This is a genomic window from Mucilaginibacter lappiensis, assembly GCF_050433765.1.
In the GTDB taxonomy this organism is placed as follows: domain Bacteria; phylum Bacteroidota; class Bacteroidia; order Sphingobacteriales; family Sphingobacteriaceae; genus Mucilaginibacter; species Mucilaginibacter lappiensis_A.
The window spans coordinates 1-57,671 of sequence record NZ_JBNPWP010000002.1 but is presented as its reverse complement, the minus strand read 5'-3'; the positions used below and the strand labels follow the sequence as shown (position 1 = coordinate 57,671).

General features: G+C 41.7%; 50 protein-coding genes and 1 tRNA gene (1 of these 51 running past the window's edge). 28 read left to right on the top strand and 23 right to left on the bottom strand.

Annotated elements, in window-relative coordinates:
- The 4 genes from obgE to M2273_RS05710 all read right to left on the bottom strand — a co-directional run.
- Window positions 1–378, bottom strand: partial view of a GTPase ObgE gene (obgE, locus tag M2273_RS05725; protein ID WP_429394106.1) — the 5' portion only. It extends 630 nt beyond the left edge of the window; only the first 378 of its 1,008 coding nucleotides appear in the window; it begins with the start codon at window positions 376–378; its stop codon lies beyond the left edge, outside the window.
- A gap of 149 nt (window positions 379–527) precedes the next feature.
- Complete coding sequence (locus M2273_RS05720; RefSeq protein WP_429394105.1) at window positions 528–1,106, bottom strand: adenylate kinase; 579 nt, start codon at window positions 1,104–1,106, stop codon at window positions 528–530.
- A gap of 55 nt (window positions 1,107–1,161) precedes the next feature.
- Window positions 1,162–1,235 (bottom strand) — tRNA-Arg (locus M2273_RS05715).
- A 168-nt stretch (window positions 1,236–1,403) separates the two neighbouring features.
- Window positions 1,404–1,865: a redoxin domain-containing protein gene (locus M2273_RS05710; protein ID WP_429394103.1), complete on the bottom strand. Its 462-nt coding sequence runs from the start codon at window positions 1,863–1,865 to the stop codon at window positions 1,404–1,406.
- A 202-nt stretch (window positions 1,866–2,067) separates the two neighbouring features.
- On the opposite strand from M2273_RS05710, the gene M2273_RS05705 reads away from it, so the two are divergent.
- The 16 genes from M2273_RS05705 to M2273_RS05630 all read left to right on the top strand — a co-directional run bounded on the left by M2273_RS05705 (window position 2,068) and on the right by M2273_RS05630 (window position 21,595).
- A complete protein-coding gene (locus tag M2273_RS05705; protein WP_429394101.1) occupies window positions 2,068–4,461 on the top strand; it encodes an ABC transporter permease in 2,394 nt (797 codons plus the stop codon).
- 86 nt (window positions 4,462–4,547) lie between these two features.
- Window positions 4,548–5,534 (top strand): NAD(P)H-quinone oxidoreductase, encoded by a 987-nt coding sequence (locus M2273_RS05700; protein WP_429394100.1) that lies wholly within the window; start codon window positions 4,548–4,550, stop codon window positions 5,532–5,534.
- Between the two features lie 161 nt (window positions 5,535–5,695).
- On the top strand, window positions 5,696–7,201 hold the full coding sequence (gene atpD, locus M2273_RS05695) for a F0F1 ATP synthase subunit beta (protein ID WP_429394098.1): 1,506 nt from the start codon (window positions 5,696–5,698) through the stop codon (window positions 7,199–7,201).
- Window positions 7,202–7,303: 102 nt separating this feature from the next.
- A complete protein-coding gene (atpC, locus tag M2273_RS05690; RefSeq protein ID WP_429394096.1) occupies window positions 7,304–7,558 on the top strand; it encodes an ATP synthase F1 subunit epsilon in 255 nt (84 codons plus the stop codon).
- Between the two features lie 560 nt (window positions 7,559–8,118).
- Window positions 8,119–9,828 carry a dihydroxy-acid dehydratase gene (gene ilvD / locus M2273_RS05685; protein ID WP_429394094.1) on the top strand — a complete coding sequence of 570 codons (1,710 nt, stop codon included), beginning with the start codon at window positions 8,119–8,121 and terminating at the stop codon, window positions 9,826–9,828.
- A gap of 107 nt (window positions 9,829–9,935) precedes the next feature.
- Entirely contained in the window at window positions 9,936–11,672 is a 1,737-nt protein-coding gene (ilvB, locus tag M2273_RS05680) for a biosynthetic-type acetolactate synthase large subunit (protein WP_429394092.1), read from the top strand.
- A 28-nt stretch (window positions 11,673–11,700) separates the two neighbouring features.
- Complete coding sequence (gene ilvN / locus M2273_RS05675; protein WP_429394090.1) at window positions 11,701–12,306, top strand: acetolactate synthase small subunit; 606 nt, start codon at window positions 11,701–11,703, stop codon at window positions 12,304–12,306.
- 169 nt (window positions 12,307–12,475) lie between these two features.
- Complete coding sequence (ilvC, locus tag M2273_RS05670) at window positions 12,476–13,534, top strand: ketol-acid reductoisomerase (RefSeq protein WP_429394088.1); 1,059 nt, start codon at window positions 12,476–12,478, stop codon at window positions 13,532–13,534.
- Window positions 13,535–13,641: 107 nt separating this feature from the next.
- A complete protein-coding gene (leuC, locus tag M2273_RS05665) occupies window positions 13,642–15,060 on the top strand; it encodes a 3-isopropylmalate dehydratase large subunit (RefSeq protein ID WP_429394086.1) in 1,419 nt (472 codons plus the stop codon).
- Between the two features lie 104 nt (window positions 15,061–15,164).
- A complete protein-coding gene (locus M2273_RS05660; RefSeq protein WP_429394083.1) occupies window positions 15,165–15,500 on the top strand; it encodes an antibiotic biosynthesis monooxygenase family protein in 336 nt (111 codons plus the stop codon).
- 5 nt (window positions 15,501–15,505) lie between these two features.
- Window positions 15,506–16,096 carry a 3-isopropylmalate dehydratase small subunit gene (gene leuD / locus M2273_RS05655; RefSeq protein WP_429394081.1) on the top strand — a complete coding sequence of 197 codons (591 nt, stop codon included), beginning with the start codon at window positions 15,506–15,508 and terminating at the stop codon, window positions 16,094–16,096.
- A 122-nt stretch (window positions 16,097–16,218) separates the two neighbouring features.
- Window positions 16,219–17,289 (top strand): 3-isopropylmalate dehydrogenase, encoded by a 1,071-nt coding sequence (gene leuB, locus M2273_RS05650; RefSeq protein WP_429396334.1) that lies wholly within the window; start codon window positions 16,219–16,221, stop codon window positions 17,287–17,289.
- 77 nt (window positions 17,290–17,366) lie between these two features.
- The gene (locus tag M2273_RS05645) at window positions 17,367–18,122 is read left to right on the top strand and encodes a class I SAM-dependent methyltransferase (RefSeq protein ID WP_429394078.1); all 756 of its coding nucleotides are present in this window, start codon (window positions 17,367–17,369) and stop codon (window positions 18,120–18,122) included.
- A gap of 163 nt (window positions 18,123–18,285) precedes the next feature.
- Window positions 18,286–19,452, top strand: coding sequence for a 2-isopropylmalate synthase (locus tag M2273_RS05640; RefSeq protein ID WP_429394075.1), 1,167 nt, complete (start codon window positions 18,286–18,288; stop codon window positions 19,450–19,452).
- Window positions 19,453–19,454: 2 nt separating this feature from the next.
- Window positions 19,455–20,705, top strand: coding sequence for a threonine ammonia-lyase IlvA (gene ilvA, locus M2273_RS05635; protein WP_429394073.1), 1,251 nt, complete (start codon window positions 19,455–19,457; stop codon window positions 20,703–20,705).
- Between the two features lie 173 nt (window positions 20,706–20,878).
- Complete coding sequence (locus tag M2273_RS05630; protein WP_429394070.1) at window positions 20,879–21,595, top strand: hypothetical protein; 717 nt, start codon at window positions 20,879–20,881, stop codon at window positions 21,593–21,595.
- A gap of 106 nt (window positions 21,596–21,701) precedes the next feature.
- Here the strand turns inward: M2273_RS05630 and M2273_RS05625 are convergent, their stop codons facing one another.
- The 5 genes from M2273_RS05625 to M2273_RS05605 all read right to left on the bottom strand — a co-directional run bounded on the left by M2273_RS05625 (window position 21,702) and on the right by M2273_RS05605 (window position 27,459).
- Complete coding sequence (locus M2273_RS05625; protein ID WP_429394068.1) at window positions 21,702–22,700, bottom strand: ABC transporter ATP-binding protein; 999 nt, start codon at window positions 22,698–22,700, stop codon at window positions 21,702–21,704.
- Between the two features lie 56 nt (window positions 22,701–22,756).
- On the bottom strand, window positions 22,757–25,072 hold the full coding sequence (locus tag M2273_RS05620; RefSeq protein ID WP_429394065.1) for a tetratricopeptide repeat-containing sensor histidine kinase: 2,316 nt from the start codon (window positions 25,070–25,072) through the stop codon (window positions 22,757–22,759).
- 219 nt (window positions 25,073–25,291) lie between these two features.
- A complete protein-coding gene (locus M2273_RS05615) occupies window positions 25,292–26,110 on the bottom strand; it encodes an outer membrane beta-barrel protein (RefSeq protein WP_429394063.1) in 819 nt (272 codons plus the stop codon).
- 19 nt (window positions 26,111–26,129) lie between these two features.
- Window positions 26,130–26,906 (bottom strand): hypothetical protein, encoded by a 777-nt coding sequence (locus M2273_RS05610; RefSeq protein ID WP_429394061.1) that lies wholly within the window; start codon window positions 26,904–26,906, stop codon window positions 26,130–26,132.
- Window positions 26,890–27,459 carry an RNA polymerase sigma factor gene (locus M2273_RS05605; RefSeq protein WP_429396331.1) on the bottom strand — a complete coding sequence of 190 codons (570 nt, stop codon included), beginning with the start codon at window positions 27,457–27,459 and terminating at the stop codon, window positions 26,890–26,892. Before M2273_RS05605 ends, M2273_RS05610 begins: the two co-directional genes overlap by 17 nt.
- A gap of 105 nt (window positions 27,460–27,564) precedes the next feature.
- Here M2273_RS05605 and M2273_RS05600 point away from each other — a divergent pair, with 105 nt between their 5' ends.
- Window positions 27,565–28,833, top strand: coding sequence for an amidohydrolase family protein (locus M2273_RS05600; protein WP_429394059.1), 1,269 nt, complete (start codon window positions 27,565–27,567; stop codon window positions 28,831–28,833).
- 170 nt (window positions 28,834–29,003) lie between these two features.
- Here M2273_RS05600 and hemJ read toward each other — a convergent pair whose 3' ends face one another.
- The 10 genes from hemJ to hemA all read right to left on the bottom strand — a co-directional run bounded on the left by hemJ (window position 29,004) and on the right by hemA (window position 39,674).
- Window positions 29,004–29,537 carry a protoporphyrinogen oxidase HemJ gene (gene hemJ, locus M2273_RS05595; protein ID WP_429394057.1) on the bottom strand — a complete coding sequence of 178 codons (534 nt, stop codon included), beginning with the start codon at window positions 29,535–29,537 and terminating at the stop codon, window positions 29,004–29,006.
- A 77-nt stretch (window positions 29,538–29,614) separates the two neighbouring features.
- Window positions 29,615–30,640: a uroporphyrinogen decarboxylase gene (gene hemE, locus M2273_RS05590; RefSeq protein WP_429394055.1), complete on the bottom strand. Its 1,026-nt coding sequence runs from the start codon at window positions 30,638–30,640 to the stop codon at window positions 29,615–29,617.
- A 114-nt stretch (window positions 30,641–30,754) separates the two neighbouring features.
- A complete protein-coding gene (locus tag M2273_RS05585) occupies window positions 30,755–31,276 on the bottom strand; it encodes a tetratricopeptide repeat protein (RefSeq protein WP_429394054.1) in 522 nt (173 codons plus the stop codon).
- Window positions 31,276–31,983, bottom strand: a complete 708-nt coding sequence (locus M2273_RS05580; RefSeq protein ID WP_429394051.1) for a response regulator transcription factor — start codon at window positions 31,981–31,983, stop codon at window positions 31,276–31,278. Before M2273_RS05580 ends, M2273_RS05585 begins: the two co-directional genes overlap by 1 nt.
- Before the next feature lie 12 nt (window positions 31,984–31,995).
- Window positions 31,996–32,871 carry a sensor histidine kinase gene (locus M2273_RS05575; protein WP_429394049.1) on the bottom strand — a complete coding sequence of 292 codons (876 nt, stop codon included), beginning with the start codon at window positions 32,869–32,871 and terminating at the stop codon, window positions 31,996–31,998.
- Window positions 32,872–32,889: 18 nt separating this feature from the next.
- Window positions 32,890–34,260, bottom strand: coding sequence for a glutamate-1-semialdehyde 2,1-aminomutase (hemL, locus tag M2273_RS05570; RefSeq protein ID WP_429394046.1), 1,371 nt, complete (start codon window positions 34,258–34,260; stop codon window positions 32,890–32,892).
- A gap of 98 nt (window positions 34,261–34,358) precedes the next feature.
- On the bottom strand, window positions 34,359–35,330 hold the full coding sequence (hemB, locus tag M2273_RS05565) for a porphobilinogen synthase (protein WP_429394043.1): 972 nt from the start codon (window positions 35,328–35,330) through the stop codon (window positions 34,359–34,361).
- A gap of 89 nt (window positions 35,331–35,419) precedes the next feature.
- Window positions 35,420–36,994: a hydroxymethylbilane synthase gene (gene hemC / locus M2273_RS05560; RefSeq protein WP_429394041.1), complete on the bottom strand. Its 1,575-nt coding sequence runs from the start codon at window positions 36,992–36,994 to the stop codon at window positions 35,420–35,422.
- Between the two features lie 374 nt (window positions 36,995–37,368).
- Entirely contained in the window at window positions 37,369–37,773 is a 405-nt protein-coding gene (locus tag M2273_RS05555; protein WP_429396328.1) for a lipocalin family protein, read from the bottom strand.
- A 674-nt stretch (window positions 37,774–38,447) separates the two neighbouring features.
- Window positions 38,448–39,674, bottom strand: a complete 1,227-nt coding sequence (gene hemA / locus M2273_RS05550; protein WP_429394038.1) for a glutamyl-tRNA reductase — start codon at window positions 39,672–39,674, stop codon at window positions 38,448–38,450.
- 370 nt (window positions 39,675–40,044) lie between these two features.
- Between hemA and M2273_RS05545 the strand changes: the two genes are divergently transcribed.
- The 6 genes from M2273_RS05545 to M2273_RS05520 all read left to right on the top strand — a co-directional run bounded on the left by M2273_RS05545 (window position 40,045) and on the right by M2273_RS05520 (window position 46,073).
- Window positions 40,045–41,571 carry a GNAT family N-acetyltransferase gene (locus M2273_RS05545; protein WP_429394036.1) on the top strand — a complete coding sequence of 509 codons (1,527 nt, stop codon included), beginning with the start codon at window positions 40,045–40,047 and terminating at the stop codon, window positions 41,569–41,571.
- A 100-nt stretch (window positions 41,572–41,671) separates the two neighbouring features.
- Window positions 41,672–41,977 (top strand): ArsR/SmtB family transcription factor, encoded by a 306-nt coding sequence (locus M2273_RS05540; protein WP_429394034.1) that lies wholly within the window; start codon window positions 41,672–41,674, stop codon window positions 41,975–41,977.
- Between the two features lie 74 nt (window positions 41,978–42,051).
- Window positions 42,052–43,260, top strand: coding sequence for an MFS transporter (locus tag M2273_RS05535; protein WP_429394032.1), 1,209 nt, complete (start codon window positions 42,052–42,054; stop codon window positions 43,258–43,260).
- Window positions 43,261–43,359: 99 nt separating this feature from the next.
- Entirely contained in the window at window positions 43,360–44,190 is an 831-nt protein-coding gene (locus M2273_RS05530; protein WP_429394030.1) for an alpha/beta hydrolase family protein, read from the top strand.
- An 81-nt stretch (window positions 44,191–44,271) separates the two neighbouring features.
- Window positions 44,272–45,267, top strand: a complete 996-nt coding sequence (locus M2273_RS05525; RefSeq protein WP_429394027.1) for an MBL fold metallo-hydrolase — start codon at window positions 44,272–44,274, stop codon at window positions 45,265–45,267.
- Between the two features lie 194 nt (window positions 45,268–45,461).
- On the top strand, window positions 45,462–46,073 hold the full coding sequence (locus M2273_RS05520) for an RDD family protein (protein WP_429394025.1): 612 nt from the start codon (window positions 45,462–45,464) through the stop codon (window positions 46,071–46,073).
- A 6-nt stretch (window positions 46,074–46,079) separates the two neighbouring features.
- Here the strand turns inward: M2273_RS05520 and M2273_RS05515 are convergent, their stop codons facing one another.
- A complete protein-coding gene (locus tag M2273_RS05515; RefSeq protein WP_429394024.1) occupies window positions 46,080–46,916 on the bottom strand; it encodes a hypothetical protein in 837 nt (278 codons plus the stop codon).
- 142 nt (window positions 46,917–47,058) lie between these two features.
- Here M2273_RS05515 and ispG point away from each other — a divergent pair, with 142 nt between their 5' ends.
- Window positions 47,059–49,128, top strand: coding sequence for a (E)-4-hydroxy-3-methylbut-2-enyl-diphosphate synthase (ispG, locus tag M2273_RS05510; protein WP_429394022.1), 2,070 nt, complete (start codon window positions 47,059–47,061; stop codon window positions 49,126–49,128).
- A gap of 58 nt (window positions 49,129–49,186) precedes the next feature.
- Here the strand turns inward: ispG and M2273_RS05505 are convergent, their stop codons facing one another.
- Window positions 49,187–49,495 carry a hypothetical protein gene (locus tag M2273_RS05505; protein WP_429394019.1) on the bottom strand — a complete coding sequence of 103 codons (309 nt, stop codon included), beginning with the start codon at window positions 49,493–49,495 and terminating at the stop codon, window positions 49,187–49,189.
- A gap of 238 nt (window positions 49,496–49,733) precedes the next feature.
- Between M2273_RS05505 and M2273_RS05500 the strand changes: the two genes are divergently transcribed.
- From M2273_RS05500 to M2273_RS05490, 3 genes are all read left to right on the top strand, one after another.
- A complete protein-coding gene (locus M2273_RS05500) occupies window positions 49,734–50,873 on the top strand; it encodes a sensor histidine kinase (RefSeq protein ID WP_429394017.1) in 1,140 nt (379 codons plus the stop codon).
- Window positions 50,848–51,579, top strand: a complete 732-nt coding sequence (locus M2273_RS05495; RefSeq protein ID WP_429394014.1) for a LytR/AlgR family response regulator transcription factor — start codon at window positions 50,848–50,850, stop codon at window positions 51,577–51,579. The genes M2273_RS05500 and M2273_RS05495 overlap by 26 nt, the downstream gene beginning before the upstream one ends.
- Window positions 51,580–51,640: 61 nt before the next feature.
- The gene (locus M2273_RS05490) at window positions 51,641–52,558 is read left to right on the top strand and encodes a helix-turn-helix domain-containing protein (RefSeq protein WP_429394012.1); all 918 of its coding nucleotides are present in this window, start codon (window positions 51,641–51,643) and stop codon (window positions 52,556–52,558) included.
- Window positions 52,559–52,999: 441 nt separating this feature from the next.
- On the opposite strand, the gene M2273_RS05485 is transcribed toward M2273_RS05490, so the two are convergent.
- Both M2273_RS05485 and M2273_RS05480 read right to left on the bottom strand, forming a co-directional pair.
- Entirely contained in the window at window positions 53,000–53,950 is a 951-nt protein-coding gene (locus M2273_RS05485; RefSeq protein WP_429394010.1) for a hypothetical protein, read from the bottom strand.
- Window positions 53,951–53,954: 4 nt separating this feature from the next.
- A complete protein-coding gene (locus tag M2273_RS05480) occupies window positions 53,955–55,406 on the bottom strand; it encodes an MBOAT family O-acyltransferase (protein WP_429394008.1) in 1,452 nt (483 codons plus the stop codon).
- A gap of 311 nt (window positions 55,407–55,717) precedes the next feature.
- On the opposite strand from M2273_RS05480, the gene M2273_RS05475 reads away from it, so the two are divergent.
- A complete protein-coding gene (locus M2273_RS05475) occupies window positions 55,718–57,454 on the top strand; it encodes a thiamine pyrophosphate-dependent enzyme (RefSeq protein ID WP_429394005.1) in 1,737 nt (578 codons plus the stop codon).
- The last annotated feature ends 217 nt before the right edge of the window (window positions 57,455–57,671 follow it).

Sequence of the window (57,671 nt, the reverse complement as noted above, 5' to 3'; positions counted from 1 at the left end):
ACGGCCACCCGGGGTTAATATTTTTGTTTCACCATCTTTAGTTATCTCAAAAATAACTTCACCGGTCTCGGCATTTTTAACGGTGGTACCAAGCGGTACTTCCAAAATCTCGTCACGGCCGGTTTTACCACTCCTTAATGAGCTGCCTCCCGAATCACCATCACCGGCAATTACGTGTTTGCGGTATTTAAGGTGAAGCATGGTCCATAACTGGGCATTGCCTTTCACTATTACATGACCGCCACGCCCGCCATCACCACCATCAGGACCACCTTTTGAGGTTAAAATATCACGGTGTAAATGTGCAGAGCCCGCCCCTCCGTGGCCTGAGCGGCAACAGATTTTCACATAATCAACAAAATTGGAACCCTGCGACATAATATTTTTTGTTTTAAACTGGTCAAAAAGTCCGAAAGTCAGTAAAGTCCGAAAGTTTAAGCATTTTGCCTAATACCCCCGGACTTTACCGACTTTATTCTTCCTAAACCTTACCTACTTTCGGACTTGAATCCCGGTTTCGGACTTACTTAATATGAATACGTTTCAATAACAGCGTCAATAGCATCATAAATTTGATCAATTGAGCCTATACCGTTTATACTTTTAAACTTATCCTGGTTTTTATAGAAACCGGCAACCGGTGCCGTTTTATCATTATATTCTTTAATACGCTTACGGATCACTTCGGGGTTAGCATCATCCGGACGGCCTGATTTTTTACCACGCTCTAAAAGGCGGCGCTCCAACTCATCATCATTAACCTCAAGCGCTATCATACCTGATATGGATGAGCCCTTGCTTTCCAATAAGTTATCTAATGCTTCGGCCTGCGCAACAGTGCGTGGAAAACCATCAAATATAAACCCTTCGGCATCTCTATTGGCATCCAGCTTATTGCTGATCATGCCGATAACCACTTCATCGGGAACCAGCATACCCTCATCCATCAATTTCTTTGCTTCTAAACCAAGCTCTGTTCCCTGTGAAATTTCGCCGCGTAAAAGATCGCCCGTTGAAAGATGTATTAAACCGTGTTTTTCAATAAGCTTTTGCGACTGGGTCCCTTTCCCTGCTCCGGGAGGACCAAACAATACCAGATTTAGCATGCTCCTAATAAATTAAAAGCCTTTCGGTACAACACAGAAAGGCTTGGCGTTATTGTGCACTTGAAGGGAGTCGAACCCCTAACCTCCTGATCCGTAGTCAGGTGCTCTATCCAATTGAGCTACAAGTGCTTTTTGAAACGGACTGCAAAAATAGAATTTTTACCTATCCATTGCAAACTTTTTTAAAATAACTTTTTGATATGATCTGCTTAAATTGTCAAATGGCTGATTTTATGACCAATAACTTTATATAACTCATTCAACCAATCAACCCAATCTAACTAAATCAACCAAAACCTATCTTACAATTTCGGCAATAGCTTCAAAATCTGGAAGCTGACCCGCATCTTCCAGCACTTCGGCATATATAATTTCCTGGTTTTCGTCAATTACAAATGCGGCACGTTTCGATACGCCTTTTAATCCTAATACAAACTCCTCATATAATGCGCCAAAAGAGGCTGATACTTGCTTGTTAAAATCAGATAGCAGATCGAACTGGTAATTATTTTCTTCCTTAAACTTTGCCAGTGTAAAAGGCGAATCAACAGAGATCCCTAATATGGTAGCATTTAAACCATCGTAATAGCCAAAACTATCGCGCATGGTACATAGTTGTGTGGTACAAACGCCTGTAAAAGCTAAAGGGAAAAAGTGAATAACTACTTTACGGCCCTTAAAATCGGCCAGTGATACGCTTTTTAATGATGATGATACTAATATAAACTCTGGTGCCTTTTGCCCTTCCTGTAATGCCATAGTTAATTTTTTATTGCAAAGAAAAAAAAATACCGCTCGACAATGGTAATCGGCAGGTAATTAATTGACCCGAATAATGATTAGCCGCAGCCACTGACAGTACCTTAGATTCTGGAAATTGATGAATAAAAAATAAATTCTAATAGATTTTTTGAATAACTAAATATTTAGTTATAGCTTTAGCATATTAATCCCATAAGCTATGATCAGGAGTTATTTAAAAATCGCGGTACGTACGCTGTTAAAAAACAAAGGTTTTACATTTATCAATATCCTGGGCCTGGCTTTGGGTTTGGCTATTTGCCTGCTCATTATATTTTATGTGACTGATGAGCTAAGTTATGATAGATATAATACCAAATACGAGAGAATATATAGGGTTAATACCGATCTAAAATCTAATGGCACTACCTTATTCTTTGCAGGGAGCCCTATTCCGCTTGCTGATGCCCTGATGAGCGAGTTTCCGGAAGTTGAAAAGGCCGTGCGAATTACTCCCTCATTAAATATCCGCTTTAAAAAAGGAAATGAAATTGTAAGCGAAGACGGGGCCGCTTTTTATTGTGAAGCAAGCGTTTTTGATATTTTCACATTCCCCATGCTTTCCGGCGATCCTAAAACGGCATTAACCGAACCTAATGCCATTGTAATTACCGAATCTATGGCTAAAAAGTATTTTAACCGCACCAATGTTGTGGGCGAAACACTTTTTTTAGTTACCGACAGTAGTGTGCATAAAATAACCGGGGTAATGCGTGATATGCCTTTACAATCACATTTTAAAGCTAATTTCTTATTTGCCGCAAATGCTGTTGGAAAAGGCAAATGGAACAGTATCAGCGCCTTTAAAACCTATGTATTGCTTAAACCCGGAGCAGACCGTAAACGCTTTGAAGCAAAACTGGATCTGTTAATGGATAGAAACCTTGCCAAATCCGATTTCGATTATAAAAAATTCAAATCAAATAGTAATTATTTCAAACTTGGTTTAATACCATTAAAGGATATCCACCTGCAATCAAACCGGCAGGGAGAAATTGGCACTAACGGCAACATACAATACATCTATATATTTTCGGTGGTGGCCATATTTATTTTATTGCTGGCCTGTATCAACTTCATGAATTTGTCAACGGCCCGCTCTGCAAACAGGGCGCGGGAGGTTGGTGTGCGTAAAGTATTAGGCTCGTCCCGCAAGCACCTGATCTTCCAGTTTTTGGCCGAATCATTAATAGTAACTTTTGTGGCTGCCTTTATAGCTGTACTGGCCGCATGGGCTTTGCTTCCGCTTTTTAATCATTTTTCAAATAAGGAGTTAATCATAACCTTTCAAACGTTAAGGTGGTTATTACCTGCACTACTGATCATTGTAATAGTTGTTGGCATTCTGGCCGGCTCTTACCCTGCCTTTTTCCTTTCGGCATTTCAACCGGTTGATGTTTTAAAGGGCAAATTATCAGCAGGTTTTAAAGGTGGCGCTCTCCGCAGCACCCTGGTTGTTTTCCAGTTTTCCATATCTATTTTTCTCATCATTGGCACGCTGGTTATTTATAATCAGCTTCACTATATCCAAAATAAAGACCTTGGCTTTAACCGCAGTCAGGTACTAACCATTAACAGTGTAAACACCCTGGATAATCCTCAAATACTGAAACAGGAGATTAAGCAACTACCCGGTGTAATAAACGCTACCCTGACCAGTTATTTACCCGTTGGAGGTTACAGGACAATTGGCTTTGTATCAGCCGATCAAAAAAGTAGTCAATCTACCCAACTCTGGAAAGTTGATGAGGATTATTTAAACACAATGAGTATGGAACTGAAAAAAGGGCGTGGATTCTCTGCACTGCTTAAAACAGATTCAACAGGGGTAATTATCAATGAAACAGCAGCTAAAATATTAGGTTATGCTAATGATCCCATTAATAAACCACTTTTAAAATGGGTGGAAAAAGACGTTAAGAAAAAATATACGATCATTGGCGTGGTAAAGGATTTCAATTTCAGTTCGCTGCGCGATAACGTAGAGCCTTTGGTGATGGTAATGGAAAACGACTGGCTGGCGCGTTTAAGCGTACGTGTAAACACCCGTAATTTACCCGCGTTATTAGCACAAATAGAAGACAAATGGAAAACCGTAGCCCCACATGAACATTTTGAATACTCATTTATGGATGCTGATTTTGATACCCTTTACCGCACCGAGCAACGCATGGGAAACCTGTTTATAGCATTTACTACGTTGGCCATCATTATAGCCTGTTTAGGCTTATTTAGTTTGGCGGCCTATGCTGCCGAACAGCGCAACAAGGAAATTGGCATTCGCAAGGTATTAGGTGCGGGCGTTTCAACACTGGTGGCCATGCTCTCGAAAGATTTTATCAAACTGGTTTTTATATCTATCATCATAGCCACACCTTTGGCCTGGTTGGTTATGAACAAATGGCTGCAGGGATACGCTTACAGGCAAAATATTCAATGGTGGGTTTTTGTGGTTACTGCTTTGGCAACGGTTGTTATCGCCTTTGTTACCATAAGCTTTCAATCGGTTAAAGCCGCAATGGCTAACCCGGTTGAAAGTTTAAAGAATGAGTAGAGGGGTGAGAGGAGAAGGTTAAAGGCGAAAGGTTTGAGTTTCTATGTTTAGCGTTTCTATTTACATTTGTTGCATATCATTCCCCCATGAAAGCAGTCATTATAACCCAGCCCGGCGAGCCCTCCGTTTTACAAATGGCCGAAAGACCTAAACCCACGTATGCTGCAAACGAAGTACTGATAAAAGTAATGGCGGCGGGTGTAAACCGCCCGGATATTAAACAACGCGAAGGCAAGTACCCACCGCCTGCCGGCGTGATACAGGATATTCCGGGACTGGAAATAGCCGGGACTGTGGTGGAGACAGGTGCTGATGTAACCCAATGGAAGGTTGGCGACAAAGTTTGCGCGCTGGTAGCCGGTGGTGGTTATGCCGAATACTGCAATGCTCCCGAGGGGCAATGCCTGCCCATACCTGATAATCTTTCGTTTATAGAAGCAGCCTCCTTACCTGAAACTTTTTTTACCGTTTGGAGCAATGTTTTTGATCGCGGCAATTTAAAGAATCACGAATCTTTATTGGTTCACGGCGGCTCCAGCGGTATTGGGGTAACGGCTATACAAATGGCAAAAGCACTGGGACATACCGTTTATGTTACCGCAGGGTCTGACGAAAAATGCCGGTTTTGTGAACAGCTGGGTGCAATAAAAGCCATTAACTATAAAACAGAAAATTTTAAAGATGTAATAGAACAGCTAACCAATGGTAAAGGTGTTAATGTGGTACTGGATATGATAGGTGGCGACTATACGCCGGGCAATATTCAATCATTAGCGGTTGAGGGCCGGCTGGTGCTGATCAACGCCATGAAAGGCAAAGACGCGCAGATCGACCTGGCGCAGGTAATGATGAAAAGATTGGTCATCACGGGCTCCACTTTGCGGGCCAGGGATATAGCGTTTAAAAGCAAAATCGCTCAAAATCTGCAAAAAACTATCTGGCCGCTGCTGGCATCAGGAGTAATAAAACCCATAATACACGCAACTTTCAAGGCCGATGAAGCCGCCAAAGCCCACGAGCTGATGGAAAGCAGCGCTCATATTGGCAAAATAATGCTCAGTTTTGAGCATTAAGAACCGCAAAATATGCGTGCAGAAAATATCCGATAAAAATGTTGCTTTAGGTATTTAAATATTTGGATAGAAATCTTAACTTTGCGCCTCTGAAATAGCATCTTATATTTTATTAGTAATAACTATTTCAAGGAAAAATTCTTTAAAACACCAGGTTATATATGCCAAACATTGGAAAAATATCACGGATCATTGGTCCGGTAGTTGACGTAAGTTTCGCTGATGACGCTCATCTTCCTAAAATTTATGATGCGTTAGAGATCACGAAAGATAATGGCCAGAAAATCATTTTAGAAGTTCAACAGCATTTAGGCGAAGATCGTGTACGCGCGATAGCGATGGATTCAACAGACGGATTGCTACGCGGCATGAAGGTTTTGGATTTGGAATCGGCCATTAAAATGCCGGTTGGCGAAAATATTAAAGGCCGTGTATTTAACGTAGTAGGTGATGCTATTGACGGTATAATTAACTTAGATAAATCCAATGGCCGCCCTATCCACAATACTCCGCCACGTTTCGAAGATCTATCAACCGAAACCGAAGTATTGTTTACAGGTATCAAGGTTATCGACTTATTAGAGCCTTATGTAAAAGGTGGTAAGATCGGTTTGTTTGGTGGTGCCGGTGTTGGTAAAACTGTATTGATCCAGGAACTGATCAACAACATCGCGAAAGCTTATGCTGGTTTATCAGTATTTGCGGGTGTTGGTGAGCGTACACGTGAAGGTAATGACCTTTTACGTGAGATGCTTGAATCAGGCATTATAAAATACGGAGATGCATTTATGCACTCTATGGAAGAAGGCGGATGGGACTTAAGCAAAGTGGATAACGAAGCTTTAAAAGACTCGAAAGCAACCTTCGTTTTCGGTCAGATGAACGAGCCTCCCGGTGCACGTGCACGTGTGGCATTATCAGGCTTAACTATTGCTGAGTATTTCCGCGATGGTGAAGAAGACGGTAAAGGTCGCGATATCCTTTTCTTTATCGATAACATTTTCCGCTTTACACAAGCAGGTTCTGAAGTATCAGCGTTATTGGGCCGTATGCCATCGGCAGTAGGTTACCAGCCAACACTGGCTACTGAAATGGGTACCATGCAAGAGCGTATCACTTCAACCAAACGCGGTTCAATTACATCAGTACAAGCGGTTTACGTACCTGCGGATGATTTAACTGACCCTGCACCGGCAACAACATTTGCCCACTTGGATGCTACTACCGTACTTTCACGTAAAATTGCCGAGCTTGGTATTTACCCTGCTGTGGATCCTTTGGATTCTACATCACGTATCCTTAGCCCATCTATTTTAGGTGATGAGCACTACAATACAGCTCAACGTGTTAAAGAAACTTTACAACGTTACAAAGAGCTGCAGGATATCATCGCGATCCTGGGTATGGACGAGTTATCTGAAGAAGATAAACTGATTGTATCCCGTGCGCGCCGTGTTCAGCGTTTCCTGTCACAACCATTCCACGTTGCCGAGCAATTTACAGGCTTAAAAGGTGTATTGGTTGATATCAAAGAAACCATTAAAGGTTTCAACATGATCATGGATGGCGAAGTTGATGAATACCCTGAAGCTGCTTTCAACTTAGTTGGTGGCATTGAAGATGCCATTGAAAAAGGTAAAAAGCTGTTGGCTGAAGCCAACGCTTAGTATCAAGTATAAAGTATCAAGTAGCAAGATCATATTGCCCCTGATACTTTATGTTAATTATAAATACTTGATACTTGATACGAACTACTTGATACAAAAAAAATGACATTAGAAATTCTTACACCCGATAAAAAAGTATACGAGGGCGAAGCCACATCGGTAACCGTTCCGGGTGCTTTGGGATTATTTGAAATATTAAACAACCACGCGCCTATTATCTCTACCTTATTAGATGGTAAGTTAACTGTGCGCGGTGGCAGTGCTGCTAAAGAAGAAGTTTTTTTTATTAAAGGCGGCGTTGTTGAGGTATTAAACAATAAGGTGATTATTCTGGCTGAAGGCATTCAGCACAAATAAACTATACCCTTATATTTTACAAAAACGTCCGGGTATAACACCCGGACGTTTTTTTTTGCCACTTTTTTCAGGACCTGTGTCAATGAACAGACCAAACAACCACTGAACAAACTGAACTCAATTTTTGATTACTTACACCCAAAAGTTGTTTAAATTAACAAGGCATAATTTTAAGGCAAATAATATAAATAGCGAAGCAACATTATTAAAGCAAAAACTCATGAAGTATCTCCACCCGGTTTTTATAATTTCTAAGCAAGCTTTGGCCGTTTCAGGAAGAAAATTGGCAACTTACTATGCATGCATAAAATATGTACTGAATACCGTTTTGAACTTTGGTCTATTTTGAAACAAATATTATTCCTATATTTATACTATATAAAGAATTATATTCTGTTTTGTGAAATTATTTAAAATTATATACTTTTTCAAAATATTTTACGCAGCTATTGTTATTCTTTATCGCTATATCTACCTTACGGATACAGATTCAAACAGTACAAGTAAACCAGGATCAACAGGCAAAATTATTTACAAATTAGTCTATCATAACAAATAAAATGAGTTCATCATCAGATACAATATCGGCTATAGAATTGAATAAGTATAGCAAAAATTTAACGCAAGACCCAACACAGCCCGCAGCGCAGGCCATGCTTTATGGTATTGGTTTAACTGATGACGATATGAAAAAAGCACAGGTTGGCGTTGCCAGCATGGGCTACGATGGTAACACTTGCAACATGCACCTTAATGACCTGGCTAAAATAGTGAAACAAGGCATATGGGATGAAGAGTTGGTTGGCCTTATATTTAATACCATTGGCGTAAGCGATGGTATGAGCATGGGTACCGAAGGCATGCGTTATTCATTAGTAAGCCGCGATGTAATTGCCGATTCGATAGAAGCTGTTTGCGGAGCACAATATTACGATGGTTTGATCACCCTGCCGGGATGCGATAAAAACATGCCGGGATCAGTTATAGCCATGGGCAGACTTAACCGTCCGTCAATAATGGTTTATGGTGGTACTATTAAACCCGGCCATTATAAAGGCGAAGACTTGAATATCGTATCGGCATTTGAGGCTTTGGGCCAAAAAATAGCCGGTAATATTACTCCCGAGGATTTTATGGGTGTAGTTAAAAATGCCTGCCCAAGTGCTGGTGCCTGCGGTGGTATTTATACAGCTAATACCATGGCTTCGGCAATTGAAGCTTTAGGTATGAGCTTGCCTTACTCTTCTTCAAACCCGGCTTTAAGCCCCGAGAAGAAAGCGGAATGTTTGGCAGCCGGTAAAGCCATAAAGATATTATTGGAGAAAGATATCAAACCATCAGACATCATGACCCGCGCGGCATTCGAGAATGCTATTGTAACCATCATGGTTTTAGGCGGCTCAACCAACGCGGTATTGCACCTGATAGCTATGGCTAAAGCCGTGGGTGTTAAAGTAACCCAGGATGATTTCCAGTCGGTAAGTAACCGTATCCCCGTATTGGCCGATATGAAGCCAAGCGGCAAGTATATGATGGAAGATCTGCATAAGATTGGCGGTGTGCCCGCGGTTATGAAGTATCTGCTTAAACTGGGTTGGATTGATGGCAGCTGTTTAACCGTAACCGGCAAAACCATTGCCGAAAACCTGGAAGAAGTTCCTGAAATTGAATTTGAAAACCAAAAGATCATATTCCCGGCCGAAAACCCTATAAAAGCTACAGGTCACTTACAAATATTATACGGAAACCTTGCCGAAGGTGGCAGCGTTGCCAAAATTAGTGGTAAAGAAGGCGAACGTTTTGAGGGCCCCGCCCGCGTGTTCGACGGGGAGTTTGAGTTGATAAACGGGATTACAAGCGGCCTCGTACGAGCCGGTGATGTGGTAGTTATCCGCAACATAGGCCCTAAAGGTGCACCGGGTATGCCCGAAATGCTAAAACCAACAGGCGCTATTTTTGGTGCAGGTTTAGGTGCTTCGGTAGCATTAATAACCGATGGTCGTTTTTCTGGTGGTACCCATGGTTTTGTGGTAGGCCACATCACCCCCGAAGCTTATGACGGTGGTTTGATAGCCTTTGTTAAGGATAATGATACCATTGAGATAGATGCCACTACCAATACCATGACGCTAAAAGTATCTGACGCGGAAATTGCAGTACGCAAAGCCAACTGGGTACAACCAGCATTAAAAGTAAAAAAAGGCTTACTATACAAATACGCAAAAACAGTAAGCACAGCCGCTGAAGGTTGTGTAACTGATGAAATGTAGCCCCCTAACCCCCTGAAGGGGGAACAAGAGGGTTAATAATAAAGGATTAAAATAACAAAACATACAATTAAAAAAGCTCCCCCTTTAGGGGGCTGGGGGGTAAAACTATGGAAGTTGCACAGGAAACATTAACTACACCCGCTCCAAAAACAGCGGTAGAAGTTTCAGGATCAGTAGCATTATTGGAGGCATTAATTGTTGAAGGTGTTGATACCATCTTTGGCTATCCGGGTGGCGCTATTATGCCCATCTATGATGCTCTATTTGATTATAATGATAAGCTGAACCACATCCTGGTCCGTCATGAACAAGGCGGTATCCATGCAGGGCAGGGTTATGCGCGTACATCGGGCAAAGTGGGTGTTGTATTTGCAACCAGCGGGCCCGGTGCAACAAACCTGGTAACAGGTTTGGCCGATGCTCAGATAGATAGTACTCCACTGGTATGTATTACCGGACAAGTATTCGCGCACCTTTTAGGTACCGATGCCTTCCAGGAAACAGACGTGATCAACATCACTACCCCGGTAACCAAATGGAACTACCAGGTAACTGATGCCACCGAGATCCCCGAGGTATTGGCCAAAGCTTTTTACATAGCAAAAAGCGGCCGTCCCGGACCGGTATTAATTGATATCACCAAAAACGCGCAGATACAAAAATTCAGCTATCAGGGTTATACTCCTTGTGATCATATCCGCAGCTACAGGCCAAAACCTATAGTACGCACACAATATATTCAGGAAGCCGCCGAATTGATCAATCAGGCTAAAAAACCATTTATCATTTGGGGACAGGGTGTAATATTGGGCAGTGCCGAGCAGGAGTTTAAAACTTTTGTTGAAAAAAGCGGTATCCCTGCAGCATGGACCATTTTAGGTGCAGGCGCTATCCCAACAGATCATCCGCAAAATGTGGGTATGCTGGGGATGCATGGCAACTACGGCCCTAACGTATTAACCAACGAGTGCGATGTGCTTATTGCCATTGGTATGCGCTTTGATGACCGTGTAACCGGTCGTTTAGATAAATATGCTAAACAGGCTAAGGTGATCCATCTGGATATTGACCCTGCCGAGATCGATAAAAACGTAAAATCAACCGTACCGGTATGGGGCGACTGTAAAGAAACCCTGCCTTTGCTTACCAACGCTATTGAGCAAAAAAAGCATACCGAATGGATCAACAAGTTTAATGATTATACCCAACAGGAAATTGACGCGGTAATCCATACAGAATTAAATCCAACCTCGCCCGAAATGACCATGGGTGAAGTGATCAAACAACTGAACGAGATAACCAAAGGTGAAGCAATTATTGTAACCGACGTTGGTCAGCATCAGATGGTGGCTTGCCGTTATGCCAAATTCAACAATACCCGCAGTAATGTAACCAGCGGTGGCTTAGGCACTATGGGCTTCGCTCTGCCAGCCGCCATCGGTGCCAAATTTGGCGCACAGGACCGTACTGTAGTAGCTATTATTGGCGACGGCGGTTTCCAGATGACCTTGCAGGAACTGGGTACCATTATGCAATGCGGTATTGATGTAAAGATCATCATCCTGAATAACCGTTTCCTGGGTATGGTTAGGCAATGGCAGGAATTGTTTAATGAGCGCCGCTACTCTTTTGTGGATATCCAGAGCCCTGACTTTGTTGCGGTTGCTGCAGCGTACCGCATCCCCGGCAAATGCATCAACGACCGTAAGGACCTTCCGGCGGCATTAAATGAAATGCTGAGTAACAAAGGCTCGTTCCTTTTAGAGGTAATGGTAACCAAAGAGAACAATGTGTTCCCGATGGTACCGCAAGGATGCAGTGTAAGCGAGATCAGGCTTAAATAAGGGCCCTTAAATTTTAACAAAATCAGTCATGAGCAATCAAGATACAGAGAAACAGGAATTTAACATCACGGTTTATACCGAAAACCAGATTGGTTTATTAAGCCGGATAGCTATTATATTTACACGCCGTAAGATCAATATCGACAGCCTGAATACTTCTCCGTCAGAGATAGAGAGTATCCACCGCTTTAATATTGTGATCACCGAATCGGAAGATGTGGTACGCAAGCTTACCCGCCAGATTGAAAAACAGGTGGAAGTACTAAAAGTGTATTATCATACCAACGAAGATGTGATTTGGCAGGAATTAGCGTTATATAAGGTATCAACAGATGTTATTGCCGAAAAGGTAAGTGTTGAGCGCCTGCTGCGCGAAAACGGTGCACGCGTGGTTGTACTCCGTAAAGATTACACAGTATTTGAAACCACCGGTCACCGCGAGGAAACCGATAACCTGATCAGCATATTGCAGCCTTATGGCCTTATTGAATTTGTACGCAGCGCACGCGTGGCTATTATTAAAGATAGCGACGGCTTTAACCGTAAACTGCGCGAATTTGAAAGACTTGAACCAGGCGAAGATGTAATTGAAAACGAATACCTGAACCAGGGGGCAAAAGTATTTACGATGTAGAGTTCTGAATCAGAATTTACAGAATTTAAGAATGAACAGAATTCCAAAAATTCTTTAATTCTGTAAATTCTGATTCAGACAACAAACAAATGATAATCAAAATATAAACTTTAAATAAATAATCGGTGTAATCAATAAAACATCGGTGTAATCATCAAATAACAAAACAATGGCAAAATTAAATTTCGGCGGCACTGAAGAAAATGTAGTAACCCGCGAGGAGTTCCCTTTATCAAAAGCTCAGGAAGTATTAAAAGACGAAGTCGTAGCAGTAATTGGCTATGGCGTTCAAGGTCCGGGTCAGGCATTAAACCAAAAAGACAATGGCATCAACGTAATTGTTGGTCAGCGTAAAGGCACCAAAACATGGGATAAAGCTGTAAGTGACGGCTTTGTACCCGGCGAAACCCTTTTTGAAATTGAAGAAGCTTTGGAAAGAGGAACTGTAATTTGCTACTTATTAAGCGATGCAGCCCAGATTGCCGTATGGCCAACTGTTAAAAAACACTTAACTCCGGGTAAAGCATTATACTTTTCTCACGGTTTTGGTATCACTTTTAATGAGCAAACCGGCATCGTCCCTCCTGCCGATGTTGACGTATTTTTAGTTGCTCCTAAAGGATCAGGTACTTCATTACGCCGTATGTTTTTACAAGGCCGCGGCTTAAACTCAAGCTACGCGATTTTCCAGGATGCAACAGGTAAAGCATTTGATCGTGTTATTGCTTTAGGTATTGCTGTTGGTAGCGGTTATTTATTTGAAACCAACTTCAAAAAAGAAGTATATAGTGATTTAACCGGCGAGCGTGGCACACTGATGGGTTGTATCCAGGGTATTTTTGCTGCTCAGTACGATGTATTGCGCGCTAATGGCCACTCACCATCTGAGGCTTTTAACGAAACTGTTGAAGAGTTAACCCAATCATTAATGCCTTTAGTTGCTGAGAATGGTATGGACTGGATGTATGCCAATTGTTCAACTACAGCACAACGCGGTGCTTTGGATTGGTGGAAAAAATTCCGTGATGCCACTAAACCGGTATTTGAAGAATTGTACAAAAGCGTTGCAACAGGCGTTGAGTCACAAAAATCAATCGATTCAAACAGCAAAGCTGATTACCGCGAAAAATTAGATGCTGAATTAAAAGAATTACGCGAAAGCGAATTATGGCAAGCAGGTAAAACTGTACGCAGCTTACGCCCTGAAAACCAGGTTGTAGAAGCATAATTTTAAGTCTTGAATTGTAAGTCATAAGTATGAAGTTATAAGTCAATGACTTTATACTTACGGCTTATGACTTACTACTTCGGACTTTAGACTAAAGACTAAAAAACATGGGACAAACATTATTCGATAAAATTTGGGATGCGCACGTCGTCAGTAGCAACGAGGGTTTTCCTGATATTTTATACATCGACACACATTTCATACACGAGGTAACCAGTCCGCAGGCATTTGATGGTTTGCGCACAAGGGGTTTACCGGTTTTCAGGCCCAAACAAACAGTGGCCACTGCCGATCATAACGTTCCTACAATTGATCAGCACCTCCCCATAAAAGAAGAACTTTCCCGCTACCAGGTTGATATGCTCACCAAAAACTGTGCAGAATTTGGCATTGAGCTATATGGCTTAGGGCACCCTTTCCAGGGTATAGTACACGTGATAGGGCCCGAGCTGGGCATCACCCGTCCCGGTGGTACTTATGTTTGTGGTGATAGCCACACGTCAACACACGGCGCCTTTGGTGCCATAGCATTTGGTATAGGTACATCACAGGTTGAGCAGGTAATGGCTACCCAGTGTTTACTACAATCGCGCCCTAAAAGAATGAAGATCGAGGTAAACGGTAACCTCCAAAAAGGCGTTGGCGCTAAGGACATCATTCTTTACATTATTTCAAAGATCTCGGCCGCTGGCGGCACTGGTTATGCTGTGGAATATGCAGGTGATACCATCCGTTCATTAAGTATGGAAGGCCGCATGACCATCTGTAACATGAGCATTGAAATGGGTGCACGCTGTGGTTTAATTGCTCCCGATGATACCACATTTAATTATGTAAAAGGCCGCGAGTTCGCCCCTAAAGGCGAAGAGTGGGATAAAGCATTAGCTTACTGGAAAACTTTATACTCTGATGCTGATGCTCAGTTTAATGAAGTATTATCCTTTAAAGCCGAAGATATTGAGCCAATGATCACCTACGGAACAAATCCGGGGATGGGTATTGGTGTTACACAACACGTTCCTGAAACTGCTTCATTTGAAGCCAAAGAACAGGGATCATACAAAAAAGCCCTTGATTATATGGGCCTGCATGATGACGAACAATTATTAGGGAAGCCTATTGATTATGTTTTCATCGGCAGTTGCACCAACTCGCGCATTGAAGACTTGCGCCAGGTGGCCGAATTTGTAAAAGGCAAACACAAGGCAGATAACGTTACCGTATGGGTAGTTCCGGGGTCAAAACAGGTACAGGAACAAGCCATTCGCGAAGGACTGGACAAAATATTTAACGAAGCAGGGTTCCCGCTTCGCGAACCAGGATGCAGCGCATGTTTGGGAATGAACGAGGATAAGATACCTGCGGGCAAATATTGCGTATCCACCTCCAACCGTAATTTTGAAGGCCGCCAGGGACCAAACTCCCGCACCTTTTTGGCCAGCCCGCTAACCGCGGCAGCATCGGCAATTACCGGTAGGGTAACGGATATAAGGGAATTTTTGAAAGAGAAAGAATTAGTTAGCTAATACTAATATGTCATTGCGAGCGTAGCGTGGCAATCTCATCATGCAAGTTCAACGCCTGCACCGTGAGATTGCTTCGTACCTCGCAATGACAAAAAAGAAATAAGATGATACTTGAAGTAGCCATATTGAATGTAACACCAGGCCAGGAGGATGCTTTTATAAAGGCATTTTCAAAAGCACAGGTTATCATATCAAAAATGGCCGGTTACATCACTCATCAGCTAAAAAGATGTGTGGAAAATACAAGCCGGTTTATTTTACTGGTGGAGTGGCAAAAACTGACCGACCACACCATAGGCTTCAGGCAATCAACAGAATACCAGGAATGGAAAGGTTTATTACATCATTTTTATGATCCCTTTCCTACTGTTGAACATTATGAAGACATAGAGATAAAAGGCACAGAGTCTCAAATCTCATATCTAACATCTCAAATCTAAAAAAGATGGCAACCAAAATATTTAAACATATACAAACCAGCGTGGTACCCTTGCCTATCGAAAACATCGATACGGATCAGATCATCCCGGCTCGTTTTTTAAAGGCCACTACCCGCGAGGGCTTTGGCAATAACCTGTTTCGCGACTGGCGTTTTGACGGGGACAATAATCCTAAAGCGGATTTTGTGCTTAACAATCCAAACTTCAGTGGTAAAATACTGGTGGCCGGCAAAAACTTTGGTTGCGGCAGTAGTCGTGAGCACGCTGCCTGGGCCATTGCCGATTATGGTTTTGATGCCGTTGTAAGCAGCTTTTTTGCCGATATATTTAAAGGCAATGCCCTTAACAATGGTTTATTGCCAGTACAGGTAAGCGATGATTTTTTAAAGAAGATCTTCGATGCTGTTGATGCTGATGAGCACGCGGTGGTAGAAATTGACCTGGTTGATCAGTTCATTAAAATTGTAGCCACAGGCGAACAGGAAACATTTGAGGTTAACCCTTACAAAAAAGCCTGTATGACCAATGGTTATGATGATATTGACTATATTCTGAGCAAAAAGGAATTAATTGAAGAGTTTGAAGAATCTAAATAATTAAGTCATCCTGAACTTGTTTCAGGATCCCTCAGGACATGCCGGGATGCTCAGCACTCTGCTATTTCAAGTGAGATGCCGAAACAAGTTCGGCATGACATATTTAAAAATACCAAATGGGAATTAAAAAACACATATTAGTAATACCCGGTGATGGCATCGGTACCGAAGTAACAACCTGGGGTAAGGCCGTACTGGAAAAAATTGGTCAGGATTTTGGCCATGAGTTCAGTTTTGACGAAGCCCTGATGGGCCATGCAGGTATTGAAGCTACCGGCAATCCGCTGCCTGATGAAACTTTGGCTAAAGCAAAAGCCAGCGATGCCATTTTATTTGGCGCTATTGGTCACATCAAATATGATAATGATCCATCGGCTAAAGTACGCCCTGAGCAGGGTTTGTTAAAAATACGTAAGGAACTTGGCCTGTATGCCAATCTGCGCCCCATCATGCTTTTTGATGAGCTGCTGGATGCATCAAGCCTAAAACCGGAGATACTGAAAGGAACCGACATTCTTTTCTTCCGGGAATTAACTGGTGATGTTTACTTCGGCGAGAAAAAACGCAGCGAGGATCGCAATACAGCATCTGACCTGATGATCTATTCCCGTTACGAGGTAGAGCGTATTGCCATAAAAGCTTATGAAGCGGCTATGGTTCGTGGTAAAAGATTATGCTCTGTTGATAAAGCGAACGTGCTGGAATCTTCACGCCTGTGGCGCGAGGTGGTTCAGGAAATAGCTAAACAATATCCTGAAGTTGAAACCGAGCACATGTTTATCGATAACGCGGCCATGCAGTTGGTTAAAAATCCTAAAAAGTTTGACGTGGTATTAACCGCTAACCTTTTTGGTGATATTTTAACTGACGAAGCATCGCAGATCGCGGGTTCAATGGGTATGCTGGCATCCGCATCAATTGGCGATGGTACCGGTTTCTTTGAGCCTATCCATGGTTCGGCACATGATATTGCCGGGCAGGATAAAGCCAATCCGCTGGCATCTATATTATCAGTAGCGCTCATGCTGGAAATTAGTTTCGGACTGAAAGAAGAAGCTAAACTGATCACATCGGCCATTGATAAAGCATTGAAAGATGGTTACCGCACCGGCGATATTGCTGATGCCAATACCGATAAAAGCAAAATTTTAGGCACCAAAGCCATGGGGCAAAAAGTGCTGGAATATTTGTAGCCCCCAGCCCCCTAAAGGGGGTGTAGGAAAACAAAATCGGTGTAATCAAAAAAACATCGGTGTAATTTTGAAAGACTATGAAATGGAATCCTGATCTGTACGACCAAAAACACGCCTTTGTATTTCAATACGGTGAGGACGTGCTGGAATTACTGGATGTTAAAGCCGGTGAATATATTCTTGATCTGGGTTGCGGTACGGGCCATTTAACACAGCAGATCCAAAGCAAGGGAGCCAAAGTAAAGGGCACCGACCTGTCGCCTGATATGATTGCACAGGCAAAGGAAAAGTATCCTGAAATTGAGTTCGTGGTTGAAAACGCTGCCGACTTTTTTACCGATACTCCGTATGATGCGGTGTTTTCGAACGCGGCCCTGCATTGGGTAAAGGACCAAAACGGGATGATGCGTAGTGTATATAACGTTCTTAAACATGGCGGCCGCTTTGTAGCCGAAATGGGCGGTAAAGGCAATGTTGCCCGCTTAATTGAAGCCACCCAACTGGTGCTGCAAAACCACGGTTACCATGTACAGGCTGATACCCGGATCTGGTATTTCCCGTCGATAGGCGAGTATGCTACCAAGTTAGAGGAGCACGGCTTTAAGGTAAGCTACGCTATTCATTATGACCGTAAAACACCGTTGCAGGATGGCGATCAGGGTGTGGCCAAATGGGTAACCATGTTTGGTGAACAATACCTTGAAGGTATAGCCGAAGATGAAAAACAACAGATATTAACAGAAATAACCAACAAGCTTGAACCACACTATAACGAAGGCGGCCAATGGTATGCCGATTACAAAAGGTTAAGGTTTATAGCTGTAAAAGAATAATTTAAGTAGCAAGTAATTAGTATCAAGTATCAAGACTTTTTAGCTGTTTTGATTGGAGATATCTACAGATAACGAAATGAATTAAGTAAAAAGTAAACGAATCGGTCTTGATACCTGATACTCGCTACTTGATACTAACACATAACTAAAAACAAAAAATAATATGTTACACGATCCCAACCGCGTTTATGTTTTTGATACCACGCTTCGCGATGGCGAGCAGGTACCGGGTTGCCAGTTAACAACCCCCGAAAAGATTGAGATAGCAAAAGAACTGGAACTACTGGGCGTGGATATTATTGAAGCAGGTTTCCCGGTTTCAAGTCCGGGCGATTTTAACAGTGTTGTTGAAATTTCAAAGGCGGTGAAAAATCCTACCGTTTGCGCGCTTACCCGTGCCAACAAAGGCGATATTGATGCTGCTATCGAATCATTAAAATATGCTAAACATCCGCGTATCCATACAGGTATTGGTTCGTCTGATATGCATATCAAGCATAAATTTAACAGTACCCGCGAAGATATACTGGAACGTGCCGTTGAAGCCGTTAAATATGCCAAACGTGCCGTTGAAGATATTGAGTTTTATGCCGAAGATGCCGGCCGTGCCGACGTTGTATTTTTAGCGCAGATGGTTGAAGCGGTAATTGCCGCCGGCGCCACTGTAGTTAACATTCCGGATACGAATGGTTATTGCCTGCCTGATCAATACGGCAGCAAGATCAAATTTTTGAAAGAGAACGTAAAAAATATTGACAAGGCCATTATCTCGGTGCATTGCCATAATGATTTAGGTCTGGCTACTGCCAACTCTATTGCCGGTTTGCAGAATGGCGCCCGCCAAATTGAAGGTACCATTAACGGTATTGGAGAGCGTGCAGGTAATACCTCAATTGAGGAGGTGGTCATGATCCTGAAAACACACCAGGTACTGGGTTTGCATACCAACATCAACTCTAAAAACTTTTATGAGCTTAGCCGTATGATCAGCACACAAATGCGCATGCCAGTACAGCCCAATAAAGCCATCGTGGGCAGCAATGCCTTTGCGCACAGCTCAGGCATCCACCAGGATGGTTTCCTTAAAAACCGCGAGAACTATGAGATCATACGTCCCGAGGATGTAGGTTTCCCGAGCGCCAGTATTGTACTTACCGCCCGCAGCGGCAGGCACGCGCTTAAATTTCACCTGGAGCGTTTGGGCTACAATTTGGATAAGGAAGAACTGGCCGAAGTATATAACAGCTTTTTAACCCTTGCTGATGTTAAGCTTGACATCAACGACGATGACCTGTTAGGTTTGGTAGCACACAAGCTGGTAAAAAATTAATAATGGAAACTGATACTAAGAACCAGCTTGATTTTGAGTCGGCTTATGAGCGTCTTAAAGGCGTTGTTAAGCGTACTCCGCTGGAATATAATGCCGGTTTATCGGCCAAATACGATTGCGAGATATATTTAAAACGTGAGGACCTGCAAATTGTACGTTCGTACAAACTGCGTGGGGCTTACAATATGATCAGTCAGCTAACTGCCGAAGAATTAAGCCACGGTGTGGTTTGCGCCAGCGCGGGCAACCATGCGCAGGGCGTGGCTTTTAGCTGTAATGCATTAGGTACTAAGGGTGTAATTTTTATGCCCGAAATAACCCCGAAACAAAAAGTTACCCAGACAGAAATGCATGGCCACGGAAGTGTAGAACTGGTTTTAACCGGCGATACTTTTGACGATTGCCTGCGTGAGGCCCTTGCTTATACCGAAGCTCATGAGATGACGTTTATACCGCCGTTTGATAACTATCGTATTATTGAAGGCCAGGGAACCGTTGGTGTGGAGATACTGCAGGACCTGCCCGATGTGGAAGCTGTAATTATGCCTATAGGTGGTGGCGGACTGGCAGCCGGAGCTGGAACTTATTTAAAGCAGCAGATACCGGGTATTTATTTAATAGGCGTTGAACCCGAGGGTGCGCCATCCATGCTCAAGGCACTGGAACAGGGTGAGCCTATAACACTACCCGAAATTGACCGCTTTGTTGATGGTGCTGCCGTAAAACGTGTTGGCGCATTAACCTATGATATTTGTCGTGATGTGCTTGACGATATGCTGCTGGTACCTGAAGGAAAGGTTTGTACCACCATATTAAAATTATACAACGAAGATGCTATTGTAGTTGAACCTGCCGGAGCATTATCAGTAGCAGTACTTGATGCCTGCAAAGACAAAATAAAAGGCAAAAAGGTAGTTTGTATAATAAGCGGTGGTAATAACGATATTGCCCGTATGCAGGAGATCAAAGAAAAATCTTTACTGTACGAAGGGCTTAAGCATTACTTTATTGTGCGCTTTCCGCAGCGTCCGGGAGCATTAAAGCTGTTCGTAAATAACGTGCTTGGGCCGCATGATGATATTACCCGTTTTGAATTCATCAAGAAAAGCGAAAAAGAAAACGGACCTGCCCTGGTTGGTATCGAACTAAAATCAGCCGATGATTATCCCGCTTTATTAAAACGCATGATAGCGCACCGCTTTAATGTTATCGAACTCAATAAAGACAGGACTTTGTTTGAATATCTGGTGTAATTAACTTCTTCTCGCATAATTGATCAAGCCTAAGTTTTTTAATAAAAGACTTAGGCTTTTTTATTTTTTCCGACTAAACCCTTAGATGACAATGCTGTCATATTTAAGATATTATTTATAATATAATAATTATACATCTCGACAATCTATACATTTGTCACCTTATTTAAAATATGAAAAACCTTAACACCTTTTATTTCTTAATTATTCTATTTATTCTTTCTTCCTGTAAAAAAGATCATACACCCGTTAAACCAATTGATCCTGATAGCACTGATTCTCAAATTGCTGCAGTAAGCGATTCTGTATCATACACTATTGATGGCAAAACTTACATAGCTAACATTAGAGACAACACTATACGCTTTGGAAACCAGAGTGTGAATCAAAAGGTAGTTTTTAATAACAATGGAACTATGGATAACTTCGACATTATTGGCGATAAAGATTCTGTGTTATTTTACAAAGAAAGCAGAACGTTTTCAAACAGTACATCCTTTAGTATATCCTTTATAAAAAAGTTTAATAAAAAAGATTTAAGCGGAGTAATAGTCTATTCTCCCCCAGTAAAGAGTATTCTTGAATTATATGCTAAAGGTAAATACCAATACGCGGAGGATTTTGGCAGGGAAAACACGGAAAATGGTATTGCTATATTAATATCAGCTAATAATAAAACATATACATCCTTTGTCCCTCTTCCTTTGCAAAAACCGACTACACTAAAGCCTGGTTTCCAAAACAACTCATCATTTGAGATCATTAGTTTTATCAAAACCGAAAATGGGGGCTATAACCTGGAAGCTAAGTTTAATGCCATTGTAGTTGAGCACTTCAATGAAAACCAAAAGAAATTAGAAAACGGCTATTTGCGTATGTATATTGACTAAACTATTATATAAATAAAAAACTATCATAACTTATTTAGCATGATAGTTTTTTATTTGCTTGACGAATATAGACTTAAAGGCAGGTGCCTTTAAGTCTATATTGTATTTAATACTCCAGCCACTTCCCTACCCTTACCGCAACCTTATCACCTTCGGTATATTTACCAGATTCTTCGTTTACTACTCGTAGCAGGGTACCGTTTTGTTCCAGTATCAGGTCTTCATAAAACCCCTTAAATAACACCTGTCTTACCACCCAGTTTTTTGCTTTGGTAATCAGTTTTAGCTTTATCCATTCTGGATATATTACCGCATGTTCTTTAGTAATACTGATGCCGCAAAGTTTGCCTTCGGCGGCGGTAAGTATGCTGCAGTTGCTTAGCAATTGTGCTGTGTAAAGATTTTGCGGATATTGGTACAAAGCTTTTGGAGTTCCATGCTCTATTATTTCTCCTTGTTTCAGCACAATCAGCTCATCGGCCATAGAGAGCACCTCGGCAGGATCATGCGATACCATGATCACCGTAAGGCCAATCTCTTTCACTATCTGCCTGATATCGTGCTGCAGGCCTTCCCTAAAAGAAGTATCAACCTGGTTAAAGGGTTCATCCAGCAATAAAACCTGCGGACGGGTTATAATTGCACGGGCAATAGCCACACGCTGTTTTTCGCCACCGCTCAAGTCGGCCACACGTTTATCGGCCATAGCAGTCATGTTAAGCTGTTTTAATACTTGCTCGGTTTTTTGCTGTTTGGCGTTCAGGTCGGTTGCGGGCAGCATGGCAGCCACGTTATCCCACACTTTGGCAAACAGATTAAGATCATCAGTATGCTGGGTAACCATTTTCATGGCATCATGACCGGGGATCAGTTTTTCTTCGGGTCCCCAAATACGCTCGCCCTTAAACTCAACCACGCCTTCATCCGGCGAAAGTAAGCCATACAACAGACGTAATAAAGTACTTTTCCCGCTGCCGCTTTCGCCAATAATAGCGGTTATTTTGCCGGGTTGTATAACAATATTTGTTTTTTTAACGCCGGCCTGGTGTTTGCCCGGATATATTTTACTTACTGCAATAGCCTGCAAAAAAGGAGTATCTGACATGGATGGCAAAGATACAAAATTGTTTAAAGCCGCATTTTCATTTTATAAATGATGATTTAACTGGCTTGTTTAAATTTAGCTTGCTCATTTGTTAATACCCGCGGCAATGTTATTTTAAACTCTGCATATTCAGATTCTTTTGTATCGATATCAATACTTCCGCTATAACCGTTCACAATAATATCATAGCTAAGTGATAAGCCTAAACCTGTGCCCTCGCCTGCTGGCTTGGTAGTAAAAAAAGGTTGCATAATCTTATCCTTAATAGCAAGTGGTATGCCGTTGCCATTGTCTCTTACGGTAAACACAGCAAAATCACCCTTGATCTCGGTTCTTACCTCAACCGTTGGTTTATAGTTTTCGACATTGGTTTTTTGCTTTTGATTTACAGCATAAAAGGCATTATTAAATAAATTGAGCATTACCCTTCCTATATCCTGCTGCACGCCATTTATTATAACCTTTTCGGCAGTAAAGCTGGTAACTATCTCAGAAGCAAACGCTTTGTCTTTGGCCCGCATGCCATGATAGGATAATCTTAAAAATTCTTCGGCCAAAGTATTAATATTTACAGGCTGTCGCTCGCCGGCGCTGTTTCTGCTATGTTCAAGCATGCCTTTAACTATACTGTCGGCCCGTTTACCGTGATGCTGAATTTTATTTAAATTCTTTTCCAGGTCATCAGCTATGGCTATAGCATCATCTGTATTTCCATTTTTGAGTTCCTCTTTTAATTCATTGGTAAGTTCGGCACTTACCTCAGAGAAGTTATTAACAAAATTTAGCGGATTTTGGATCTCGTGGGCAATACCTGCGGTAAGCTGACCAAGGGAGGCCATTTTTTCTGCCTGCACTAATTGCTTTTGCGTAGCTTTCAGGGTGGCTAAAGTGCTTTCAATCTCTTGTTTCTGACTGGTGAGCAGCGTGTTTGCTTTTTGTTTATTTCGGTACGCCATTCTATATACAACAATAACAATAGCTAAAGTAATCAGTGCCGCTATTAAAACCACCAACCATATCTTGATTGCCGCATCGCGCTTTTGCTTTTCTATTAGTTGAGCTTGTTGCTTTTTGTTATACTCATAAGCCATGTTCTGCTCCGTAGCCTTCCGCACATTTTGGGTGTTCCTTATAGAATCAGTAATTTCTGAATAACTTTCTAAATTCTTATACGCGTTTCTGTACAACCCTACTTTTGCATAACATTCTGACAGATCTTTATAAGATTGACCTGTAGCCTCATCAACAATATTAGTATTCCTGATTGCATTAAAAGCCTTTTTAAAATAGAAAATGGCATTTTCGTACGAATGCTGCCTTTTAAGCACGTTGCCAATGCTGGCATACACCTGGTATCTGCTATAGGGCTGCTTTGATGAATCGGCTACGGCAATGGATTCCTTACCCAGCTTTATTGCTTCGGGCAGCAAGTCCTGATCAGCAAGCGCCAGTACAGCTTTTGATAAACTTGCCGCTACTATTCCCAGATCACCGGTTTGGCGGCCAATAGTAACCGCTTTCATAGCGTATAAATATGAGCGGTCGAATTTTTTTAACTTGGAGTAAGTAACCGCGAGATTGGAGTAAGCATATAATTCCACATTTTTAATACCAGTTTTTTTTGCAAGTTGCACAGCCTTTTTTAATGATTGTTCGGCCCTGACATTGTCATCCATGGTATTATAGGTTAATCCCATATTTAGCCAGATGTAGCTTTGTGAATTGATATCCTTTGTATTCTCAAAAAATTTTAAAGCCTTTTGAAAATAAACCAATGATTCTGTATAGTTGGATTGCATCTGAAATGAGATGGCAATATTTTGATACGCTTTGTTAAGCAATATATCATCATGTATATTATTGGCAATGTCTATTGCTTTTTTATAAAAAACAATTGAGCTATCATACTTACTTTGCATGCCATACATCATGCCATAACCAGAGTACATTTTGATCAGCCCTGTCTCATCCTTTAATTCTTCATAAATTTTGGAACCCAGTACTAAATTTTTTTGTGCCGAGGCATAATCACCCTTAAAAGATAGTATGGTACCCATTAATCTCCTGGCATCGGCCTCGCCTTTTAAATACTTTGCCGTAACGGCCTCAAAAACCGCGTTGGCTCCGCTTTCTGCAGCCGAATCCAGGTTGATCTCTATAAAAGCGGCTGTTTTATCGTTTAAACGATTAATTTTAGCTGTATCAGATGTTGCATTTTTGATCAGCTTATTTATGCTGTCAATTGTTGTTTGGGCATGTGAAAATGAGGTGCTTATAAAGCAAAGGAATATGATCACTAAATATCTGAACAAATGAGCGATCATTTTTGAAACATAAGAAAATGAAACTGGGTGAGTTATATTTTCTTTCATGAAGGTTGATATTATAGGTTTATTTATCAACAGCTATTCTTCAAATCTGATACTATGCAGGTCAGGATAACCTGTTAAGTATAAAACGAAACGCTAATAGCTGGCAGATTGTAATAATCTTTAATATCTAAAACTACCGGATTAAATTTTTAATTTAAGGTTTATTATTACTCACTTTTTGCACAATTTATTACTCATTACTCCTGATCGGATCATTCTTTAAAACCCTAATGTTAGCCCAAAGGAAAAATTCTTCAACCCTTCCTGGGCAGGGCTGTTCTCAAACATATCGGTAAAATAGTATTTGGCATATATACCCATCAGGCCATAGCCCACGCGTATAAATGCGCCCTGGCGCAGCTTGGTAAAATGGTAATCGTCATTAAATTTCTGTTTACCGTTCTCCTCACTTATTTGCTTTACGCGCCCGTTAAGCAGCACACCAATTTCGGGCCCGGCAACCAGCCTAAAATAGTTTCCGCTGGCATCTTCATAGCTGCGGTAGTAAAATGATAAGGGGATACGCAGGTAGCTCGACGAAAAACGATTCTTGCTGTAATTAATATCATCTTCGGTATAAGTTAAAACCGGTGTATTTCTTTGTATCGTAATATCCCTGCGCAGGCGGATATGTGTCCAGTCGAACCCACCCGAAACGTATATTTTAAAGGCGCTGTTAAAACGGTAACCAAACTGCACCAGGTCGAAACCAAAATTGCTGGTTTTCCACTGGCGGTAGCTTAAAAACTGATTGTTGGGCGATAAAGTAAAGCTGCCATGATCAATCAGCGTTGCAAAACCCAGATCGATCCTGGAAAAAGTAACACCAAATGAAAAGCCTGGAGCTTTGTGTGCATGATAGGCCGTATCCCGCTCGCCGCTCGATATAACAGTAGCATCCTCACCCATACCTAATTTTACCCTTAACCTTTTTTTAGGAACACTATCGGTTGTAGTGCGGGTTGAATCGGCGGTAGTTTGAGCAAATGTGGCGCTTGCCGCAACGCATATGATGATGGTAAAAATTAAGCGTTTCATATAGTGGTTAATATATATTTTATTTTTCTTTTTTCACTTTAATAATACCCAGGTTAACACCCGTAATAGTAGCATCGTCCTCGTCGGTATTGGAAAATTCAATGATCTTATCTTCACGTTTATCAACTGCCGCTATCATTACATTAAATACATCGCCCAAACTGCGGATGCGGTGTCTTTTAACCGGCGCTGCGGCCTTTGTTTTGTTAACCGGGGGCAATTGCATAGCTGTCAATTGCGGCTTACTTTCTAATACGTGTACATTATCAACTGTTGGTTTTATCGCGTTATCTATATCGGGCACAACAGGGTTCACCAGATCATTACCACGGGTAGCCAAAACTAATTCGGGCTCAGCTGTTGGTTTTGTAATATCCGGTTTTTGTTCGGGACCTATTGCCTCTTTATGAGGAACTGTTCCCTTACCTTCCTTTATATTTTTTACACTTGCTAAGCTGTTAACCGGTGCTATAACTACCTTTTTATCATTTTTGTTTTGCTGATCTGCCTGCCGTACAACCGGATTAACTTTATTAACCGGCAATGTGTTTTTAGCCATTTTTTTGGATGGATGCTGGTCATTCACTTGAACTGCTTTGGGAATAAATAATATCCCTATGGTAACCAATAACATAATACCGGCGGCTATGCTTAAAAAGGGCACCAGCGATCTTTTGCGTTTATCGGCATCCAGCCGGGCGGTAATGCCTGTCCACACATGGGCAGATGGCTCTATTTCATGATCGTTAAGTGCCGACTGAAATAGCTTATCCAGTTCATTATCCCGCATATCCATAACTTGTACCCTCCATTTTTGCAATTTGTTCTTTTAATATATTCCGCGCCCTTGACAGTTGCGATTTTGACGCCCCTTCACTGATATCCATCATAGCGGCAATTTCTTTGTGCGAGTAACCTTCTAAAGCATAAAGGTTAAATACCATGCGGTAACCCGGCGCCAGTTGTTGTATCAGGGCCATCAACACCCGGGCATCCAAATTTGATGCTGCTACCGGGTTTACAGATGGTTCATTTGCCGCTTCGTCAACATCAACTACCTGCAGCAATTTATGGTGCTTGCGATAATACTCAATAGAGCTGTGTACCATGATACGCCTTACCCAGCCTTCAAACGAACCCTCACCCCTGAAATCACCTACTTTTTGAAACACTTTTATAAATCCGTTTTGCAGCATGTCTTCGGCCTCCATTCTATCGGTAGCATACCGCATACATACCGCCAGCATTTTGGCAGCAAATTGCTTGTACAACAATTCCTGTGCTTTACGTTCGCCCGCTTTACAGCGTTCTATCAGTTGAATGGTGGTATAAGTTGGTTCCAAAAACATCATTTATAACAGTAAGATGTAATGCTTTGGCAAATGGTTGCATAAGCTTGAAAATATATTTATACTATTATAAAACTACTTTAAAGTAAACTATCTTTATTTATAATGAAAAAACTCCTTATTACTATAATACTTATAATATGTGGCTTTCAAACAGTGCTTGCACAACCTGCGGAATATTACACACTGCTTAAACCCGACCGTGTTTTTGATGGTGAGCAGATGCACTCCGGCTGGTGGGTACTGGTAAAGGGAGATCATATTGAAGCCGTTGGCGATCCTTCCGGTATAAAAGCCCCGGCCACTCCCCGTATCATTGATCTTAAAGGAACTACACTGATGCCTGGCCTGATCGAGGGGCATTCGCACCTTTTTCTGCACCCCTACAATGAAACCAGCTGGAACGACCAGGTACTTACCGAAAGCAGGGCTGAGCGCACTGCAAGGGCAACCGTAGCCGCATGGGCAACGCTTATAGCAGGTTTTACCACCGTGCGCGACCTGGGCACCGAAGGTGCCGCTTATGATGATGCGGGTTTAAAAACCGCGATAAACAAAAAAATAATACCGGGTCCGAGGATGCTGGTTGCTACCCGTGCCATTGTAGCTACAGGCAGTTATGGTCCTAAAAATGAAATTCCAGAAAATACGATCACTAAAGGTGGTGAAGAGGCTGATGGTGTGGAGGGCATTACCCGGGTAGTGCGGTCGCAAATTGGGCACGGAGCCGATGTGGTAAAGATATATGCCGATTACCGTTGGGGAATAAATGAAGCTGCTGCCCCTACATTTACCGAAGAGGAACTAAAGGTAGCCGTACTGGTTGCTAAAAGCAGCGGACGCACTGTTGCTGTACATTCATCAACAGAAGAAGGGATGCGCCGGGCCATAGCTGCCGGTGTTACGACTATTGAACATGGCGATGGCGGCACGCCGGAGCTTTTTAAACTGATGAAAGAAAAAGGAATAGCTTTATGCCCTACTCTTGCGGCCACCGAAGCCACATTAAGCTATAAAGGCTGGAGGAAGGGTACTGATCCTGTGCCTGCGGGGGTTAAGCAAAAGCATTACATATTTACCGAAGCTCTTAAAGCCGGAGTTACCATTTGTATGGGTGGCGATGTTGGTGTATTTCCGCATGGTGATAACTCACGCGAAATGATACTGATGGTTGAGTATGGCATGAAACCGATGGATGTATTACGCTCGGCAACATCAGTAAACGCAGCGGTTTTTAAACTGAACAACCTGGGTAACATTAAAACCGGCTTCTTAGCCGACATGGTTGCCGTAACAGGTAACCCGGTTGAAGATATGAAGGTATTAAAACAAGTGAAACTGGTGATGAAGGATGGGGTTGTGGTGAAGGAATAGTCCGAGACGCATGCAATGCGTCTCATTTTAGAAGATTTTCGTCGATTGAAAGTTCGTCCGTTTCCGTCATGCCGAATTTATTTCGGCATCTCACATACAAGGTATACAACATGATGGTTACTTATCCTATGGGATGCTGAAACAAGTTCAGCATGACGGTTTGATAGCAACTACTTCTTCATCCTTAAACGCTTATATATTTTCACGGCGATCATCAGGATAACTGCAAGGGCAACCAAACCTACCACCCCGAATATCCAGTTCAGGGAATTTTTAAGTACCACCAGGAAAACTATGGCGAACAACAAAACAGTAGCCAGTTCATTCCACAGGCGCAGTTGGGTTGATGTCCACTTAAACACGCCATTAGCCATTTGCTTTATTTTATTCTGGCACATATGATGATATATGCCAAGCAATACCACAAAGGTAAGTTTAATGTGCATCCATCCATAATGAAGCCAGCCGGGTTGCAGTATCAGCATGGTAATACCGGCTGCTACAGTGAGGATCATGGAGGGTATGGTAATAATATTCCATAGTTTACGCTCCATAATGGTAAACTGGTCAGACAAGATCTTACGATCAGGTTCGGGTTTTTCCTGTGCTTCGGTATGATAAATAAACAAGCGCACACTATAAAACAGCCCCGCCATCCAGCAGACTACAAAAATGATGTGTATAGCTAATACGTATTGGTACATGACGCCCCCCAGCCCCCTAAAGGGGGAGCTAACCTTTTAATTCTATAGTAACCCTCTTAAATTCCCCCTTCAGGGGGTTAGGGGGCATATTCTTTTATTACCTCTACCGCGTACTTCACGTTATCAAAAGGAATATCGGGCATAATGCCGTGGCCCAGGTTAAAGATGAAACCTTTCTCGTCCTTCATACGGTCGAACAGGCGGTATATGCGGTCTTTTATTACTTTTTTATCAGCATACAATATATGCGGATCAAGATTACCCTGCACAGCAATGCCTGCGGGCAAACGCTTTTTAATATCAAGCAGGTCAACATTCCAGTCAATGGAGATTACATCAGGTTTAGCCTCGGCCATCAATGGCGCGAATACCGAACTGCCTTTGCAAAAGGATATTACCGGGATATCTTTCCGATTTAGTTTACTGATGATCTCGGCAATATAACGGTGACTAAATTCTTTATAGTCATCCCAAGCCAGAGCCTGTGCCCAACTGTCAAATATTTGCACGGCATTAACACCGGCAGCAATTTGCATGTTCAGATAATCGGCCGTAACGGTAGCAATTTTCGATAACAGTTGATGGGCCATTTCGGGCTCATTGTGCAGCATCAGTTTGGTGAGCTTAAAATCTTTTGACGAGCCACCCTCTACCAGGTAGCTCATTACCGTAAACGGCGCACCAGCAAATCCAATAAGCGGAATGCTGCCATTAAGCCGTTGCTGTATTACTTTAATGGCATCGGCTACATATTGCAGTTTGTGTGCCACATCGGTTTGCAGGTTATCAATATCGGCCTGTGTACGTACGGGGTTGGCAAATTTAGGACCAACACCATTTTGAAAGCTCAGATCGCCACCCATCGCTTCACCGGTAACCAATATGTCCGAAAACAGAATGGCTCCGTCAATACCCAACAAATTAACCGGCAGCATGGTAACATCAGCGGCCAGTTCCGGCGTTTTGCACATCTCCAGAAAAGAATACTTGTTTTTGATATCCCAGTATTCTTTCATGAAACGACCAGCCTGGCGCATCATCCACACCGGCGGGCGTTCTGTTTTTTCGGAAAAAGCTGCTTTTATTAATAACGAATCTCTCATAATATTTTTTAGTATCAAGTAGTTAGTATCAGGTATCACGATTTTAAAAAGGAGTTTATTAATCTTACTCCGCAAGAAATCTTGATACTTGATACTAACTACTTGATACTATGTTCAATGTTTTTTTAGTTCCTGATGTAGGCGACCTATTACATCCCTCATTTTAGCCGTAATTTTATCGGTATGTTTTTCGGTCAGTTGTAAATAGGCTTTCGCCTTATCATAATTGCCAAATCTGATATTGATATTGGCTACGGTTACCAGTGCCGCCACATGATCATTAACGGTATGAAGCGGGTACTGTGCTGCCAGCTCGTAATGCCTTTCTGCTTCCTCAAAATCTTGTTTCTGGATGCAAACGCCGCCATATATATACTCATAAAAACCACGGCGTTTTTTACTGAGCCACTCGGGCCTGGTAATTTCCTTTAAAGAAGCCTCGGTTTTAACGTAATCCTTTGCATGAAAATACTTGGCCGCTACAATAAGTGTACCTTGTTTAAAGTAATCCCATATGAGCAGCATGATCATCATTACAGCTACTGCCGCCAGTTCATAAATATGCAGGTATAACAGCAAGCCTAACGACAACAGGAAAACAAATGCGATAAATATGCGTACCCTATTACTGAACATTAATGCTGATTATCGGTAAATTTATAACCTACACCACGGATGGAGTGAAAATAAACCGGGTTTTTAGGATCTGGTTCAAAATATTTACGGAAAGTTAGGATAAAGTTATCAATAGTACGGGTTGAAGGATATACATCATAATTCCAAACCGTTTCCAGGATCTGCTCGCGCGATACGGCATCATTTCTGCGTTCAATAAGCAGCTTAAGCAGCATGGTTTCTTTTTTGGTGAGCGGGGTAATTGACTCATCCTCATTCACCAGCTCAAATGAGTTGAAGTGAATGGTTTTCTCACCAATTTTATAGCTGTTAAACTCTTTCAGGTCTTCGCCTTTCAGACTGCGTTTTATTAGGTTATTCACCCTTAAAATTAGCTCTTCAAGGTTAAAGGGTTTGGTTAGATAATCATCGGCACCTTTTTTTAGACCCGAAATTTTGTCCTCATTGGTGTTTTTAGCAGTTAAAAACATAATAGGCACTTCGGTATTTTCAAGCCTGATGGTTTCAGCAACAACAAAGCCATCAATCTCAGGCATCATCACATCTAATATCACCAGGTTAAAACGCTCTTCCTTAAATAACTGTAAAGCCTTTTTACCATTCTTAGCTGTCGAAACCTTATAACCCTCCAGCTCCAGGTTAAGTTTAATGGCTTCCAACAAATGTTCTTCGTCTTCGGCTAATAATATTCTTTTTTTGTTTGGCATATTACTTTTAATTTAGGTTAATCCAAAAACAACTTCAAAAACACTGCCTGCAGGGCGGTTATCCCTAACCCTGATACTGGCTTTGTGTTTATCAAGCACTTCTTTTACAATATAAAGGCCCAGCCCGGTACCCTTTGTATTACGGGTATCCTCACTGCCTACACGGTAAAATTTGTCGAAAATACGTGTTTTTTCATTATCGGCTATACCAATACCATGATCGGCCACTTCCAGGTAAACCTTGTCGTCTTTCGAAAACAGTTTAACACCTACTGCCGAGCACGGGCTTGAATATTTTACCGCATTTTCAATAAGGTTGGTAACTACCGATGTTAAAGCAAATTTATCACCGGTGATCTCGATCTTTGGTTCAATTTCGGCATCGATGATCTGCTGGTTGCAATCGCATTTGGTGATCTGCAGACGGTTAACAATACTATCAACCAATACCGAAAGGTTAAAGCTGGCCTTAGGGAAAGTATATGACCGGTTATCAATTTTTGATGCCAGCAGCATATTCTCCACCATATCATCCAAACGCTCCACATCATTCAATGACTTATCAATAAAATCAAGGATCTGTTCCTTGGTCAGGTTGCGTTTTTGAATGGTTTGCAGCAATATTTTGATGGATGCCAACGGCGATTTTAACTCATGCGTTACCGAAAGCAGGAAATTCTTTTTCTGCTCCTGCAATTTACGTTCCTTGTTTATAGATTTATGTAGGCTAAAGGCCCCCACAACAAATATCAACACAAACATGGAGCCTTCGCCCAGGATCATCCCAATGCGTTCCGGCTGTAATTTCATGAGCATATAGCCCCACCAAACCAATTCGGAAACGGCATATATGATCAGCGCATAAAAAATAACAAATGGCTTTTTCATTTTCTTTATCAGTTTCAGTTATTTACCGTTAAATACCAGGTCAAGACTATCAAAGATAGCACGTTTTGCTTTCTCCAGGTCTATTTTGGTATGGGCCGATGATATAAAGCCAACCTCATAGCCTGATGGCCCCAGGTAAATGCCCCGGTTTATTAATTCGCGGTGGAACTTTTTAAATTTTTCCATGCTGGATGCATCAATATCTTCGGCTTTACGAATATACTCTTTATCTGTAAAAGCAAACCAGAATATAGACCCAATACCAAACACCTTAAACTTATAGTTTCGGGCTGTAGCAAAACGCTGTACTGCATCTCTGAACTCTTCTGTTTTATTATTCAGGTCGCGGTAAAAACCCATCCTTAGCAATTCGCTTAGCTGCGCTATACCCGCGGCCATTGCTACCGGATTGCCCGATAAAGTACCCGCCTGGTAAACCGCGCCATCAGGCGATATATTGCTCATGATAGCCGCCGATGCCCCGTAAGCGCCAACAGGCATACCACCACCTATGATTTTGCCATAGGTTATAATATCCGGCTTAATATTGTAATAGCCTGATGCACCTTCAAAACCTATCCTGAAACCAGATATCACCTCATCAAATATAAGCAGGGTACCATTTTGGGTACATATATCACGTAAAAATTGCAGGTATTCTTTTTCCTGCAGCAGCAAACCGTTATTGGCCGGTACCGGCTCAATAATAATGGCAGCTATCTGATCGTTAAACTCTTCAAACGCTTTGGTTAAAGCTTCTTTGTCATTTAAAGATACAACAATGGTTTCGTCGGCAAAGGCTTTGGGCACTCCTGCTGATGAAGTTTCGCCAAAGGTTACCAGGCCTGAGCCAGCTTTAACCAGCAGGGCATCTACGTGACCGTGGTAGCAGCCTTCAAACTTTAATATTTTATCGCGTTTGGTATAGCCCCTTGCCAACCTAATGGCCGACATTACCGCCTCGGTACCGGAGCTTACAAAACGCAGTTTTTCAATAAATTTATTGTTCTTCAGGATCAGTTCGGCCAGTTCATTCTCCAGAGCGGTTGGTGCACCGAACGACATGCCGTTTTGCATCACCTCGATAACTTTCTCTTTTACCTTAGCATTATTATGACCTAAAATAAGCGGTCCCCATGAGCAGCAAAAATCAACAAACTCATTACCATCAGCATCCCAGATATGGCTGCCATCGCCTTTTTGTATAAACAGGGGTGTGCCATAAACAGATTTAAACGCCCTCACCGGTGAGTTTACCCCACCCGGGAAATACGTTTTTGCCTTGGCATATAACTCGGCAGATTTTTCCCTACTAATGTCAGGCTTTCCTGTTGTACTCACCGGCTCATTAGCCTCGCCCGAAAACATCTTTTTTATTGAATCTAACATTCTTTTTTAAGCATAAAGCCCAAAGCAAAAAGCTTAAAGCTTGATTTATTTATCGTTCAGTAAAAGCTTTTGGCTTTGAGCCTTCTGCTTTTAGCTTCTTATATCCATTTATTCTCCAGTACTTCCTTGGCATGATAGGTTAATATGGCTGTCGCGCCGGCCCTCCTGATGCTGGTAAGCACTTCGGTAATGGCGCGTTGCTCATTAAGCCAGCCGCGTTGTATGGCGGCTTTAACCATGGCATATTCGCCGCTTACGTTATAGGCCGCTACTGGTAGCTCGGTATTATCTTTTATTAATTTTATCACATCCAGATATGGCAATGCCGGTTTTACCATTAAAAAGTCGGCGCCTTCCAATTCGTCAAGATTGGCTTCTATCAATGCTTCGCGCTGATTGGCCGGGTTCATCTGGTAGGTTTTTTTATCGCCAAATTTGGGTGCCGAATTTAAGGCATCCCTGAACGGCCCGTAAAACGCGCTGGCATACTTAGCCGAGTACGACATGATAGAAACGTTTGTAAATCCGTTTTCGTCCAGCACATTACGAATATATCCTACACGGCCATCCATCATGTCAGACGGGGCAATGATATCCGCACCGCATTGAGCATGGGCCAGGGCCATTTTACCTAATACTTCCAGCGTTTCATCATTCAGTATCTCGCCGTTTTTAACAATGCCGTCATGACCATCGCTGCTGTAAGGGTCCATCGCTACATCGGTAACTACACAAGCTTCGGGGAAATTCTTTTTTACCTCGCGAATGGCCCGCAGGTATAAACTTTCCTCGCGGTGACTTTCGGTAGCTAACGGGTCTTTTAACGATTCCTCAATATTGGGGAACAGATCAAACGAATTTAAACCGAGCTTTAAACAGCTTTCTACCTCGCGCAGCAAGTTATCAATAGAATAACGATAAATGCCCGGCATCGATGCGACTTCTGTTTTTTGAAACGTACCATCAACTATAAACAGCGGGAATATCAGGTTAGCAGCGCTAACGTGGGTTTCCTGCACCATTTGGCGTATCACTTCACTTTTCCGGTTTCTACGTGGTCTTTGTAACATAAGCCCCCTAACCCCCTAAAAGGGGAGTTTTTAAATTTCTTATTAATATTAAAGCCGCCAATCGTTCCCCCTTTAGGGGGTTAGGGGGCTTAAAGTCCAAACACAGCCTCAGACAGCCCAACTTCGTCGGGCGAAAAAGGCAGGGTATATTTTACACCCATTTCATCAAATTTTTTGCCTGTTGATTTCCCTATGGCCACTACCTTTTGGTAAGGGTCAAGCAGGTTATCAGCAAAGTAAGCCTCCACGTTAGATGGGCTGGTAAACACCATCACATCGGCACCGCTGGCCTCTACATCTTCTTCCAGCACGGTTTCGTATACCGGCAGATCAATGATCTTAGTATCGGCCGATAACCCTTGCTGTATGCTCCTCATCGGACTTTCGGCACCTGGGAACAAGATGATCTTTCCATTGGCCAGCTTAGCAAACTCTTCGGCAACTTCGGCAGTATCGGTTCCTTCGCCTACATAATTGGTAAAATAACCTTTGCGACGCAGCATTTCTTCTGACCCGCTGCCCATTACGCCAAATTTCACCTTTTTAGGAAATAGCGGGTTCAGCTGGAAAAAATATTCCACCGCGTTTTTGCTGGAAAAAAATACCCAGTCAATATTTTTTAATATATACGAGTCGAGCTTGTTAATTACCGGCACGGTACGGATCAGTGAACGGGCCTCTACATCAATACCGTGATGTTCCAGCGCCTTACGGAAATAACTCTGATCAGACAGCTCGCGCGATATAAATACCTTTGAGGGGAACTTACGGCCCTTAGCAAATTTTGCTACTATCTTTTCGGCCAGGCCCTCGGTTGTTGCCGATTCTAAAAACAGCCTGTCAGGAAAATCCTCGCCGGTTTCAGCTTTGGAAGTAAACACCTGGAACATACCCTCATCACGGCGGCAGTAACAGCCCAGCGGCAGGTGGCAACCGCCACCAAAGAGTTTAAGCACTGTTCTTTCAACAGCCAGCTCTTCGGCTACGTCCGGATGATGCAGTGTTTGCAGTACCTCAAAAACCTCCTGGTTATTTTCGCGAATCTGGATAGCCAGCGCACCTTGCGCCGGCGCAGGTATCAGCTCTACAGGAGTAATTTCCTCCACATGAAATTCGCTCAGGTCCAAACCTAAACGAGTTATGCCAGCTTTGGCCAGCATAATGGCATCATATTTTTCATCGCGCAGTTTGCCTATGCGGGTTGGCACATTACCGCGCAGGTCTTCTATTTCCAGGTCGGGGCGGTGGGCCAGCAATTGCGCTTTGCGCCTGTTCGATGATGTACCTACAATAGCCCCGTATTTTACCGAAAGCTTTTGGTGCACATCCACACAATCTTTCAAGATCAACAACAGTTCAGCGGGATCTTCCCTTTCTGAAACTGCTGCGATAATGAGTCCCGGAGGGTTTTCAGTTGGCAGGTCCTTGTGCGAGTGAACCGCGATATCAATGGTACCAGCCAATAATTCTTCTTCTAATTCCTTTGTAAAAAAGCCCTTACCCTCTAACTTATCAAAGCTTAGGTTCAGTATACGGTCGCCCTGGGTTTTTATGATCTTTAGTTCGGCAGTTACATTAATTGCTGCAAGGCTGTCTTTTACAAAATTAGCCTGCCATAGTGCCAATTCACTACCTCTTGTTCCTATTATCAGTGTTCTGTCCAAAAGAATGATTTTTTACTTTGCAAATTTAATTTTTTATAGGGATGATAAGGTACAAGAATTTAACGAATTAATCCAAATTGCAACAAAATGACTGTTATATGTGGTTTTTGGGAGGGTTGTGTGGTGATTAGCAGATGGTTGGGTAGATAGCAGATAGGTAAGTCAGGTAAATATACTAATGTGAACGTTTCCCTGCGGGCCAGGCTATTCGCTCATACGGTACAAGGCCTTAGGCGCGGGCCGGTATCCGCTTCTATCCCTAACGTGGTTGTCTGAACCGGGATTTATGAGATTAAAGGATTACCATGATTTCTTTTATTGTTTTTCGTGCAGCAGAATATGCTGGCCTTGTGCGATTGCAGGGGTATTAGCAATTACTTTACATAATTATAATCCCATACGGTTTTATCTGGCGGTGTCATCAGGTTAAATTCACGGTGTAGCTTTAAACTGGTAGCGGTTTGTTCTGTAATTTCAAAAACATCAGTTGTTCCGGGAATGTTTGTATAGGTGAGCACTAACTTATTGTTTGCTATAGCATATTTAAAAGAATCAATCATTGGCCTCAGTGATGAGTAATAAGGCTTCGTGCCGGTAAAATTGGCCTCAAGTTTTAAATATTCATCAAGGCCAGGAACAATTACCTCATCTGTAAATTTACCATTTTCTGTTTGTTGTCGACGGTAGTCTTTCAAATTCCATTTTCCAACGATAGAAACAGCCCTACCCGGCTGGTCTTTTTTACATGCTGGCAGGCCTATAACTAAAAGGGCAATCACTAACAAAAAACTCTTTCTTATATTATTATTAGAGCAAGGAATACTTCGTGAAAGGTTCATAAACTAATCTAAATAAATAGTTCGACATTAAATAATAAATCCGACTTTTTAAATAAGTGTGGATGGCTCTGGCTAATGCCGACATAAACATTAAGCAATTACAACACACCCAAGTGGCAGCGAAAACATTTGCAGTAGCATGTGGAATATTTCTTTCCCGTCAGCAGATAAGCTTCGGGCGAAATAGTCAGAATATGGAGGCCTATTTACTCTGTAAAGCATAGAAGATCGCTTCGCTCCTCACAATGACGCCCGTAGAAGATAATTCTTTTTCCCGTCAGCAGATAAGCTTCGGATGAAATCAGACAGAACATGGTGGCCTGTGTGGCTGCAAGGGCATTAGCAATTTTGCCTGAAGCGATGGCTATGAGCGAACGAAAGTGGAGGCAAAATTAAGCAGCCCGTGGTTCTGACTGATTTGCAGGACGAAGGCCATGTGCACAAAGAAGCATTTCTGCTGAAAGCCTTTTTGGTTACTTTTGTGGCGACAAAAGTAACTGGCCCTCCCGCGGCCAAGAGCGGGTTTCCGACATGCATAATCTGCTACTTTTCTGATGAGATTGCCACGCTACGCTCGCAATGACATATTGAAGGAACAATAGCTCAAAAATTTATCAATTTTCGTTGATCAATATATCTTTAGCCATGATCATGGGCACACTGATATATTTTTTCTCCATGTAATTGATCACCTTTTCCAGGATCTCGCGCGATTGCTCGTCCATGCCCTGAACTTCATCGGCAAAAACAGAATTGATGGCGGTGTTGCGGATCTCCTTGATTTTTTCGGGTACCTGACGCATGGCCACTTCAATACGGCGTTGTTTTAACTGGGTTAAAAACTCAGCTATATTTTGCTCAATTATGGTTTCGGCATGTACCAATTCCTGATAACGCTCCTGTAGGTTACGTTTGGCAACCTCATTTAATGAGTGCACTTCGATAAAATTAACCGGGAACAGTTCCAATACTTCGGGAGCGGTATCATTAGGTATAGCCAGGTCCACAATGGTTTTGCGGGTGGTTTCGCCGTTAAGCAGCGATTTATATATTTCGGTAGTAATGATAGGTTCAACTGCCGATGTACAGGTAATGATCACATCAAAACCTTTATTGTATGTTTTTAAAGCTTCCAGATCAAAAGCTGCGCCATTAAGGTCAACAGCAAGTTGCTGGGCTTTTGAAACCGTGCGGTTAAAAACCGAGAAATTTGAAAACTTATGTTTTTGAAGGTATTTGGAAATATTGCGATTGGTTTCGCCTGCACCAATAATTAATACACGGGCATTTGAACAAAGGTTAAGATCTTTAAGCTTGCGGTAAGCTAATGACACCACCGAAATAGGATTTTTTGAAATATTGGTGTGGGTATAAACCTCTTTGGCTGTTTTAACAACACAATTCATCACCATGCGTAAACCATCACCGGTAAGGCCGGCCTCTTTGCAGTGCTCATAAGCCTTGCGCAGTTGAGCCAGGATCTCCTTTTCGCCAACTATCAAACTTTCCAGCGAGCATGAAGTACGTAACAGGTGAACCATAGCTTCCTGATCTTCATAGATAGAAGCACTATCCATAAATGTGCTCAGCGAATCATGACACAGCTCGGTATTAAAAGCTTCGATAAACCGTTTTGCAAAATCCTTATCAACAACCTGTGGGGTTGTCATAACAAATTCAACACGGTTGCACGTAGCCAGATAAAATATCTCTGGTATCCCAAATTGAGTTTTAACTTGTTGAAGTTTTTCTGTCAGATTTTCCTGGCAAATCACCAATCTACCTAATTCCTTCAGTTCAATCTGTTTGTGTGTAAAAGCAATAACCTTTAAATACTTCAAAGCAGTTTTAAATTTGACCGAACAAAAATATCACTATAAAAGCGTTGCAATGTCAACACTTTGTCAAACAGGAGTATTTAGAATGGTTATAAATTAGGTGAAATGACCATAAAACCACATTTAAAGTGCTTAAAACAATATATAGCAAAATTATGTATATTAAGCAATGCGTTTTAAAAAAAACACAGGTCTTGCTGCACTAATAATCGAATGCACATTTGCAGAAATTAATCATTTTAAAAACCTGGCATCAACTATCACATCATCCCGCATTAATCGCCCTACCCGACTGTACAATCAAGCTCATTATTTGGGACTGGTGGCATAGGAAACCTTATATTAGATAATCAAAACAGACACAAATAAAAATATGGATCTGCAAAGTGTTGAAATGCGTAACCTGGAAGTACAGGATTACCAGGAATTAAAAAAATCAATGAAATCGGCCTATATGGATATGGACGAGGATTATTGGGACGCCAATTCCATTAAAAGGCTTATCCGGATTTTTCCCGAAGGACAGATCTGTATTACCGTTAATGATATAGTAGTAGGTTGTGCCTTATCTATTATTGTCGACTATCAGAAATTTGGCGACAACCATACCTACAAACAAATAACCGGCGACAGTACCTTTAAAACGCATACCGAAAAAGGCGATGTTTTATACGGTATTGATGTTTTTATACACCCTAATTACCGGGGCCTGCGTTTGGCACGCCGCCTTTACGAAGCCCGTAAAGCCCTGTGCGAAAAGCTAAACCTCAAAAGCATCATAGCCGGTGGCCGCATACCCAATTATCAGAAATACCAGAACGACCTTACCCCCCGCCAATACATTGATAAGGTAAAATATAAGGAGATCTATGACCCTACCCTGTCGTTTCAGTTGGCTAATGATTTCCATGTGCGTAAAATATTGCGTAATTACCTGCCCGAAGACAGCCGTTCCAAAGGTTTTGCTACACTGATTGAGTGGAACAATGTATATTATGAGGAGATCAGTACAGCCATTAATCAAAAAACCGTGGTACGTATAGGTTTGGTGCAATGGCAAATGCGTGCATACAGCAACATTAGCGAGCTAATGAAACATGCCGAATATTTTGTTGACGCCGTGAGCGATTACCAGGCCGATTTTATTTTGTTCCCCGAGCTGTTCAACACACCGCTTATGGCCGATTATAACCATATGGATTCGGCAAAGGCCATGCGCGAGCTGGCTAAGTATACCCAACCCATTATTGAGGAGTTTTCAAAACTTGCGGTATCCTACAACGTAAACATTATAGCAGGCAGCATGCCCACTATTTTTGAGGAATCGTTATATAATGTATCCTACCTGTTTAGGCGCAATGGCAGTATGGAGGAGGTTTATAAGATACACCCAACCCCGGCCGAGATAAGCTCATGGGGTATGCGCGGTGGCGACGAGGTAAAGGTATTTGAAACTGATGCCGGTAAAATAGGCATCCTGATCTGTTACGATGTGGAGTTTCCGGAATTATCTCGTATACTGGCCAGTCAGGACATGCAGATCTTGTTTGTCCCTTTTTTAACCGATACTCAAAATGGGTATAACCGGGTTAAGTTTTGCGCCCAGGCCCGCGCGGTGGAGAATGAATGTTTTGTGGCCATTGCAGGCTGTGTAGGTAATTTGCCTAATGTAAACAATATGGGGATCTCCTATGCGCAATCGGCAGTATTTACGCCGTCAGACTTTGGTTTCCCTACCAATGGCATACAATCTGAAGCCACACCCAATACCGAAATGATTGTGATTGCCGATGTTGACCTGTCGACCCTGGAAGAACTGCATGAGTACGGCAGCGTACAAAACCTAAAAGACCGCAGGACTGATCTGTATAATATTACCTTTAATGGGAAAAAGGTATGATGTCATAAAAAAGATCTATCACTATCGTAATGCGCTAAATAAATTAATATATCGAAATATTTCTATATATTAATACCATTATATATCTTTGCACCTGTAAATGATCATAAATCATGATCAACCGGAAATGATGGACAACAAAAAAATAGAAAAAATATCCAGGGCGCTGAGCGACACCAGCCGGATAGCTATTTTACAGGAGTTTAAAAAAAAGAAAGATTGTCTTTATTGCGCAGAGGTAAATGACCTGCTCGATCTTACGCAGCCCTCTGTTTCGCATCATTTAAAACAGTTGGTAGATGCCGAGTTACTGTTGCCCCAAAAAGAAGGCCGCAACCTCAAGTATGTATTGAACCAACAAGTACTAAACGAGTATATCGCTTGTTTGAACGAACTGAAAGATTAGACTTTTTGAGGGAGAAAAACTGGCTTGTTTTGCTCTAATTTATAGAAACATTCAAATATTTAAATATAAAATTCATGAAAAAATCTATCTATATCATGGCCCTGGGTGCTTTTGGGATAATCACCACCGAATTTGGCGTTATCGGGATACTGCCTGCGTTGGTAAAGGAATTTCATATTTCTATTGATACAGCAGGATGGCTGCTTAGCGGGTTTGCTTTAACCGTAGCCCTGGCAGGTCCCTTTACCAATATGCTCACAGCAAAAATGAACCGCAAAACAATCATGTGTCTTGTACTGGGCATATTTGTGATCTCTAACCTGCTATCTGCGGTGGCCCCTAACTTCACCGTACTGATGATAGCCCGTATTTTGCCCGCGTTTTTACATCCCGTATTCTGGGCGGTATCTATGACGGCCGCGTCAAAACAAGCCGGACCAAAAGATGCACCTAAAGCCATTGCCATAGTCATGGCAGGCCTGAGTGTGGCTACTGTATTAGGTGTGCCTTTAACCACTTATATGGCCGATCTGTTTAACTGGCGGGCATCATTTGTCCTCTCGGCTTTTATAAATTTACTGGCCTTTGCAGCACTGGCCCTTTTTGTACCAACTATGCCGGCCGACGATGAACAGGCAAGCACCAAAAGCCAGGTAAAAATATTGGGCAGTGCACAATTATGGGTCAGACTTTTAACGTCAACCATTGTGTTGGCTGGCATGTTTGCCACCTACGGTTACCTGGCCGAATATTTAGATAAAGTTTCGCACATGAACGGCGTGCAGATAAGTATCATGCTGCTGGTTTTTGGTGGTACAGGCATAGTGGGCAACTGGCTTACAGGTATCGCTTTAAGTAAAAATATACCGGTAACAAGTCGTTTGTTTTTACTGGCACTGGTAATCATGCATTTACTGGCGTACAAATTCGGGGGATTGTTTATACCAATGGTAACCATTCTTTCGGTTTGGGGTTTTATACATACAGGTGGTTTTTTGGTAGCCAACCTCCATGTTATTGATGGCATACAGGGTAAAGCGCTTGATTTTGTAAACAGTTTGCTGCCATCCTTTTTTAACGCGGGCATTACCGTGGGCAGCTTGCTGGGTGGCTTTGTTATTGCCCATTACGGCATTCATGAAGTGATCTGGATGACCGTACCCCTGTTATTACTGGCACTTGGCCTAAGCTTTATCACCATTAGCGAAAAACAAGAGGCAAGAAAAGAACTCACTAATGAAATAAATGAGCCGGAACCCGTTCAGGCGGTTGTTTGCGAATAAGGATTAATGTTAGATTGTGTATCGCTACTGTATGGGAACTCTTTACGGTAGCGATCAATATCATATCGCTTTAATACCAAAAAATTGTAATTTTCGGCCATGATCCGTAAAGACAATTATACCCTACCCGGCGCCAAAGGCCGGCCAATGCTAATAGATGTAACTTATGATGATGCCCTTAAAAACGCGCCGCTGGTAATTTTTGCACACGGTTTTAAAGGATTTAAAGACTGGGGCACGCATAACCTGGTGGCCAATTATTTCGCCCGCAATGGTTTTAAGTATTTAAAGTTCAATTTTTCGCATAACGGTACCACGCCAGATAATCCTGTTGATTTTGCCGACCTTACCGCTTTCAGCGATAACACTTTCTCGATAGAGCTGGAAGATCTGGATACCATTATTGATTTTGCCGGCAGCGGATCGGGCATGGCGGTGGCCGATGGGGTATTTTTAATTGGCCACAGCATGGGCGGCGGTATCAGCATTATTAAAACTGCCGAAGACAACAGGATCAAAAAGCTGGTTACCATGGCGTCCATATCCGGTTTCCGTAACCTTTGGCCCAAACAGAGCGAAATACAATGGCGGCTGCAGGGTATAATTTATATGCATAATTCGCGCACCGGACAGCAGATGCCGGTCAAATCAACCCTGTTGGATGACCTGGACAAACATCCTTTACGCCTGGATATTGCGACAAAGGCAGCTGACATAACCCAACCCTGGCTGCTGATGCATGGTGAAGCGGACCAAACTGTTCCCCTGGCACATGCGCAGGAGCTGTATACAGCACAACCCAATGCCGAATTTTTTGTACTTCCCGGCGGCGACCATACATTTGGAGGCTCGCACCCTTATGCAAGTGATACCCTGCCGGCTTCGTTAGTGGAGTTTTGCGATAGGGCAATATCATTTTTGCGTCAATAAAACCGGTTCATTATATTCATCGTAACTTTTTAATGGTTGCTGTCTCTTAATAAATAAATATATAGTACTATAATTGTTTATATGAGTTTAGACGGATCGCGCAAAAAAGGAAAAAAATATTTAAACGTAATACCCACTGATGAAGCAGGCTTTGGTAAGATAGTCCCCATTTTGCGGGAGTACATGAATAACAAAACCGAAAATAATCCTAAGAAAACAATAGGCCCTTTTAAAACTGATACTACTGTTTACCAAACCCCGCCGGCAAGTGGTCTGCGCATTACCTGGATAGGGCATTCCAGCATATTAATCGAGGTTGATGGCAAACGCATACTCACCGACCCTGTTTGGGGCGACCGTGCTTCGTTCTCTAAATTCATGGGTCCAAAACGCTTTTTTGAACCACCGCTTTTGTTGAGCGAGCTGCCACCGCTTGATGCAGTGATCATTTCGCATGATCATTATGACCATTTTGACAAAGACACCATTAAATATTTCGCCGGTTCAACCATCCCTTTTTATTGTTCCATCGGTGTTGGCCAATACTTGCGCAAATGGGGCATTATTGAAAACTATATTACCGAAATGGATTGGGGCGATAGTATAATGATCGGCAATGACATGGTGATTACTGCAGCACCGGCGAGGCATTTTTCGGGTCGTGGTGTGGTTAACCGGAACGAAACATTATGGTCGTCATTTGTAATGAAAGGGCCAAAACATAATATTTATTTTGGTGCCGATTCGGGCTGGTCGCCAAGCTTTGCAGACATTGGCGAAGCGTTTGGTCCGTTTGACCTCACTATGCTGGAAGTTGGTGCTTATGGCAAATACTGGCCAGATATTCACATGGGCCCTGATCATGCTTCAAACGCGCATCTGGCCTTAAAGGGAAAACTGATGATGCCCATTCATTACGGCACCTTTAACCTGGCACCACACGCCTGGTATGAGCCTATTGAACGTTTAACAACTCTGGCAAAAGATAAAAACATTGATCTGTTTGTACCCGAGCCGGGAAAACCGACTGAGGTTACAGGTGAATATAACTCCAACTGGTGGAAACCGTATTTGTAATAAAAAGCTTTGTCATGCTGAGCGTAGCGAAGCATCTGATCGCCGATTGACATATTCATGAATAGATCCTTCGCTATGCTCAGGATGACAAGGAGGTAAAAGTGATTGCTTGGTTACGCTAATGGTGCGTTTATTATATATTTTAGTGTAACTTTTCCACCTTTAACCATTCCAACTCAAAAGTAATTCAACTAATGGCTCAAACCTACATATTAGTAATTGAAGGTAAACCCGAAGGGCCTTTTAGTATTGAAGAATTAAAAGGCTTCCATATAAAACCCGGCGATTTTGTAAAAACCCCCGAAATGGACGATTACAAAGAGGCTCAGGAAATTGCCGAATTAAGGGAGCTATTGGGCTTTACCAAACCCGCGCTATTAATGCAATATTTTGGTAGTTTTGATCAGCGGCTGCTGGCTTCGGTACTTGACTGGTTTATACTTTTGGGTGTATTTATCATCATCGCGTTTATTGTAGTGATAATGTTTATTCAGGATAAGGAGACACGTATGATAGCATCCTTTACCATTTTGGGTATTATACCCTTTGCCAAGATCATTTACCATATAGTAATGGAAAGTTCGGCCAAACAGGCCACCTATGGCAAGCAGATGTTAAAGATCAAAGTGGTGGATATGCAGGGCAACCGCATCAGCACAGGCAAGGCTATTAGCCGCAACCTGTGCAAAATATTTTCTGTTGGCACATTTTTTATTGGTTACCTGTTCGCGTTCTTCAACAAAAAGCAGCAATGTTTGCATGATATGATGGCGGGTACGCTGATAATCAAGGACAGGTTGTTTTAGGGGGAGTTATTTTTGCCTGATCAGGCTGTATTTAAGTTTTCCCCGCTCTAATCGTAAAGAATCTGCGCTTACATTCACTTCATAAATATTTAATGTGTCTGATTGTAGTTTAAAAAGGAAATCCTTTTGAACTTTAGTTTGAACATCAAAGATTAACTGATCAAGATTATTTTGTGGCCCGGCTACGAAATCAGTATTAATATAGAAAGTTTTAAAATTTAAAAAACCTGATACTTTACCATCATTATAAAACTTAACTATCGAATTATTACCAATAGAATCTTTCATATTGTATTTCCCAGATATCAATTGTTTATTGATTATATATTGAATACCATAGCCCATATCTTCGGCTTGTTTAATTAAAACCCTGCGGTAATTAGTTACAATAATCTTATTGCTTTTCTTTTCATCCGGCCAGTAAGTAGTTAAAACAGTATCGCCATTTTTTATGGAGTAGCCCAGTTCCCCTCCACCAAATAATATTGTAGATTTCCCCTTACCTGCTTTGAATTTAAGTGTGAGTTCACCCCCTTCATGATTGTTCCAGCCTGCTCCTACTAAAATACTATCGCCTGTTATTTTATCGGTGTTAATATACATAGTAGTCATCCCGGTAGCTTCATCTGCAGCAGTAGCCGGCGATTTGGTTTTAATCACCTTATCCACATAATCGCTCTTAACCCAAACGCCCTGTATTATTGGTTTAAATTTTTTAATGACCTCCTGAGTTTGATTAATAGATTGAGTCACCACTATCGAATCTTTGATAGGTGGCTTAGTATTACTTTTACAGGAAATAAATATGCTGAATATAAAGACAAGCAGTAAGCTATTTTTCATGATGACTGATAAGGATTTGGATTGCTAAAATAATATATTATACGGCATCAATCGTTAATGTCATATTAATTTATGCTTTATACAATAGCTAATTAATGACCAACATAATTCTTAAATTTGCATCTTATTAATTATCCGCTGCATGAATACTGATGCTGTTAAATTACTGCAAGGCCGTTATTGCAATTCGCTAACCGAATATTCGCGTTTTGTTACACGCGAGGTTAACATCGGTGATGTACCTATGGGTGGCAATAACCCTATCCGCATACAAAGTATGACCACTACCGATACCATGGATACCATTGGTACTGTTGAGCAGTCTATCCGTATGGTTGATGCCGGCTGCGAGTATGTACGCATCACTGCCCCCAGCATCAAGGAAGCTAAAAACCTGGCCGAGATCAAGAAACAGCTTCGCCAGCGGGGATATAACGTGCCATTGGTTGCCGATATACATTTTACCCCAAACGCAGCCGAGGTTGCCGCGCGTATAGTTGAAAAAGTACGTGTAAATCCCGGTAACTATGCCGATAAAAAGAAATTTGACCAGATTGACTATACCGACCTGGAATACCAGGGCGAGCTGGATCGCATATATCAAAAATTTGCTCCCCTTGTTAATATTTGTAAAGAGTATGGTACCGCCATGCGCATTGGCACTAATCACGGTTCGCTAAGCGACCGTATCATGAGCCGTTACGGCGATACCCCGCAGGGTATGGTGGAATCGGCAATGGAGTTTATGCGGATGTGCGAAACGCTGAACTATTATAACCTCGTGATCTCCATGAAATCGAGCAATCCGCAGGTGATGGTGCAGGCTTACCGCTTATTGGTAGAAACCATGGTTGCCGAGGGCATGAACTATCCGCTGCACCTGGGCGTAACCGAAGCCGGCGATGGCGAAGATGGCCGCATCAAGTCGGCTGTCGGCATAGGTACGCTGCTGGAAGATGGCCTGGGCGATACTGTCCGCGTTTCCCTCACCGAAGAACCTGAAGCCGAAGCCCCTGTTGCAATTGAACTGGTGAAGCGATATGTGGAGCGAAAAGCAGAAAGCGAAAAGCAAAAAGCCGAAGAAAAAGAGCTTTCGGCTTTCGGCCTTCAGCCTTCAGCTTCCCACAGTCCATACGAATATAAAAAACGCCATACCTATGAGGCTAACGCTTTTATTGGCGGGCACATGGTTCCGCGGGTTGTGCTTGATCTATCGAAAAAGAATTTAAAGGACGCCTCTATTTTAAACGATGCGGGCTACCTGTATTCGCCTTTGCTTGATAAATACAACATGGCCGAGCAATCGGTTGATTTTGTTTATCTGGCCGATGAGCTGCCATCGTTTGTATTTCCAAGTAACTTAAAACAACTTTATAACTATACAACCTGGCAAAAACTGCCTGATAAAACTAATTGCCATCCGGTGTTTTCATTACGGGAGTATTTGGAAGCAGGCAACCACTCATCAGCATTAAACCTGGTTAGGATATCCCCTGCCGATATTGATTCGGATGAATTTGGCTCACTGCCTTTTGATAACTCACTGGTATTTGTGCTGGAAACCACAGCGTTACACGGCATGGCCGATCAGCGCGGTTTCTTCTTTAAACTGGAAGAGCTTGGACTGGAAGTACCGGTGATAGTGAAAAGAAGTTATGAGTTTGGAGTTTTGAGTGATGAGTTTGAAAGCCAAAAGTCGAAAGTCAAAAGTCAAAACGAACGATTGACTGAAGACTTAGAACTTAAGACTCAGAACTTACAACTGTACGCCGCTACCGATCTTGGCGCTTTGTTGGTTGATGGCTTTGGCGACGGGATCTGGATTGATGCACCTGAGCTGCCTGCCAATGTGATCACCTCAACCGCCTTTGGTATTTTGCAGGCCACCCGTTCCAGGATCTCCAAAACAGAATATATATCGTGCCCAAGCTGTGGCCGTACCTTGTTTGATCTGATGGTTACTACCCAAATGATCCGCAGTCGTACCAGTCACCTTAAAGGTTTAAAAATTGGCATTATGGGCTGTATTGTAAATGGCCCCGGCGAAATGGCCGACGCTGATTATGGCTATGTAGGTTCAGGTACTGATAAAATTACGCTTTATCGTGGTAAAGAAGCCGTTAAGAAAAATATAAGCTCGGCCAACGCGCTTGATGAGCTGATAGGTATTATCAAAGAAGATGGTAACTGGGTAGAGCAGGAACAGGTATAAATAGAACAGGGCTGACCTCGCGCCAACCCCTGTTCAAAAGTATAATTAAAAAAGATCGTTAGCGTTTTAAATTGAAGGCAAGGGCTATTAGCTTTTTACTCTCCATATATTGCTTATTCTCGTACAGTTTGTTCGATATCTGGTTTAAAGCCAGCTGTACTTTTTCACGCTTTAAATTTAGTTTAGTGTTTACCGTTTCCTCATAAAGCAATTTTGAGTCGTCACTGTAAAACCGCACTGTTTGTACCTTTGGTTTATTGATATTACTCTCCACCACCCAAAAGCCATGACTGGCTGGCACTTTGTTTTGAGCCTGACCGCAAATTGCGCTTATCAGAATCAATGCTGTTATCATTATTGTTTTCATAACCCTGTTTTTTTAATTTATAAACTAAAATTAAACAGGCTGTACACCATTAAAAAGCATTGATGATACTCGGCAATTAATACAGTACAAACAGCAACAAATGCACCCCTATCAACATTTATCAAAAATAATTACCCTTAACAAATGTTTTCTTGCTGTCTGTCGATGAAAATATGCAGTTTGTCGCTTTTCATAAAATATTATAGTTCTTTAGGCTGCTATAGAGTAAATTAGCTATATGAATGATGTTATTGATAGCCGGCTAAGAAACATAAAAATACCGCGGGTTTACCAGCATGTATTGTTTTGGATAGCCGTATATTTTATCATAGCAGGTTTGTACTCCATACAAACTAATTTTTGGGTATCCCTCAGAAACAACCTGTTTTTTATGCCGGTTCAAATTGCTTACTATTATGCCATTGCCTATTGGGTAATTCCACGGTACCTGTTTGTTAAGCAGTATTTAAAATTCGCTGTGTGGTTGCTGGTACTGGTTATTGTTTCGCTATTCACAACAAGGGCTGTAGGTTTGCTTTTTGTAAATCCATACCTGATCAGGGTAATGCCTATTACCGATATAGATTATATTAAATATAATCAACAGCCATTTTTAATAAAACTATTCGATACCCAAAGCCTGGTAAACGCACTGAAAGGCGTAAACCTCATTATTGGTTTTGTGTTGGCCATTAAGCTGTTTAAAATGTGGTATGAGCGTAAACAGGCCGCTTTAGAGGCCGAATTAAGCGCTTTAAAAGCACAGGTGCACCCGCACTTTTTATTTAATACCCTGAATAATTTGTATGCCTTAAGCTTAAATCAATCGCCAAAATCACCACATCTCATCCTTGGTTTGTCAGATATTTTGCGGTATATGCTTTACGAGTGCAATGCCAATGAAGTGCTGCTTGAAAAAGAAATATTCATGATGCAGCAATATGTAAAACTTGAAAAATTGCGTTATGAAGATCGCATTGATATTAATTTCACCATTACAGGCGATCTTAAAAATAAACTGATAGCGCCACTACTCATACTACCCTTTATTGAAAATGCCTTTAAACACGGCACCAGCGAAAAAACAGGCCAGGTTTGGATCAATATTGATGTAAGCATTACCGGCAATCATTTTAAATTAAAGGTGGCCAATAATAATCCTGAACGTCAACCTGATGAAGATCAGTTGGCAGGCAGGGGCCACATTGGTTTAAAAAATGTAATGAAACGGCTTGACCTGCTTTATCCCGCCACCTCCAAACTCAAAATAATGAACGAGGACGAAACCTTTCTCATTGTGCTTGATATGGACCTTAACATGGTTAAACAGCTCTCAAAACAAAAGCAAATACATGAAAATGCGCGTATTGATAGTTGATGATGAGCCCCATGCCATGGAGGTGCTTGAAAAGTACCTGTCGCAATTTAATCAGATGGAACTGGTTGGTAAATGCGCGGATGCCATACAGGCTTTTCAACTATTGCAGCAAAAACAGGTTGACCTCATGTTCCTGGATATAAAAATGCCGGGCATTAAAGGAACCGATCTGTTGAGGAGCCTTAAAAACCCGCCTAAAGTAATTTTCACCACCGCTTATAGCGAGTACGCACTGGAAGGTTTTGAGTTGAACGCGGTTGATTATTTGTTAAAGCCAATTTCGTTTGAACGTTTTTTGCGTGCTGTTGATAAAATTTACCAGCTAACCGAAAATAAAACCAGGAATATTATTACGCATGAAGCACCGGTAAGCGACCATGAAACTTTCATTTATCTTAAAGTAGACCGTAAAACCACCAAGGTAAATGTAAATGACATTTTATGGATAGAGAGCCTGCGCGATTATGTAAAAGTGGTGGTAAAAGATCAGGTATATATCACCCGGCAAAAGATCAGTATCCTGGAAGAAATGCTCCCCGAAAACAAGTTTGTAAGGATCCACCGGTCGTTCATGGTGGCATTGGCTAAAATTGATTCCTTTTACTCCCAAACGGTTGAGGTGTCTGGCCATGAGCTCCCCATTGGCCGCAATTATAAACATGACGTTCAAAAAAAGCTAAAAGCCGAGCGGCAGCTGACGGACTGATCAATCGCAAAAATAATTTTACCTTATATTTGAATTATACCCAATTAACTTGCGGGCATTTATGAGTAATAAAATAGCTGTTTTAGATATCCCTTCTACGCTTAAAAAGCACCTCCCCCCGGTAAATACCAGCAAACCTGATTTTGGCATTATCAGCGATGCATGGAACCAGGATGATTTTGCTGTATTAAGTAATGAGCACGGTGTACAGCATGGTTTACCTGTTAAAACAGATTATTATTCAGTTATTTTATGCCTTAACGGTACTTGTAAAAAAACAATAGGTCATTTTGTGTTTGAGGTTTACCCAAACTCTATCCACCTGGTATCCCCTGCTTTTATTACTTCTTTTGAGGATGCTTCTGATGATCTGCTCCTGTACCAGGTACTGTTTAAAAAAGAGTTTTTAACTAATAATTTCCTGAAAGAAAACATTGTAGATAACCTGCTGGAGGTAAACCCCGATTATCCGCCCATTTATGGGCTCCCTAAAAAAGGAGTAGCATCATTAAAAGCGCTGTACGAAAAAATAAGCGACGAAAGCAGGGAGCAGGGCGCTTTCCATTTGCAAATTTTAAGGCTTTTGATAACAGACCTGTTGTACGAAATGAACCGGGCCTGCGAAAGCTGCTTGCTCAACTCCACCCGCCATTTGAGTAAACAATACCAGCTGGTATACAAATTTAAAAAACTGGTTGAAGAGCAGTTTTTAACGCTTAAAACCGTACAGGAATATGCCGATGAATTATTTATATCTGCAAAATATTTAACCGAAATAGTGAAGGGCGAAACCGGGCAAAATGCCCTGCATGTTATCCACAACCGCATGTACCTGGAGGCCCAATATCTTTTGTCATCATCGGGCCTCAGTATTAAAGAAATTGCCGAGCGACTTAACTTTGATAACAGCTCACATTTCAGTCGTTTTTTTAAACGTTTTGCTGGCTACAATCCTTCAGAGTTTAAGCTGCTCCAATAAAAAACACGCCGTTTTTCTTTCCTAAAATTCCCGTTATGACCGTTGCCTGACGGTAATACATGCTTATCGGAAAAATTGGTTGTTAAAACCGATTTATTGAGATTGATGCGCCTGCTTACCCGAGGTATCTTTGTATTGTCAATAAAGAATAATGGTCATGAAAAAAACAGACTTAAACTTATTAAAAGGCAGGCTACTTCAGCTTTACTGGGGAACCTTTCAAATTTTAACCATCATTTACAGATGATCTTTTAAGGTTACTGTAAATTCTATCATATATAAATGTATTGATTCAAGAGTTGCTTAGGTAAGTTTTTAATCAATACCAGAAGTTAACAGCCGTTCACGGCTTCTCAATATATGGATACATAAAAAAAGGCAAGCTTTGTTCAAGTTTGCCTTTTTAGTTATCACATATATCCTTTGCAAATCCTCCTTAAATTACATACTTATTGAACCACTTAAGCTTTTATCAATTAAAGCTTGTTTATTTTTATTCAGTAGTAATCCTGAATTTACCATAGTATTGAACCACTTAGAAAACTTGGTAGCGCCCTTATAATTCAGGTGTCCATAGTCTGCAAAATCATCATCATTTAAGGGAAATTTATTAAAATCTAAAAAATCAATATCTGAAAATTTCTCGTTCCTTATTCTTGTAAAATCTTTTTCATTTTTTAAGTATTCATAATTTTTATGCAGGGGGCTCCTGACCAGGAAAACTTTTTTATGTTGAGCATGACAGTACGTGATTATTTTTTGTAGATAGTCGATATTAACACTTGATATGTTTGTACTATTATTGCCTATGTTATTACTTACAGCCTCCTTTGCAGCATCGTTGGTTGCGTTACGAAGTTTATCAATACGCAAATACCCGCCCAAGCCGTCAGAAAAATTATAGTTCCAGGTAAAAAGCCGTATTAAATTTTTACGGGTTGAAATAGACATACAATTCATAAAATCTTTGGGGTTGTTTTCTATTAACAGATCTATGTCTGATTTATCCATAAATGAAACATATTGCGGAAACATATTCGACATGTATTTATATCCCCATGTCCAATCATTCATTTTCTCATCTATCTGATTATTTGAATACTCTATTAAAACTGTTTCTATTTGCGGATTTTGCGATAAAACCTTTTTTATTTTCTGATAGGTATAAAAATAAGGCTCTGATGAATGGGACAGGTTTTTAAAATTGGAAATTAAAGAATCATTAAAAGCACATTCAGGGTGCGAATGCCCAAACAATACAATTTTACTACTCCGTTGAATGTAAAACTTAGATTCTTTATCAACCAGGTAATTAGGTATATATATTACCGAAACAAGCAAACAAACAGCCATTACTATAAACCAAATTGTTCTTTTTAAAAACTTCTCCATGATCTTAAAATTGAAAATAAATGAACTGTTGCTCCCTGCCCATAAATAAATATATGGTTAGGATTAAAGTAAAATAAAATGCCAGCCGGTAACTTCTTTTTTTAAATATTCCTAATGTTGCAATAGCGTATTGGTTTTCGCGCCCGTTCCATTCAATTATTAAAAAACCTATAATGAGTAATATGGTGTTCAATATTTCAAATCCACTAACATCCATTTGAGGAACGGAAAACGTTGATTTGGAAAATATCGTTTTTATATAGCTTATAGCATGTGTTAAATTATTTGCCCTGAAAAATATCCAGGCAAAAACAACCAATGAAAAGGTTAGCACCATTTGAAAAAACTCTTTTATTGTTGGCAGGCTTTTTCCTTTTGCCACAATTTCAAGATTGTTCCTGTTGGTATTAAAAATGATGGAGGGCATAATAAATAAGGCATTCAAAAGCCCCCATACAATAAACGTCCAGTTGGCGCCATGCCAAAAACCGCTTACTAAAAAAATAATTATTGTATTCCTTATCTTCATCCAGGTTCCGCCCTTACTACCCCCCAGTGGTATATACAAATAATCACGAAACCAGCTGGAGAGTGAAATATGCCAGCGCCGCCAAAACTCAGCTATATCCCTTGAAAAATAAGGGAAGGCAAAATTCCGCAACAGCTCAATCCCAAAAAGCCTGGCAATACCCAGGGCCATGTCTGAGTAACCCGAGAAATCACAATAAATTTGAAAAGTGAAGAAAAGGGCGCCCAGTACAAGTGTACTGCCGGGATAATGGTCTGAATTGGCAAAGATCATATTTGCGTAAACAGAACATTGATCAGCAATTACTGCTTTCTTAAAAAAGCCCCACAATATTTGTCGTAAGCCATCTGCCGCTTTTAAATAGTCAAAGGTTCTTTCTTTTTTTATTTGAGGTAAAAGATGGGTTGCCCGCTCAATAGGCCCAGCCACCAAAAGCGGAAAAAAGCTAACGAAAAAAGAATAATCAATAAAATTTCTTTCGGCTTTTATCTTATTCTTATAAATATCAATAACATATGACAGGCCGTGAAAGGTATAAAAGGAAATACCAACGGGTAATATAACTTTTAAGGTCCAGGGGCTTACATGCATCCCAAAATTCAGGGCCGCATCGGCAAAAGATTCGGCAAAGAAGTTGTAATATTTAAACACCCCCAGGAAACCAATATTTACCGAAACACTAAGCCAAAACCAAAACCGCCTTTTGTTCCGATTTTCGGTTTCAGACATTTTAAGTCCTGTAAAATAATCTAACAATGTTGAGAAGATGAGCAAGAACAGAAAGCGCCAGTCCCAGCAGGCATAAAAATAATAGCTTGCGCAAAGCAGTAAAAAGTTTTGATACTTTAAGTTTTTATTGGCAACAAACCAGTACAAAATAAAAACTATGGGCAAAAAAATGGCAAAGCTAAGCGAGTTAAAAAGCATAGTAATTGTTTATTACAACTGTGATTTATTATTGGCACACTTATATGCTCAAAACTTTTATTCGCTTTATTTAATACCGGTTCTATAAGTGTGATTAGTGCAAATAAAATTAACTTTTATAATCACATCAATTTAATGCTCAAATGGTTTTGCAGCTTATTTGTAACTGATGTGTATAGATATTTTACATTTTTATACACTTTTTTACACGTGTATAAACTTGCCTTTACACACGTAATATTTATATAACAATTTACAATTTCAAAAACTCTTGCCGCCTTACGGAGTTTGATTTATATAATCAAAATAAAATGGCAAAGAATGTTGCAGACCAACTGGTTGAGATGCTGGCGAATGCCGGCATAAAAAGAATATACGCCGTAACCGGCGATAGCCTTAACGAAGTAAATGATGCCGTAAGGCGCGAAGGCAGTATACAATGGGTACATGTAAGGCACGAGGAGGCTGGCGCTTATGCCGCCGGCGCCGAAGCACAGCTTAACGGACTTGCCTGTTGCGCAGGCAGCAGCGGCCCGGGCCACGTACATTTAATAAACGGTCTGTATGATGCTCATCGTTCAGGTGCACCGGTTATTGCCATTGCATCTACCATAGCGAGCTTTGAATTTGGTTCCCAATATTTCCAGGAAACCAATACCATTAAATTGTTTGATGATTGCAGTTATTATAATCAAATAGCCACCACCCCAAAACAGCTGCCACGTATGCTGCAGGCGGGCATTCAAAGTGCCCTGCACAAAAAAGGGGTATCCGTAATTGGTTTGCCCGGTGATGTTACCAGCATGGATGCCGTTGAAATCAATACTTCAACCCAAAACTATAACCCGGCACCAGTGATCAGGCCATCAGATGCTGATCTGCAACAGCTGGCTGGCTTGATAGACCAATACCATAAAATAACCATTTTTTGCGGCATAGGCGCTGCCGATGCGCATGATGAGGTGGTGGAGTTATCGCAAAGGTTACACGCCACCGTGTCCTATTCTTTCAGGGCTAAAATGGATATCCAGTATGATAACCCGAATGAGGTGGGCATGACCGGACTATTAGGTTTACCATCGGCCTACCATAGTATGCACGAGAGCGACCTGCTGATACTTTTGGGTACCGATTTCCCTTACACTCCTTTTATGCCTACCGATTGCAAAATTGTGCAGGTAGATACCAAACCCGAGCGCATTGGTCGCCGGGCTAAAGTAGATGTAGGTTTGTGCGGAACTATAAAGGATACACTTACGACGCTGCTCCCCTTAATTGCCCAAAAACAGGATGATAGCTTTTTACAAGCGCAGCTAAAAGTTTATGCCGATGTAAAAGATAAAATGCAAACCTACGTTGATGACAGCGGCGAAAAGGATAAAATACATCCTGAATTTGTAGCCAGCATATTGGATAAGCAGGCAAGCAATGATGCCATATTTACGGTTGATACGGGGATGTCATGCGTGTGGGGTTCGCGCTATATTAATGCCACGGGTAAACGTAAAATGATAGGTTCATTTAACCATGGCTCAATGGCCAACGCCATGCCCCAGGCTATTGGCGCGGCTTTGGCCCGCCCCGGTCAGCAGGTGATAGCGCTTTGCGGCGATGGCGGCCTATCCATGTTATTGGGCGACCTGGCCACCATTGTACAGTACAAGCTGCCGGTTAAGGTCATCGTTTTCAACAACCGCTCCTTAGGTATGGTAAAGTTAGAAATGGAAGTAGCGGGCCTGCCTGATTGGCAAACCGATATGTACAACCCTGATTTTGCCCTGGTTGCACAGGCTATGGGCATGAAAGGGATTACCGCTAACCGGCCAGATCAGGTTAAGCAAGCCATTACCGATGCACTGGCTTTTGACGGCCCTGCATTAGTGAACATATTCACCGATCCCAACGCACTGGCCATGCCGCCCAAAATTGAGTTTGAACAGGTAAAAGGCATGGCCGTATCCATGACCAAGCTTATGCTTAACGGCCACATGAACGAAGTGCTGGATACTGTAAAGGCTAATTACAAACATTTGAAGGATTTGTTGTAACTCAAAAACATGTCATTGCGAGGAGGAACGACGAAGCAATCTCACCATGCAGATCGATCATGCAAGTTCTAAGCTTTTCTGTTTGCTCTGTACAGCATAGAGATTGCTTCGTACCTCGCAATTGTAAGGGTTTAGTAATTCGATGACAAGGTAGCAGGTTTATTTTGTGTTGTTTAAGGTGATCATATCAATAGGTCTTTTTCCACCAATACCTTGG

Bases quoted from the DNA above. Each gene is read 5' to 3' on its own strand.
- M2273_RS05585 (WP_429394054.1), bottom strand. From the start codon at position 31,276: ATGTTCAGTAATAGGGTACGCATATTTATCGCATTTGTTTTCCTGTTG.
- atpC (WP_429394096.1), top strand. From the start codon at position 7,304: ATGACATTAGAAATTCTTACACCCGATAAAAAAGTATACGAGGGCGAA.
- ilvC (WP_429394088.1), top strand. From the start codon at position 12,476: ATGGCAAAATTAAATTTCGGCGGCACTGAAGAAAATGTAGTAACCCGC.
- hemE (WP_429394055.1), bottom strand. From the start codon at position 30,640: ATGAGAGATTCGTTATTAATAAAAGCAGCTTTTTCCGAAAAAACAGAA.
- M2273_RS05505 (WP_429394019.1), bottom strand. From the start codon at position 49,495: ATGAAAACAATAATGATAACAGCATTGATTCTGATAAGCGCAATTTGC.
- M2273_RS05645 (WP_429394078.1), top strand. From the start codon at position 17,367: ATGAAATGGAATCCTGATCTGTACGACCAAAAACACGCCTTTGTATTT.
- M2273_RS05475 (WP_429394005.1), top strand. From the start codon at position 55,718: ATGGCAAAGAATGTTGCAGACCAACTGGTTGAGATGCTGGCGAATGCC.
- M2273_RS05710 (WP_429394103.1), bottom strand. From the start codon at position 1,865: ATGGCATTACAGGAAGGGCAAAAGGCACCAGAGTTTATATTAGTATCA.
- leuC (WP_429394086.1), top strand. From the start codon at position 13,642: ATGGGACAAACATTATTCGATAAAATTTGGGATGCGCACGTCGTCAGT.
- M2273_RS05700 (WP_429394100.1), top strand. From the start codon at position 4,548: ATGAAAGCAGTCATTATAACCCAGCCCGGCGAGCCCTCCGTTTTACAA.
- M2273_RS05620 (WP_429394065.1), bottom strand. From the start codon at position 25,072: ATGAAAGAAAATATAACTCACCCAGTTTCATTTTCTTATGTTTCAAAA.
- leuD (WP_429394081.1), top strand. From the start codon at position 15,506: ATGGCAACCAAAATATTTAAACATATACAAACCAGCGTGGTACCCTTG.
- atpD (WP_429394098.1), top strand. From the start codon at position 5,696: ATGCCAAACATTGGAAAAATATCACGGATCATTGGTCCGGTAGTTGAC.
- M2273_RS05600 (WP_429394059.1), top strand. From the start codon at position 27,565: ATGAAAAAACTCCTTATTACTATAATACTTATAATATGTGGCTTTCAA.
- M2273_RS05575 (WP_429394049.1), bottom strand. From the start codon at position 32,871: ATGAAAAAGCCATTTGTTATTTTTTATGCGCTGATCATATATGCCGTT.
- hemL (WP_429394046.1), bottom strand. From the start codon at position 34,260: ATGTTAGATTCAATAAAAAAGATGTTTTCGGGCGAGGCTAATGAGCCG.
- M2273_RS05535 (WP_429394032.1), top strand. From the start codon at position 42,052: ATGAAAAAATCTATCTATATCATGGCCCTGGGTGCTTTTGGGATAATC.
- M2273_RS05530 (WP_429394030.1), top strand. From the start codon at position 43,360: ATGATCCGTAAAGACAATTATACCCTACCCGGCGCCAAAGGCCGGCCA.
- ilvB (WP_429394092.1), top strand. From the start codon at position 9,936: ATGGAAGTTGCACAGGAAACATTAACTACACCCGCTCCAAAAACAGCG.
- M2273_RS05490 (WP_429394012.1), top strand. From the start codon at position 51,641: ATGAGTAATAAAATAGCTGTTTTAGATATCCCTTCTACGCTTAAAAAG.
- M2273_RS05630 (WP_429394070.1), top strand. From the start codon at position 20,879: ATGAAAAACCTTAACACCTTTTATTTCTTAATTATTCTATTTATTCTT.
- M2273_RS05615 (WP_429394063.1), bottom strand. From the start codon at position 26,110: ATGAAACGCTTAATTTTTACCATCATCATATGCGTTGCGGCAAGCGCC.
- ilvA (WP_429394073.1), top strand. From the start codon at position 19,455: ATGGAAACTGATACTAAGAACCAGCTTGATTTTGAGTCGGCTTATGAG.
- M2273_RS05540 (WP_429394034.1), top strand. From the start codon at position 41,672: ATGATCATAAATCATGATCAACCGGAAATGATGGACAACAAAAAAATA.
- M2273_RS05625 (WP_429394068.1), bottom strand. From the start codon at position 22,700: ATGTCAGATACTCCTTTTTTGCAGGCTATTGCAGTAAGTAAAATATAT.
- ilvN (WP_429394090.1), top strand. From the start codon at position 11,701: ATGAGCAATCAAGATACAGAGAAACAGGAATTTAACATCACGGTTTAT.
- M2273_RS05545 (WP_429394036.1), top strand. From the start codon at position 40,045: ATGGATCTGCAAAGTGTTGAAATGCGTAACCTGGAAGTACAGGATTAC.
- M2273_RS05515 (WP_429394024.1), bottom strand. From the start codon at position 46,916: ATGAAAAATAGCTTACTGCTTGTCTTTATATTCAGCATATTTATTTCC.
- M2273_RS05705 (WP_429394101.1), top strand. From the start codon at position 2,068: ATGATCAGGAGTTATTTAAAAATCGCGGTACGTACGCTGTTAAAAAAC.
- M2273_RS05580 (WP_429394051.1), bottom strand. From the start codon at position 31,983: ATGCCAAACAAAAAAAGAATATTATTAGCCGAAGACGAAGAACATTTG.
- M2273_RS05485 (WP_429394010.1), bottom strand. From the start codon at position 53,950: ATGGAGAAGTTTTTAAAAAGAACAATTTGGTTTATAGTAATGGCTGTT.
- hemJ (WP_429394057.1), bottom strand. From the start codon at position 29,537: ATGTACCAATACGTATTAGCTATACACATCATTTTTGTAGTCTGCTGG.
- M2273_RS05605 (WP_429396331.1), bottom strand. From the start codon at position 27,459: ATGTTTTTGGAACCAACTTATACCACCATTCAACTGATAGAACGCTGT.
- M2273_RS05525 (WP_429394027.1), top strand. From the start codon at position 44,272: ATGAGTTTAGACGGATCGCGCAAAAAAGGAAAAAAATATTTAAACGTA.
- ispG (WP_429394022.1), top strand. From the start codon at position 47,059: ATGAATACTGATGCTGTTAAATTACTGCAAGGCCGTTATTGCAATTCG.
- M2273_RS05640 (WP_429394075.1), top strand. From the start codon at position 18,286: ATGTTACACGATCCCAACCGCGTTTATGTTTTTGATACCACGCTTCGC.
- M2273_RS05495 (WP_429394014.1), top strand. From the start codon at position 50,848: ATGAAAATGCGCGTATTGATAGTTGATGATGAGCCCCATGCCATGGAG.
- M2273_RS05480 (WP_429394008.1), bottom strand. From the start codon at position 55,406: ATGCTTTTTAACTCGCTTAGCTTTGCCATTTTTTTGCCCATAGTTTTT.
- hemB (WP_429394043.1), bottom strand. From the start codon at position 35,330: ATGTTACAAAGACCACGTAGAAACCGGAAAAGTGAAGTGATACGCCAA.
- M2273_RS05610 (WP_429394061.1), bottom strand. From the start codon at position 26,906: ATGGATATGCGGGATAATGAACTGGATAAGCTATTTCAGTCGGCACTT.
- M2273_RS05720 (WP_429394105.1), bottom strand. From the start codon at position 1,106: ATGCTAAATCTGGTATTGTTTGGTCCTCCCGGAGCAGGGAAAGGGACC.
- M2273_RS05500 (WP_429394017.1), top strand. From the start codon at position 49,734: ATGAATGATGTTATTGATAGCCGGCTAAGAAACATAAAAATACCGCGG.
- M2273_RS05520 (WP_429394025.1), top strand. From the start codon at position 45,462: ATGGCTCAAACCTACATATTAGTAATTGAAGGTAAACCCGAAGGGCCT.
- ilvD (WP_429394094.1), top strand. From the start codon at position 8,119: ATGAGTTCATCATCAGATACAATATCGGCTATAGAATTGAATAAGTAT.
- M2273_RS05660 (WP_429394083.1), top strand. From the start codon at position 15,165: ATGATACTTGAAGTAGCCATATTGAATGTAACACCAGGCCAGGAGGAT.